This window comes from Streptomyces sp. DSM 42067, assembly GCF_055792885.1.
Genome location: NZ_CM147706.1, coordinates 4,443,099 through 4,497,458 on the forward strand (window position 1 = coordinate 4,443,099; position 54,360 = coordinate 4,497,458).

General features: G+C 70.1%; 58 protein-coding genes and 2 pseudogenes (2 of these 60 running past the window's edge). 22 read left to right on the forward strand and 38 right to left on the reverse strand.

Features of this window, described 5'->3' with window-relative positions:
- Positions 1-70 carry the 3' end of a phosphate signaling complex protein PhoU gene (gene phoU, locus ACSMXV_RS20380; RefSeq protein ID WP_473172804.1) on the forward strand. It extends 626 nt beyond the left edge of the window, so 70 of the gene's 696 nt are visible here — the last part of the coding sequence; its start codon lies off the left edge, out of view; its stop codon occupies positions 68-70.
- A 125-nt stretch (positions 71-195) separates the two neighbouring features.
- Here the strand turns inward: phoU and ACSMXV_RS20385 are convergent, their stop codons facing one another.
- Positions 196-354 (reverse strand): hypothetical protein, encoded by a 159-nt coding sequence (locus ACSMXV_RS20385; protein ID WP_181658215.1) that lies wholly within the window; start codon positions 352-354, stop codon positions 196-198.
- A 331-nt stretch (positions 355-685) separates the two neighbouring features.
- The gene (locus tag ACSMXV_RS20390) at positions 686-1,447 is read right to left on the reverse strand and encodes a phosphoglyceromutase (protein WP_473172805.1); all 762 of its coding nucleotides are present in this window, start codon (positions 1,445-1,447) and stop codon (positions 686-688) included.
- A 171-nt stretch (positions 1,448-1,618) separates the two neighbouring features.
- Between ACSMXV_RS20390 and ACSMXV_RS20395 the strand changes: the two genes are divergently transcribed.
- Entirely contained in the window at positions 1,619-2,902 is a 1,284-nt protein-coding gene (locus ACSMXV_RS20395; protein ID WP_473172806.1) for an MDR family MFS transporter, read from the forward strand.
- A 154-nt stretch (positions 2,903-3,056) separates the two neighbouring features.
- Here ACSMXV_RS20395 and ACSMXV_RS20400 read toward each other — a convergent pair.
- Positions 3,057-3,560: pseudogene (locus ACSMXV_RS20400) on the reverse strand (class I SAM-dependent methyltransferase); the annotation flags it as partial.
- A gap of 2 nt (positions 3,561-3,562) precedes the next feature.
- On the opposite strand from ACSMXV_RS20400, the pseudogene ACSMXV_RS20405 reads away from it, so the two are divergent.
- Positions 3,563-4,099: pseudogene (locus ACSMXV_RS20405) on the forward strand (MFS transporter); the annotation flags it as partial.
- Positions 4,100-4,253: 154 nt separating this feature from the next.
- On the opposite strand, the gene ACSMXV_RS20410 reads toward ACSMXV_RS20405, so the two are convergent.
- From ACSMXV_RS20410 to mshA, 3 genes are all read right to left on the reverse strand, one after another.
- Positions 4,254-4,934 carry a class I SAM-dependent methyltransferase gene (locus ACSMXV_RS20410; RefSeq protein ID WP_473172807.1) on the reverse strand — a complete coding sequence of 227 codons (681 nt, stop codon included), beginning with the start codon at positions 4,932-4,934 and terminating at the stop codon, positions 4,254-4,256.
- A gap of 153 nt (positions 4,935-5,087) precedes the next feature.
- Complete coding sequence (locus tag ACSMXV_RS20415; protein WP_473172808.1) at positions 5,088-5,588, reverse strand: type III secretion system chaperone family protein; 501 nt, start codon at positions 5,586-5,588, stop codon at positions 5,088-5,090.
- Positions 5,581-6,927, reverse strand: a complete 1,347-nt coding sequence (mshA, locus tag ACSMXV_RS20420) for a D-inositol-3-phosphate glycosyltransferase (protein WP_473172809.1) — start codon at positions 6,925-6,927, stop codon at positions 5,581-5,583. Before mshA ends, ACSMXV_RS20415 begins: the two co-directional genes overlap by 8 nt.
- Positions 6,928-7,213: 286 nt before the next feature.
- On the opposite strand from mshA, the gene ACSMXV_RS20425 reads away from it, so the two are divergent.
- The 3 genes from ACSMXV_RS20425 (at position 7,214) to ACSMXV_RS20435 (ending at position 11,319) form a co-directional block, all read left to right on the forward strand.
- Positions 7,214-8,104: a class I SAM-dependent methyltransferase gene (locus ACSMXV_RS20425; RefSeq protein ID WP_473172810.1), complete on the forward strand. Its 891-nt coding sequence runs from the start codon at positions 7,214-7,216 to the stop codon at positions 8,102-8,104.
- A gap of 379 nt (positions 8,105-8,483) precedes the next feature.
- On the forward strand, positions 8,484-9,557 hold the full coding sequence (locus ACSMXV_RS20430; RefSeq protein ID WP_473172811.1) for a C40 family peptidase: 1,074 nt from the start codon (positions 8,484-8,486) through the stop codon (positions 9,555-9,557).
- Between the two features lie 262 nt (positions 9,558-9,819).
- On the forward strand, positions 9,820-11,319 hold the full coding sequence (locus tag ACSMXV_RS20435) for a PP2C family protein-serine/threonine phosphatase (protein WP_473172812.1): 1,500 nt from the start codon (positions 9,820-9,822) through the stop codon (positions 11,317-11,319).
- A gap of 191 nt (positions 11,320-11,510) precedes the next feature.
- Here the strand turns inward: ACSMXV_RS20435 and ACSMXV_RS20440 are convergent, their stop codons facing one another.
- The 3 genes from ACSMXV_RS20440 to ACSMXV_RS20450 all read right to left on the reverse strand — a co-directional run bounded on the left by ACSMXV_RS20440 (position 11,511) and on the right by ACSMXV_RS20450 (position 13,122).
- Positions 11,511-11,840: a DUF2516 family protein gene (locus ACSMXV_RS20440; RefSeq protein WP_181658318.1), complete on the reverse strand. Its 330-nt coding sequence runs from the start codon at positions 11,838-11,840 to the stop codon at positions 11,511-11,513.
- A gap of 173 nt (positions 11,841-12,013) precedes the next feature.
- Entirely contained in the window at positions 12,014-12,604 is a 591-nt protein-coding gene (locus tag ACSMXV_RS20445) for a hypothetical protein (RefSeq protein ID WP_473172813.1), read from the reverse strand.
- A 23-nt stretch (positions 12,605-12,627) separates the two neighbouring features.
- Positions 12,628-13,122: a helix-turn-helix domain-containing protein gene (locus tag ACSMXV_RS20450; protein ID WP_473172814.1), complete on the reverse strand. Its 495-nt coding sequence runs from the start codon at positions 13,120-13,122 to the stop codon at positions 12,628-12,630.
- Between the two features lie 164 nt (positions 13,123-13,286).
- Between ACSMXV_RS20450 and ACSMXV_RS20455 the strand changes: the two genes are divergently transcribed.
- The 6 genes from ACSMXV_RS20455 to ACSMXV_RS20480 all read left to right on the forward strand — a co-directional run bounded on the left by ACSMXV_RS20455 (position 13,287) and on the right by ACSMXV_RS20480 (position 19,259).
- Positions 13,287-13,736: a helix-turn-helix transcriptional regulator gene (locus tag ACSMXV_RS20455; protein WP_473172815.1), complete on the forward strand. Its 450-nt coding sequence runs from the start codon at positions 13,287-13,289 to the stop codon at positions 13,734-13,736.
- 4 nt (positions 13,737-13,740) lie between these two features.
- Positions 13,741-14,151, forward strand: coding sequence for a VOC family protein (locus tag ACSMXV_RS20460; RefSeq protein WP_473172816.1), 411 nt, complete (start codon positions 13,741-13,743; stop codon positions 14,149-14,151).
- 113 nt (positions 14,152-14,264) lie between these two features.
- Positions 14,265-14,489 carry a hypothetical protein gene (locus ACSMXV_RS20465; protein WP_473172817.1) on the forward strand — a complete coding sequence of 75 codons (225 nt, stop codon included), beginning with the start codon at positions 14,265-14,267 and terminating at the stop codon, positions 14,487-14,489.
- 198 nt (positions 14,490-14,687) lie between these two features.
- Positions 14,688-17,072 carry an ATP-binding cassette domain-containing protein gene (locus ACSMXV_RS20470; RefSeq protein WP_473172818.1) on the forward strand — a complete coding sequence of 795 codons (2,385 nt, stop codon included), beginning with the start codon at positions 14,688-14,690 and terminating at the stop codon, positions 17,070-17,072.
- 85 nt (positions 17,073-17,157) lie between these two features.
- Entirely contained in the window at positions 17,158-17,646 is a 489-nt protein-coding gene (locus tag ACSMXV_RS20475) for a MarR family winged helix-turn-helix transcriptional regulator (RefSeq protein WP_473172819.1), read from the forward strand.
- Positions 17,647-17,783: 137 nt separating this feature from the next.
- The gene (locus ACSMXV_RS20480) at positions 17,784-19,259 is read left to right on the forward strand and encodes an MFS transporter (protein ID WP_473172820.1); all 1,476 of its coding nucleotides are present in this window, start codon (positions 17,784-17,786) and stop codon (positions 19,257-19,259) included.
- Here the strand turns inward: ACSMXV_RS20480 and ACSMXV_RS20485 are convergent.
- Positions 19,237-21,489 carry a phosphotransferase gene (locus ACSMXV_RS20485; protein ID WP_473172821.1) on the reverse strand — a complete coding sequence of 751 codons (2,253 nt, stop codon included), beginning with the start codon at positions 21,487-21,489 and terminating at the stop codon, positions 19,237-19,239. The two genes, ACSMXV_RS20480 and ACSMXV_RS20485, sit on opposite strands and share 23 nt — an antisense overlap.
- A 174-nt stretch (positions 21,490-21,663) precedes the next feature.
- A complete protein-coding gene (locus ACSMXV_RS20490) occupies positions 21,664-22,542 on the reverse strand; it encodes a winged helix-turn-helix domain-containing protein (protein WP_473172822.1) in 879 nt (292 codons plus the stop codon).
- 171 nt (positions 22,543-22,713) lie between these two features.
- Between ACSMXV_RS20490 and ACSMXV_RS20495 the strand changes: the two genes are divergently transcribed.
- Positions 22,714-22,896 (forward strand): hypothetical protein, encoded by a 183-nt coding sequence (locus ACSMXV_RS20495; protein ID WP_181867082.1) that lies wholly within the window; start codon positions 22,714-22,716, stop codon positions 22,894-22,896.
- Here ACSMXV_RS20495 and ACSMXV_RS20500 read toward each other — a convergent pair.
- Together ACSMXV_RS20500 and ACSMXV_RS20505 are read right to left on the reverse strand one after the other, a co-directional pair.
- Complete coding sequence (locus tag ACSMXV_RS20500) at positions 22,887-23,594, reverse strand: HAD family hydrolase (RefSeq protein ID WP_309484334.1); 708 nt, start codon at positions 23,592-23,594, stop codon at positions 22,887-22,889. The two genes, ACSMXV_RS20495 and ACSMXV_RS20500, sit on opposite strands and share 10 nt — an antisense overlap.
- Before the next feature lie 134 nt (positions 23,595-23,728).
- Positions 23,729-24,607, reverse strand: a complete 879-nt coding sequence (locus ACSMXV_RS20505; protein ID WP_181658232.1) for a GntR family transcriptional regulator — start codon at positions 24,605-24,607, stop codon at positions 23,729-23,731.
- 159 nt (positions 24,608-24,766) lie between these two features.
- Here ACSMXV_RS20505 and ACSMXV_RS20510 point away from each other — a divergent pair, with 159 nt between their 5' ends.
- A complete protein-coding gene (locus tag ACSMXV_RS20510; RefSeq protein ID WP_473172823.1) occupies positions 24,767-24,955 on the forward strand; it encodes a hypothetical protein in 189 nt (62 codons plus the stop codon).
- 20 nt (positions 24,956-24,975) lie between these two features.
- Here the strand turns inward: ACSMXV_RS20510 and ACSMXV_RS20515 are convergent, their stop codons facing one another.
- On the reverse strand, positions 24,976-25,887 hold the full coding sequence (locus ACSMXV_RS20515; RefSeq protein WP_473172824.1) for a winged helix-turn-helix domain-containing protein: 912 nt from the start codon (positions 25,885-25,887) through the stop codon (positions 24,976-24,978).
- Between the two features lie 177 nt (positions 25,888-26,064).
- Here ACSMXV_RS20515 and ACSMXV_RS20520 point away from each other — a divergent pair, with 177 nt between their 5' ends.
- Positions 26,065-26,250, forward strand: a complete 186-nt coding sequence (locus tag ACSMXV_RS20520; RefSeq protein WP_181658235.1) for a hypothetical protein — start codon at positions 26,065-26,067, stop codon at positions 26,248-26,250.
- A 120-nt stretch (positions 26,251-26,370) separates the two neighbouring features.
- Here the strand turns inward: ACSMXV_RS20520 and ACSMXV_RS20525 are convergent, their stop codons facing one another.
- The 3 genes from ACSMXV_RS20525 to ACSMXV_RS20535 all read right to left on the reverse strand — a co-directional run bounded on the left by ACSMXV_RS20525 (position 26,371) and on the right by ACSMXV_RS20535 (position 29,589).
- Complete coding sequence (locus ACSMXV_RS20525; protein WP_473172825.1) at positions 26,371-27,621, reverse strand: GNAT family N-acetyltransferase; 1,251 nt, start codon at positions 27,619-27,621, stop codon at positions 26,371-26,373.
- 126 nt (positions 27,622-27,747) lie between these two features.
- Positions 27,748-28,731: an asparaginase gene (locus ACSMXV_RS20530; protein ID WP_473172826.1), complete on the reverse strand. Its 984-nt coding sequence runs from the start codon at positions 28,729-28,731 to the stop codon at positions 27,748-27,750.
- Positions 28,732-28,800: 69 nt separating this feature from the next.
- Positions 28,801-29,589, reverse strand: coding sequence for an RsiG family protein (locus ACSMXV_RS20535; protein WP_473179008.1), 789 nt, complete (start codon positions 29,587-29,589; stop codon positions 28,801-28,803).
- A 453-nt stretch (positions 29,590-30,042) separates the two neighbouring features.
- On the opposite strand from ACSMXV_RS20535, the gene dtd reads away from it, so the two are divergent.
- On the forward strand, positions 30,043-30,468 hold the full coding sequence (gene dtd / locus ACSMXV_RS20540) for a D-aminoacyl-tRNA deacylase (RefSeq protein ID WP_181658238.1): 426 nt from the start codon (positions 30,043-30,045) through the stop codon (positions 30,466-30,468).
- A gap of 16 nt (positions 30,469-30,484) precedes the next feature.
- Here dtd and ygfZ read toward each other — a convergent pair whose 3' ends face one another.
- The 6 genes from ygfZ to ACSMXV_RS20570 all read right to left on the reverse strand — a co-directional run bounded on the left by ygfZ (position 30,485) and on the right by ACSMXV_RS20570 (position 35,794).
- A complete protein-coding gene (gene ygfZ, locus ACSMXV_RS20545) occupies positions 30,485-31,465 on the reverse strand; it encodes a CAF17-like 4Fe-4S cluster assembly/insertion protein YgfZ (RefSeq protein ID WP_473172827.1) in 981 nt (326 codons plus the stop codon).
- 34 nt (positions 31,466-31,499) lie between these two features.
- Positions 31,500-31,988, reverse strand: coding sequence for a Fur family transcriptional regulator (locus ACSMXV_RS20550; protein ID WP_473172828.1), 489 nt, complete (start codon positions 31,986-31,988; stop codon positions 31,500-31,502).
- 15 nt (positions 31,989-32,003) lie between these two features.
- Complete coding sequence (locus tag ACSMXV_RS20555) at positions 32,004-32,579, reverse strand: heme-binding beta-barrel domain-containing protein (protein ID WP_473172829.1); 576 nt, start codon at positions 32,577-32,579, stop codon at positions 32,004-32,006.
- 295 nt (positions 32,580-32,874) lie between these two features.
- Positions 32,875-33,927 (reverse strand): hypothetical protein, encoded by a 1,053-nt coding sequence (locus ACSMXV_RS20560; RefSeq protein ID WP_473172830.1) that lies wholly within the window; start codon positions 33,925-33,927, stop codon positions 32,875-32,877.
- On the reverse strand, positions 33,924-34,640 hold the full coding sequence (locus ACSMXV_RS20565) for a hypothetical protein (RefSeq protein ID WP_473172831.1): 717 nt from the start codon (positions 34,638-34,640) through the stop codon (positions 33,924-33,926). The genes ACSMXV_RS20560 and ACSMXV_RS20565 overlap by 4 nt, the downstream gene beginning before the upstream one ends.
- Before the next feature lie 242 nt (positions 34,641-34,882).
- Positions 34,883-35,794: a hypothetical protein gene (locus ACSMXV_RS20570; protein ID WP_473172832.1), complete on the reverse strand. Its 912-nt coding sequence runs from the start codon at positions 35,792-35,794 to the stop codon at positions 34,883-34,885.
- 190 nt (positions 35,795-35,984) lie between these two features.
- Here ACSMXV_RS20570 and ACSMXV_RS20575 point away from each other — a divergent pair, with 190 nt between their 5' ends.
- A complete protein-coding gene (locus ACSMXV_RS20575; protein ID WP_473172833.1) occupies positions 35,985-36,347 on the forward strand; it encodes a DsrE family protein in 363 nt (120 codons plus the stop codon).
- Between the two features lie 96 nt (positions 36,348-36,443).
- Here ACSMXV_RS20575 and ACSMXV_RS20580 read toward each other — a convergent pair whose 3' ends face one another.
- The 8 genes from ACSMXV_RS20580 to ACSMXV_RS20615 all read right to left on the reverse strand — a co-directional run bounded on the left by ACSMXV_RS20580 (position 36,444) and on the right by ACSMXV_RS20615 (position 41,890).
- Complete coding sequence (locus ACSMXV_RS20580; RefSeq protein WP_473172834.1) at positions 36,444-36,704, reverse strand: DUF3099 domain-containing protein; 261 nt, start codon at positions 36,702-36,704, stop codon at positions 36,444-36,446.
- A gap of 170 nt (positions 36,705-36,874) precedes the next feature.
- Entirely contained in the window at positions 36,875-37,162 is a 288-nt protein-coding gene (locus tag ACSMXV_RS20585; RefSeq protein WP_351304746.1) for a DUF1416 domain-containing protein, read from the reverse strand.
- A 55-nt stretch (positions 37,163-37,217) separates the two neighbouring features.
- Entirely contained in the window at positions 37,218-38,057 is an 840-nt protein-coding gene (locus ACSMXV_RS20590) for a sulfurtransferase (RefSeq protein ID WP_473172835.1), read from the reverse strand.
- 151 nt (positions 38,058-38,208) lie between these two features.
- Positions 38,209-38,289, reverse strand: a complete 81-nt coding sequence (locus ACSMXV_RS20595; protein WP_374064246.1) for an Ms5788A family Cys-rich leader peptide — start codon at positions 38,287-38,289, stop codon at positions 38,209-38,211.
- Between the two features lie 276 nt (positions 38,290-38,565).
- Complete coding sequence (locus tag ACSMXV_RS20600) at positions 38,566-39,327, reverse strand: LmeA family phospholipid-binding protein (protein ID WP_473172836.1); 762 nt, start codon at positions 39,325-39,327, stop codon at positions 38,566-38,568.
- Positions 39,328-39,515: 188 nt separating this feature from the next.
- A complete protein-coding gene (locus ACSMXV_RS20605; protein WP_473172837.1) occupies positions 39,516-40,571 on the reverse strand; it encodes a hypothetical protein in 1,056 nt (351 codons plus the stop codon).
- The gene (locus tag ACSMXV_RS20610) at positions 40,507-40,761 is read right to left on the reverse strand and encodes a MoaD/ThiS family protein (RefSeq protein WP_181658253.1); all 255 of its coding nucleotides are present in this window, start codon (positions 40,759-40,761) and stop codon (positions 40,507-40,509) included. Before ACSMXV_RS20610 ends, ACSMXV_RS20605 begins: the two co-directional genes overlap by 65 nt.
- A gap of 232 nt (positions 40,762-40,993) precedes the next feature.
- A complete protein-coding gene (locus ACSMXV_RS20615; protein WP_473172838.1) occupies positions 40,994-41,890 on the reverse strand; it encodes an alpha/beta hydrolase in 897 nt (298 codons plus the stop codon).
- Between the two features lie 268 nt (positions 41,891-42,158).
- On the opposite strand from ACSMXV_RS20615, the gene ACSMXV_RS20620 reads away from it, so the two are divergent.
- Positions 42,159-42,959, forward strand: coding sequence for a winged helix-turn-helix transcriptional regulator (locus ACSMXV_RS20620; RefSeq protein WP_473172839.1), 801 nt, complete (start codon positions 42,159-42,161; stop codon positions 42,957-42,959).
- A gap of 23 nt (positions 42,960-42,982) precedes the next feature.
- Positions 42,983-44,005: a LacI family DNA-binding transcriptional regulator gene (locus ACSMXV_RS20625; protein ID WP_473172840.1), complete on the forward strand. Its 1,023-nt coding sequence runs from the start codon at positions 42,983-42,985 to the stop codon at positions 44,003-44,005.
- A 166-nt stretch (positions 44,006-44,171) separates the two neighbouring features.
- Here ACSMXV_RS20625 and ACSMXV_RS20630 read toward each other — a convergent pair whose 3' ends face one another.
- The 7 genes from ACSMXV_RS20630 to ACSMXV_RS20660 form a co-directional block, all read right to left on the reverse strand.
- Complete coding sequence (locus ACSMXV_RS20630; RefSeq protein WP_473172841.1) at positions 44,172-45,653, reverse strand: sensor histidine kinase; 1,482 nt, start codon at positions 45,651-45,653, stop codon at positions 44,172-44,174.
- On the reverse strand, positions 45,650-46,375 hold the full coding sequence (locus tag ACSMXV_RS20635) for a response regulator transcription factor (protein WP_473172842.1): 726 nt from the start codon (positions 46,373-46,375) through the stop codon (positions 45,650-45,652). The genes ACSMXV_RS20630 and ACSMXV_RS20635 overlap by 4 nt, the downstream gene beginning before the upstream one ends.
- A gap of 187 nt (positions 46,376-46,562) precedes the next feature.
- On the reverse strand, positions 46,563-46,772 hold the full coding sequence (locus tag ACSMXV_RS20640; protein ID WP_473172843.1) for a hypothetical protein: 210 nt from the start codon (positions 46,770-46,772) through the stop codon (positions 46,563-46,565).
- A gap of 30 nt (positions 46,773-46,802) precedes the next feature.
- Positions 46,803-47,927: a S1C family serine protease gene (locus ACSMXV_RS20645; RefSeq protein WP_473172844.1), complete on the reverse strand. Its 1,125-nt coding sequence runs from the start codon at positions 47,925-47,927 to the stop codon at positions 46,803-46,805.
- A 149-nt stretch (positions 47,928-48,076) separates the two neighbouring features.
- On the reverse strand, positions 48,077-49,870 hold the full coding sequence (locus ACSMXV_RS20650) for an ABC transporter ATP-binding protein (RefSeq protein ID WP_473179009.1): 1,794 nt from the start codon (positions 49,868-49,870) through the stop codon (positions 48,077-48,079).
- A gap of 37 nt (positions 49,871-49,907) precedes the next feature.
- Complete coding sequence (locus ACSMXV_RS20655; protein WP_473172845.1) at positions 49,908-50,048, reverse strand: hypothetical protein; 141 nt, start codon at positions 50,046-50,048, stop codon at positions 49,908-49,910.
- A 333-nt stretch (positions 50,049-50,381) separates the two neighbouring features.
- Complete coding sequence (locus ACSMXV_RS20660; protein WP_473172846.1) at positions 50,382-52,175, reverse strand: bifunctional metallophosphatase/5'-nucleotidase; 1,794 nt, start codon at positions 52,173-52,175, stop codon at positions 50,382-50,384.
- Between the two features lie 238 nt (positions 52,176-52,413).
- Here ACSMXV_RS20660 and mshD point away from each other — a divergent pair, with 238 nt between their 5' ends.
- From mshD to ACSMXV_RS20675, 3 genes are all read left to right on the forward strand, one after another.
- Positions 52,414-53,343: a mycothiol synthase gene (mshD, locus tag ACSMXV_RS20665; protein ID WP_473172847.1), complete on the forward strand. Its 930-nt coding sequence runs from the start codon at positions 52,414-52,416 to the stop codon at positions 53,341-53,343.
- Positions 53,344-53,491: 148 nt separating this feature from the next.
- Positions 53,492-53,935, forward strand: a complete 444-nt coding sequence (locus ACSMXV_RS20670; protein ID WP_473172848.1) for a GntR family transcriptional regulator — start codon at positions 53,492-53,494, stop codon at positions 53,933-53,935.
- Positions 53,932-54,360, forward strand: the beginning of a protein-coding gene (locus ACSMXV_RS20675; protein ID WP_473172849.1) for an ABC transporter ATP-binding protein. 507 nt of this gene lie beyond the right edge of the window; the window shows 429 of its 936 coding nt (coding positions 1-429); it begins with the start codon at positions 53,932-53,934; the stop codon falls past the right edge of the window. Before ACSMXV_RS20670 ends, ACSMXV_RS20675 begins: the two co-directional genes overlap by 4 nt.

Here is a 54,360-nt window from a genome sequence, read left to right on the forward strand (position 1 = left end):
GGGCGAACACGCGGACGAACTCCAGCCCCCGACCGGCCCTGTGGAGACGGGCGCGGCGGAAGGGGTCTGACGGTCCGCCCCCGCGTCAGGCCGCCTCGGAGGCCGCCTCGGACGAGCACATCGGCGCCCCACGGGACACGGTTCACAGGTCCTGTGGGGCGCCGACGTATGCACGCTGTCCCTGAGACCGCCGTGTCAGCCGCCGCAGCGGCACGGCGCGCCGGACTGGCAGCCGCAACCGCACCCGGCACCGCAGCCGCAGGCGCCGATCAGCACCAGCTTGGGCAGGTCCGGGACCGGCGACAGCTCGGCGGGCGGCTCGGGTGTGTAGTCGGGCTTGGGGGACTCGGCCATGGGGCTCCCTCCTCGAAGGCGCACGTGCGTACGGGCGTACGGCCTCGGGACGTCGCCTCCTGACCCATTGCACGCCCACCGGGGCAGGCGCATCAACGGCGCACACGCGCGCCCGCCCACCACCTTCCACACAACGGCGCGCCCCACGGGCTCGCGCCCAGCACACAAGTACGAGGCCCTGGCCTCCTGACACGCACAAGCCCCTTGCCTCGCGCACATCACGCGGGACAAGGGGCTCGGTGGTGCCGGCGCTCGTGTGCGTCGGCCCCAGGGCAGCAACAAGCCCCCTACCCACAGCAAAGCCGCAGGTAGGGGGCTTACTCAGCTGGGGTTACTTCTTCTTGCCCTGGTTCTTGACCGCCTCGATGGCCGCCGCCGCGGCCTCCGGGTCGAGGTACGTGCCGCCGGGGTTGACCGGCTTGAAGTCGGCGTCGAGCTCGTAGGAGAGCGGGATGCCGGTGGGGATGTTCAGGCCCGCGATGTCCGCGTCCGAGATGCCGTCGAGGTGCTTGACCAGGGCCCGGAGGCTGTTGCCGTGGGCGGCGATCAGGACCGTGCGGCCGGCCAGGAGGTCGGGGACGATGCCGTCGTACCAGTACGGCAGCATGCGGATGACGACGTCCTTGAGGCACTCGGTGCGCGGACGCAGCTCCGGCGGGATGGTGGCGTAGCGCGGGTCGTCGCTCTGCGAGAACTCGCTGCCGTCCTCGAGGGGCGGCGGCGGGGTGTCGTACGAGCGGCGCCACAGCATGAACTGCTCCTCGCCGAACTCGGCGAGGGTCTGCGCCTTGTCCTTGCCCTGGAGGGCGCCGTAGTGGCGCTCGTTCAGGCGCCAGGTGCGGTGGACGGGGATCCAGTGGCGGTCGGCGGCCTCGAGCGCCAGCTGCGCGGTGCGGATCGCGCGCTTCTGGAGCGAGGTGTGGACCACGTCGGGCAGCAGGCCGGCGTCCTTGAGCAGCTCACCGCCGCGGACTGCCTCCTTCTCGCCCTTCTCGTTGAGGTTGACGTCCACCCATCCGGTGAACAGGTTCTTCGCGTTCCATTCGCTCTCGCCGTGGCGGAGGAGGATCAGCTTGTACGGTGCGTCGGCCATGCCCCTGAGCGTAATCGACATGGCTGTCCGGTTCGATCGGTGTCTCGATTGACGGCTGCCGTCAATTCAGTGGCCTGCGGGCGACCTCTCTGCGTAAGTTGCGTTGCGCTACTACACCGCTTACAGCCAGGCCGCCACCGCTGCGTGCACGCGCCATCAGGGGGATCACCGATGTCTGTCGCCGGACTCGCCGGACTCGACGCACTGAGACGGGCCGCGAGGGACAGTGTCTCCGGACTTCCCCGTGCCTTCTGGTGGCTGTGGACCAGCACCCTGGTCAACCGTCTCGGCGCGTTCGTCGCGACCTTCATGGCGCTGTACCTCACGCTCGACCGCGGGTACTCCGCCTCGTACGCCGGTCTCGTCGCCTCGCTGCACGGGCTCGGCGGCGTCATCTCCTCGCTGGGTGCGGGCGTGATGACGGACCGGCTGGGGCGGCGGCCCACCCTGCTCATCGCCCAGACGTCGACGGCCCTCAGCGTCGCGCTGCTCGGCTTCATGCACCATCCGGTGGCGATCGCGGCCGTCGCCTTCCTCGTCGGCATGGCGTCGAACGCGTCACGGCCCGCCGTGCAGGCGATGATGGCGGACATCGTCCGTCCCGAGGACCGCGTCCGCGCCTTCTCCCTCAACTACTGGGCGATCAACCTGGGCTTCGCCGTCTCCTCGATGGGCGCCGGCTTCATCGCGGAGTTCAGCTATCTCGCCGGCTTCCTGGTCGAGGCCGCGATGACGCTGGTGTGCGCCGTCGTCGTCTTCGTCAAGCTGCCGGAGTCGAAGCCGGAGCGGACGGCCGCGCAGAAGGCGGAAGAGCCGGACGCCGGGCTCGGCACAGTGCTGCGCGACGGCCGGTTCATGGGCGTCGTGGGGCTGTCGTTCCTCATCGCGCTGATCTTCCAACAGGGTTCGGTGGGACTTCCGGTCGCGATGGGCGAGGCGGGGTTCACCCCAGCCGACTACGGCATGGCGATCGCCGTCAACGGCGTGCTGATCGTCGCCCTGCAGATCCCGGTCACCCGCTTCATCGAACACCGCGACCCTCAGCAGCTGTTGATCGTCTCGTCCCTCGTCGCGGGGTACGGCTTCGGGCTCACCGCGTTCGCCGGGTCGGTCGGCGTCTTCGCCCTGACGGTGTGCGTGTGGACGCTCGCCGAGATCGTCAACGCGCCCACGCAGACGGGACTTGTGGTCCGGCTGTCCCCGGTGCACGGCCGCGGCCGCTACCAGGGCATGTACACGATGTCCTGGTCGGTGGCGGCCCTCGTGGCCCCGCTGATGTCCGGTTTCGTGATCGACCGGTTCGGCGCGGAGTGGCTGTGGGGCAGCTGCGCGGTGATCGGCACGATGGCGGCGGTCGGGTACTGGGCGCTGATGAGGGCGCTGCCGGAGGCGGAGAATCCCGAGCGGCCGCCGAAGGCGGAGGCCCCTTCGGGCACGGTGGAGCAGGCGGCCTGACCTCCCGGGCCGTCGGCGTCCCCCACCCCGGGTCCGTAGGAGCGAACGAGATACGCCGTCCGTACCTGCTCCATGGACGCCGACCGGTGGCATCACGGCACCACGCTGTGCGCGACGGGACGAAGCCGGTACGCGTCGGGCTCCGCAGAAGGAGTCAGGCAGCCGGCAGAGGTGCCGGTCCGGCCGGGCCTTTCCCCCAGACGAAGAACTCGGTGCTCGGCTGGCGTTCGGAGAACCGGCCCGACGGGGAGGCCTCCTGCAGCAGCCGACGCAGGTCTGCCTCGAAGTCGTCGCGGCGCGTGCCGAACAGGTGCGGAGTCGAGTACGACATCGAGAACACCCCCGCGACGACATCGTCACACGTGCGTTCCAGCGCCTGCCCGCCAGGAACGACATGGCGCCGGGGACCGGAGAATCCCGCCCGCGCGAGCACCGCCGCCTCGTCGCCGGGTGTTCCGTGCAGCAGCACCCCCCAGTGGAAGGACTGGCCGAAGGCCGCGACGGTGAACGTTCCGAGGCCTGCGGGCAGATCCTCCGCCCGAGCCTGCACCCACTGCGCCTTCCCGGCCACTCCGCACTCGGCGGCCTCGCGCCGGGCTTCGGCGATCATCCCGTTGTCCGGGTCCACGCCGACGATGCCGCTGAACAAGTGCGCCAGACCCGGTCGCGATGGGCGAGGCGGGGTTCACCCCAGCCGACTACGGCATGGCGATCGCCGTCAACGGCGTGCTGATCGTCGCCCTGCAGATCCCGGTCACCCGCTTCATCGAACACCGCGACCCTCAGCAGCTGTTGATCGTCTCGTCCCTCGTCGCGGGGTACGGCTTCGGGCTCACCGCGTTCGCCGGGTCGGTCGGCGTCTTCGCCCTGACGGTGTGCGTGTGGACGCTCGCCGAGATCGTCAACGCGCCCACGCAGACGGGACTTGTGGTCCGGCTGTCCCCGGTGCACGGCCGCGGCCGCTACCAGGGCATGTACACGATGTCCTGGTCGGTGGCGGCCCTCGTGGCCCCGCTGATGTCCGGTTTCGTGATCGACCGGTTCGGCGCGGAGTGGCTGTGGGGCAGCTGCGCGGTGATCGGCACGATGGCGGCGGTCGGGTACTGGGCGCTGATGAGGGCGCTGCCGGAGGCGGAGAATCCCGAGCGGCCGCCGAAGGCGGAGGCCCCTTCGGGCACGGTGGAGCAGGCGGCCTGACCTCCCGGGCCGTCGGCGTCCCCCACCCCGGGTCCGTAGGAGCGAACGAGATACGCCGTCCGTACCTGCTCCATGGACGCCGACCGGTGGCATCACGGCACCACGCTGTGCGCGACGGGACGAAGCCGGTACGCGTCGGGCTCCGCAGAAGGAGTCAGGCAGCCGGCAGAGGTGCCGGTCCGGCCGGGCCTTTCCCCCAGACGAAGAACTCGGTGCTCGGCTGGCGTTCGGAGAACCGGCCCGACGGGGAGGCCTCCTGCAGCAGCCGACGCAGGTCTGCCTCGAAGTCGTCGCGGCGCGTGCCGAACAGGTGCGGAGTCGAGTACGACATCGAGAACACCCCCGCGACGACATCGTCACACGTGCGTTCCAGCGCCTGCCCGCCAGGAACGACATGGCGCCGGGGACCGGAGAATCCCGCCCGCGCGAGCACCGCCGCCTCGTCGCCGGGTGTTCCGTGCAGCAGCACCCCCCAGTGGAAGGACTGGCCGAAGGCCGCGACGGTGAACGTTCCGAGGCCTGCGGGCAGATCCTCCGCCCGAGCCTGCACCCACTGCGCCTTCCCGGCCACTCCGCACTCGGCGGCCTCGCGCCGGGCTTCGGCGATCATCCCGTTGTCCGGGTCCACGCCGACGATGCCGCTGAACAAGTGCGCCAGACCCAGGGCGAGGATGCCCGGTCCACATCCCACGTCGAGGAGGCGTCCTCGCCCGTCGAGCTTCAGAACCTCGGCGAGCACATCCGCCAGCCCGGGCGCATACGGCAGCCTCCCCCGCCGGTAGTAGGCGGCCGTACCCGAGAACAACGTCTCGTCCCAGTCCCATCCGGCAACCACAACCGCCCACCGCCCTTCACAGAGGTACGTGCCTGCTCACGGAGTTACGTGCCTACCCGACGCCCTCAGCCGAGCGGCACCGCCGGAAACGCCACAGGCAACAGCAGCGCCGGCGCCGCCGCGCCCTCCGGCTCGCCGTAGAGGGCGCAGAGCTCAGTCCACCGGACGCTGAGTCAGGTGCGCGAACGCATCCAGGTTCCGCGTGGACTCTCCGCGCGACACCCGCCACGCGTACTCCTTGCGGATCGCCGACGCGAATCCGAGCTCGAGCAGCGTGTTGAAGCTGCCGTCGGCGGCCTCCAGGACCGAGCCGAGGAGGCGGTCCACCTCCTCTGGCGTGACCGCGGCCAGCGGCAGCTTGCCGACGAGGTAGATGTCGCCGAGGGGGTCGACGGCGTAACTCACGCCGTAGAGCTTGAGGTTGCGCTCGAGGAGCCAGCGGTGCACCCCGGCCTCGTTCTCGTCGGGATGCCGGATCACGAACGCGTTCAGCGAGAGCGAGTGCCGGCCGGCGAGCAGCGAGACGGTCGTCGACAGCTTGCGCGTGCCGGGCAGTTTGACCACGTACGAGCCCGGTTCGGGGCTCTCCCACTCCAGCTCCGCGTCCTTGAGTGCGGACTCGATGACCTGCGTCGCCTGCCGTACGTCAGCCATGGAGCGAGCGTACGCGACGGCGGTGGTCGTACATCGCAGCGGTGTAGACGTCCGCCGTGGCCGACGCCGCTGTGGCCCAGCCGAAGGACTCGGCGTGCCGGGCCGCGGCAGCGCCCATGCGGGCCGAGAGCTCCGGGTCGTCGGCGAAATCGCGCAGCACGCGCGCGTAGTCGGCCGGTTCGTGCCCGTCCACAAGGAATCCGGTCACGCCGTCGCGTACGGCCACGGGCAGCCCGCCGACCGCGGCCGCGAGGACGGGCGTACCTGTCGCCTCGGCCTCGATCGCCACGAGGCCAAACGATTCGCTGTAGGACGGCATGACGAGCAGCGACGCGGCCCGGAACCAGTCCGCGAGCTGGTCCTGGGCTACCGGCGGCCGGAAACGCACGACGTCCGCGATGCCCAGCCGCGCGGCGAGCTTCTGCAAACGCTCGGGCTTGGCCAGCCCGCTGCCGCTGGGACCACCCACCACCGGCACGACCATCCGGGAGCGCAGCTCGGGCCGCTCCTCGAGCAGCACGGCGACGGCACGGAGCAGCACGTCGGGCGCCTTGAGGGGCTGTATGCGGCCTGCGAAGAGCGGGATCAGGGCGTCCTGCGGGAGGCCGAGACGCGCACGGGCCGCGGCTCGCCCGTCGGCCGGGCGGAAGAGGTCGAGGTTCACGCCCGGGTGGACGACGGCGACCTTGGCGGGATCGGCTTCGTAGTGGCGTACGAGCTCCTCGGCCTCCCCCGCCGTGTTGGCGATCAGGCGGTCCGCCGCGCGGACGACCTGGGTCTCGCCGATCACGCGGGCGGCCGGCTCCGGGGTGTCGCCCTCGGCGAGCGAGGCGTTCTTGACCTTCGCCATGGTGTGCATGGCGTGCACCAGCGGGACGCCCCAGCGCTCGGCGGCGAGCCAGCCGACGTGCCCGCTCAGCCAGTAGTGCGAGTGCACGAGGTCGTAGTAGCCGGGGCGGTGCCCGGCCCAGGCCTGCATCACGCCGTGCGTGAAGGCGCACAGCTGGGCCGGCAGCTCCTCCTTGGCGAGGCCCTCGTAGGGGCCGGCGTCCACGTGCCGCACGAGGACCCCGGGCGCCAGTTCGACGGTGGGCGGGAGCCCGCCGGTCGTGGCCCGGGTGAAGATCTCCACCTCGATGTTGATCGCGGCCAGCCGCTTGGCGAGCTCGACGATGTATACGTTCATGCCGCCCGCGTCGCCCGTGCCAGGCTGGTGCAGCGGCGACGTGTGCACGCTGAGCATGGCGACCCGCCGCGGGCGCCGATGTGTGCCGGGCAGCCGGAGCCGGGAGGGAGCCGCCGGGGAACGGCGCCCGAACCTGGTCACGTACTGGCTCACGTGGCGGTCCTCCTTGCTGCGGGCGTGGCAGCTCGATGTGCGTGCGGCTCGTGAAGGACGTGGTGCGGCCTCCAAGAGCCGCAACACCGGAGGGGCCTCCTCCCATTCCTCTTTGCCAAAAGATTGCCGCGGCGGACTCAACCGTGGGCCGAGCGCCCGGTGAGACGGGTCACACGCGCGGCGTGGGCCCTGGCGGCATCGGGACGCCGTCGTCGCAGGTCACGCGGGCGGTCGGTCTTCGGAAGCGGGGCCGGTGGGAGGGCGGTCGGCACATACCCTCGTACGCATGGCCTCCCGCACCCAGTCCCGGCCCGTGGGAACGGTGACACGCGGGACCACCAATCCGAACCGGCTGCGCCGCATGGACCGCTGGATCGCCGCGACCCACGGCCGCCGGCTGCGAGCTGCGGCCGACGCCGACGCCATCGCCGTCGACCTCGGCTACGGCGCCGCACCCTGGACCGCCGTCGAGCTGCTGCAGCGTCTGCGCACTGTCGCGCCCCACGCGCGCGTGGTCGGTATCGAGATCGAACCGGCACGGGTCGCGGCCGCGAAGCCGTACGAACGCGAGGGGCTGCACTTCCGCCACGGCGGCTTCGAGATCCCGCTGCCTGTGCGTCCCGTCCTCATCCGCGCGGCGAACGTGCTGCGCCAGTACGACGAGGAGCAGGTCGCCGCCGTCTGGGAGCGGCTGTGCGCGCGGCTCGCGCCCGCGGATCCCGCGAGCGGGTTCTCGGGCGGACTGCTGGTCGAGGGCACATGCGACGAGATCGGGCGGCGGCACGTGTGGGTCGCCCTCGACACGTCGGGGCCGCGCACGGTGACGTTCGCGACCCGCCTGGCCTCCCTGGACCGCCCGTCCGACCTCGCCGAGCGGCTGCCGAAAGCGCTGATCCACCGGAACGTGCCGGGCGAGCCGGTGCATGCGTTCCTGCGCGACTTCGACCGGGCGTGGGCGGCCGCGGCGCCCTATGCGTCGTACGGGGCGCGCCAGCGGTGGATCAGGGCGGTCCGCGACATCGCGGCGGACTGGCCGGTGCTGGACGGGGTCTCGCGGTGGCGGCAGGGCGAAGTGACGGTCCGCTGGGAGGCGTTGGCGCCGCGCGCGCCGCAATGCCCTGCACGGAACACACTCCCGCCGCAATGGCCTGCCCGGAACACACTCCCGCCGCAGTGACCGGCGCGGATCGCACGCACGCCGCGGCACACGCACCGCAGGACCGGAGCGGAAGGCACACCGTCGCAGTGACCGGGCCGGATCGCACGCGCGCCGCGGCGCGCGCGTGGCAGTGGCCGGAGCGGAAGGCACGCCGTCGCAGCGAGCGGCGCGCATGGGACGCCATGGACGCCCCCGGAGGGAAGGCGGTCTTCGCGAGCAGCCGGGAACGATCTCCGGGGCTCGTACGTCACACGAGGCGGTGGGGGGATCGGAATTCCCGTCCGGCTCTGTCGTATTGAGCGCGGGCGTGGCACCATCCCGAAGGCGTCCATAAGTTACTGACGGTAAATCAGCTTTGGGGGGCTGAGACGTGATCGGGAAGACCGGGAAGGCGGGCTTGACCACGGCTGCCGTGGCGCTGGTCTGCGCGGTGACCGTACTGACGGCCCCAGGGGTGGCGTACGCGAATTCGTACGCAAACCCGGCGAAACCGACGCCGGGGCCGACGCCGGCACCAACGCCGACGACCGCTGGCGACAAGGACCTTGAAAAGGTCCGCAAGGAACTCGACCGGCTCTACCACGACGCGGCAGTCGCCACGGACGAGTACAACGCGGCCGAGGAGAGGGCCGGCGAGCAGTCCGACGAGCTCGTCAAGCTGGCCCGCAAGATCGTCAAAGGCCAGGAGAAACTGGACGAGTTGAAGGAGCGCGTGGGCGCCGCGGCCAGGGCGCAGTACCGCAGCGGAGGCCTGCCGCCCGAGGCGCAGCTGATGCTCAGCGACGACCCGCGGCTGTTCCTGGACGGCGCCGGGCGGGTGCGCGAGGGGCAGCAGGCGACCAAGGGGCTGCTCTCCGAGCTGACCAGAACGCAGCAGGACCTGCAGGCCTACGCGAAGGACGCCTCGGCCCAGTGGCAGAGGCTCGAGGCCAACCGCAAGGCCAAGGCGGCGGCGAAGAAGAAGATCAAGTCGCGGATCGCGGACGCCGAGAAGCTCGAGGCGAAGCTCGAGAAGGAGGAGCGCGAGCGGCTGCTGGAGCTGGAGCAGGAGACCGCGTACCAGAACCAGGCGGCCTGGCTGAGCTCCGGAATCCTCGAGGAGATCAACGGCAAGGCGTCGGCCCAGGGCAAGAAGGCCGTCACATACGCGACCGCGCAGATAGGCAAGCCGTACGAGTGGGGCGCCGAGGGCCCGAAGACATATGACTGCTCGGGACTGACGTCACAGGCCTGGGCGGCCGCCGGGCGCGGCATTCCGCGCACCTCGCAGGAGCAGTGGAAGCAGCTTCCGCGCATCGACATCAAGGACATGCGGCCGGGCGACCTGATCATTTATCACGACGACGCGAGCCACGTCGGGATGTACATAGGCGACGGGGCGATTGTTCACGCGCCGCGTCCGGGGCGTACGGTGACCATCGCGGGTGCCGGCTCGATGGCGATCCTCGGGGTGGTACGACCGGACAGGTGAGCCCGGCGTGAGGCGCGGCACGTGACCTACTGCACGTGACCCGCGGCACGTTCGGGCGGTGACTCAACCCTCTGCGGCGTGATGTTCGTCATTCTTAACGAGAGTTGGCGTGCCCAAATGCGCTACTGAATGCGGCATATGACAGTGGCCATTTGATGCTCGCCATTCCGTTACCGCGGGGGCTACCGCTATGGTCCCGGTCTCGTGGGGCGAAGGTCTTCGTCCCACCGTGCCCTCGGGGGGAGGGAAGGAATCCAGAACCATGCCCGTACCCATACCGCGGCAGAGAGGCATCCCGGCCGTGGAGAGTGGTCAGGCTCAGGCCGAGCCCGCGCACGGCCTGCCGCGCCCCCGAACCGAACCGGCGACGCCCCGGTCCGGCGACGGCGCGCGCACCGGCGGCGGCCACGGCCGTGACGGCGATCACGACAGTGACGGCGGCACGGGCCATGACGGCGGCACCGGCCACAGCGGTGGCTCCGGCAACGGCACGGGGATCACGCTCCTGGTCATCGAGGACGATCCGGCCGGTTCACTGAGCCTTCCCGAGCTGCTCGACGCCGCGGGCAAGCCCGTCCGCGTCCGCACCGCCCGCAACCTCACCGAGGCCGAGCGGCTGCTCACGGACGACGTCCACTGCATCCTTCTCGACCTCGCCCTGCCCGCACCCGGCAGCGGCGCGGCGTCCCAGGGGCCGGCCAGTGGCGCCAGGTCCGGATCCGGCAGCGGTTCCGGGCATGGCTCCGGCAACGGCCCGCGTCCGGTTGCCGACGAACTCGTCACCCTCAAGCACGTACTGCGTCTCGCCCCCCGGCACGCCGTGCTCGCGCTCACCGCGTCCGGTGACGCCGAGCGCGGCACGGAGGCCGTGCGCGTGGGCGCCCAGGACTATCTGTTCCGGGACGAACTGGACGGACAGCTGCTCACCCGCGCCATTCGGTACGCGGTGGAGCGCAAGCGCGCCGACGTGGCGCAGCGCAAGCTCACCGAGTCCCGGCTGCGGGCGCAGGAGAACGCCCGACTGGAACGGGGTCTGCTGCCGACGCCGCTGCTGAACGGCTCATCGCTGCGGTTCGCCGCCCGCTACCGCCCCGGCCGTTCGCGCGCCCTGCTCGGCGGCGACTTCTACGACACCGTCCGCACCCCGGACGGCACGGTGCACGCCATGATCGGCGACGTCTGCGGGCACGGCCCCGACGCGGCGGCGCTCGGCGTCGAAATGCGCATCGCATGGCGGGCGCTGACCCTCGCGGGGATGTGCGGCGACGAACTGCTGTCGACGCTCCAGCAGGTGCTGGAGCACGAGCGGGCGGACGACGAGATCTTCGCGACGCTGTGCACGGTGGACATCGCCCCCGACGAGCGGCGCGCCGGCCTCTGTCTGGCGGGACACCCGTCTCCGCTGATAGCCCGGCACGGGCACTCGGCCGAACTCCTGGCACCCGAGAACAACGGCCCTGCTCTCGGTCTGCTCGAACGCGCCCGGTGGCCGCGCCAGCAGGTGGAACTGGGCGCCGCCTGGAGCCTGATGCTCTACACGGACGGCCTGATAGAGGGCCGTATCGGCCAGGGCAACCAACGGCTGGGCCAGGACGGCATGGTGGAGATGGTCCGCCGCCAGCTCGCCACGGGCCTGCACGGCGAGGAGTTGCTGGAGGCAGCGGTGAACGAGGTCCGCGACCTCAACGGTGGGGATCTGACGGACGACGTGGCGGTCCTGCTGCTGGACCGGGATCGCGACAGGAACCGCGACCGGGACTAAGCGCTCCGCTGGAAGTCCGGTGCGTCAACCGCGGGTCCGTTGTGGCTGGTCGCGCAGTTCCCCGCGCCCCTTTGGGGCGCTGCCGAACCGCACCGGACTCCGCCGGACCCGCTTACTCCTGGTCGGAGTGATCAGGTCGCAGCAGGGCGAGGCGGGGGCCGCGCAGGTTCCCCGCCGCCCGCGTCGTAGTGCTACCGCCCGCCGTTGTAGGGCCCGTAAGGACCGTCGCTGCTGGAGCCGCGGCGGCCGCCGCCACCCGTGATGGAGCGGACCGCGGGCCGTACATCGACCATGTACACGATGGTCGCGATGAGGCCGATGATCGGCAGGAACGACAGGATGGGGAAGAGCAGGTTCACCACGAAGGCGATCCCCAGGATGATCAGCCAGAACGGCTTGGTCTTCTTGTCCGCCGCGCGATAGGCGTCCTCGCGCCGAATGGCGGCGTCGATCAGAGCGAAGCCGCTGAAGAAGATCAGGGCCACGCTCAGCAGCCACATGAACCCCGCGAACCCCTGCATCAGCACTACGTCCACCACCCGAATCGGCTCGTGTCTACGCCGCCACCGTACCGGCTACCCCAGGAACGAGCCGGGCACTCCGCAAGTGCCCGGCTCGTTCCGGGAACGACTCCCCTCTGCCCGGACGACTCCCGGGTTGCCGGCTTCCGGCACCGGTCTCTCCGGGCGCCCGGTCACTTGGCGGGCGGGGTGGTCTTCTTCGCCGTGGTCTTCTTGGCCGCCGGGGCCTTCTTCGCCGTCGTGGTCTTCTTGGCCGCCGGGGCCTCGCTCCGCGTTTCGGTGGCCTTGGGCGCCGAGGCGGGCGCGGCCGGCTCCGGCTCGACGGTCACGGCAAGTTCCGTGATCTCCTCGGCCGCCTCACCGCGCCAGGTCCTGACGGCCTGCTCGCCGTGCTCGGCGACCTTCTCGTACGTCTCACGCGCCTTGACCGCGTATTCCGCGGCCACGCCGACACCGCGCAGGGCCAGGTCCTGAGCGGACTCACCCAGCTTCTTCAGGTCGGTGTCGATGGTGCCGAGCACCTCGTTGAACTTGGCCTGGAGGGTCTCCTGCACCTCCTTGGCGCGGGCGGAGGCCTTGTCCTGGACGGCCTTCGGGTCGGTGCCGCGCACGGCCTCGATACGGGCCGGGGCCTCGGCGCGCAGCTGCTCGACGAGCTCCGGCACCTTCTTGGCCTGCTGGTACGCCAGGTCGGCGGTGCCCGCGGCGAAGTAGAGCGGCGTCGGGTCCTTCAGGGTCTTGCGCAGGTCGTCGGTGATGGCCATGACTGTGGTCCTCCCGGATCACTTCAGCTCGAGGGTTTGTGGTCGTGCTGGTCGGCATCGCTGCCGTCGGCCGCGCTGGGCTCGCCGGCCGCGCCGCGCTTGTCCGCGACGGTGTCCTGGATGGCATCCGTGACGACATCCCTAACCGCATCCGTAACGACGTCGACCCCGGTCCCGTTCTCTTTGCGGAAGGACTCGTAGATCTGCAGGAGCACCTGCTTCTGCCGGTCGTTGAGGGACGGATCGGCGAGGATGACCGCACGCGTCTCCACCTCGTCCCGATCCCGCTCGGCGTCGAGAATCCCGGCCCGCACGTACAGCGTCTCGGCAGAGATCCGCAGCGCCTTCGCGACCTGCTGCAGCACCTCGGCACTCGGCTTGCGCAGCCCGCGCTCGATCTGGCTCAGATACGGATTCGACACCCCTGCCGCCTCGGCGAGCTGCCGCAAGGACAGCTGCGCACTGCGCCGCTGCTCGCGCAGGTACTCGCCGAGATTGCCGACGTTGAGTGATGCCATGCCTCGATGGTGCACCACCAGCGCTAACTTTTGCAAGCAGATGCTTGCAAAAGTGTGCCGCGGTCCGAGACGCAGTTGGGGAGACTGCAGTCGATGAGGCCACGGCCGCGCGACGGCACGAGGAGTGGTAGTGGCGTTCGACGAAGTGCTGTATAGGTAGCGCAGTGAGCAGCAGACCCGCCACAGCGCAGCACCTGAGCGACCTCGCGCGGCTCCGCCGCGTCCGCGACCGGATCGACCGGGAGTACGCACAGCCGCTGGACGTCGAGGCGCTCGCTCGCGGCGTGCACATGTCCGCCGGGCACCTCAGCCGCCAGTTCCGGCTCGCCTACGGCGAGTCTCCGTACGGCTACCTCATGACGCGGCGCATCGAGCGTGCGATGGCGCTGCTGCGTCGCGGCGACCTCAGTGTCACCGAGGTCTGCTTCGCGGTCGGCTGCTCGTCGCTCGGCACCTTCAGCACCCGCTTCACCGAGCTGGTCGGTGTGCCGCCCAGCGTCTATCGGCGCCAGGCGGCACGCACGACGGCGGGGATGCCGTCGTGCGTGGCGAAACAGGTGACCAGACCGATCAGGAATCGAGAAGCGCCGGGCCCCGAGCCGCACCTAGCGTGAAGCCATGGACATCACCATTCACACGAGCTTCCTCCCGCACGACAACCCGGACGCCTCCCTGGCCTTCTACCGCGACGCCCTCGGCTTCGAGGTCCGCAACGACGTCGGACAGGGAAAGATGCGCTGGATCACGGTCGGCCCCGCCGGCCAGCCCGACACCTCCATCCTCCTGGCGCCGCCGGCCGCCGACCCCGGTGTCACCGACGACGAGCGCCGCACCATCGTCGAGATGATGGCCAAGGGCACCTACGGCTGGATCCTGCTGGCCACCCGGGACCTCGACGGCACCTTCGAGAAGGTGCAGGCCCGCGGCGCCGAGGTCGTCCAGGAGCCGACCGAGCAGCCGTACGGCATCCGCGACTGCGCCTTCCGCGATCCCGCGGGCAATCTGATCCGCATCCAGGAGCTGCGCTGAGCCGGGCGGCGATCGCAGCCGCGGCACCGTGAACGATCGCAGCCGCGGCACCGTGAACGAGCCCGCGCACGACGATGGGGTACCTCCCTGCTCTGGGCGTACCTCCCGGGCCCTTGAGGCGCTGGGGGAGGAGCCGAGAGCCTGGGGGAGGCGGCCGCCTGGCGGCGCTGCCGCAGCAGCGGGGTGACCGGTTCGTCGCGCACACCGGCTTCGCCCCGCGTACGCTGGCCACCCCCTACCGCTGGTTCCACACCTCCCCGCGCCGTATCCAAGACCGGCGCGAGGTGAACGAGCTGCCCTACCGCGAACTGACGCGCGAGGGCCGCTGGTTGGTCTGACGCCTCGGCCGGGCACGCCGCGTGGCGGGGCCCGCAGGCCAGGCTCCACGGGAGCGTGGCCGGGGCCCGCAAGGCCAGGCTCCACGGGCCAGGCCGCAGGAGAACCAGAGGTACCACTCGAAGCTGGTCAGATCGAGCCAGGCGACGCCGACCGAGACCGCGAAGGCGGCCCGCCCGACAGATGGAGAGACAAAGAGCATGGCCACGAGGACGGACACGCAGTCGCCTGCGCCGCACGCTGCCGACAGCCACGATCTGATCCGTGTGCACGGCGCGCGCGAGAACAACCTCAAGGACGTCAGCGTCGAGATCCCGAAGCGCCGGCTGACGGTGTTCACGGGCGTCTCCGGCTCCGGCAAGAGCTCGCTGGTCTTCGACACGATCGCCGCGGAGTCGCAGCGGCTGATCAACGAGACCTACAGCGCCTTCGTGCAGGGCTTCATGCCGACGCTGGCGCGGCCCGAGGTCGATCTGCTCGACGGGCTGACGACCGCGATCATCGTGGACCAGGAGCGGATGGGCGCCAACGCCCGCTCCACCGTCGGCACCGTCACGGACGCCAACGCGATGCTGCGCATCCTGTTCAGCAGGCTCGGGGAGCCGCACATCGGCTCGCCCAACGCGTACTCGTTCAACGTTCCCTCGGTGAAGGCCAGCGGTGCGATCACCGTCGAGCGCGGCGGCAAGACGAAGGCCGAGAAGGCGACTTTCAACCGTCTCGGCGGCATGTGCCCCCGCTGTGAGGGCATGGGCTCGGTCACCGATTTCGATCTGTCGGCGCTGTACGACGACAGCTTGTCGCTCAACGAGGGCGCGCTCACGATCCCCGGTTACAGCATGGACGGCTGGTACGGCCGTATCTTCCGCGGCTGCGGCTTCTTCGACCCGGACAAGCCGATCAGCAAGTTCACCAAGAAAGAGCTGCACGACCTGCTCCACAAGGAACCGACCAAGATCAAGGTCGAGGGGATCAACCTGACGTACGAGGGGCTGATCCCGAAGATCCAGAAGTCGTTCCTGTCCAAGGACGTCGACGCGCTGCAGCCGCACATCCGCGCCTTCGTGGAACGGGCGGTGACGTTCTCGACCTGTCCCGAGTGCGACGGCACCCGGCTCAGCGCGGAGGCCCGGTCGTCGAAGATCAACGGGAAGAACATCGCCGACGTCTGCTCGATGCAGATCAGCGATCTGACCGACTGGGTCCGGGGCCTCGACGAGCCGTCGGTGGCGCCCCTGCTGGCCGCGCTGGGGCACACGCTCGACTCGTTCGTCGAGATCGGGCTCGGCTACCTCAGCCTCGACCGCCCCTCGGGCACGCTCTCGGGCGGCGAGGCACAGCGCACCAAGATGATCCGCCACCTCGGGTCCTCACTCACCGACGTCACCTACGTCTTCGATGAGCCGACGATCGGGCTGCACCCCCACGACATCCAGCGGATGAACAACCTGCTGCTGCAGTTGCGCGACAAGGGCAACACCGTGCTGGTCGTGGAGCACAAGCCGGAGGCGATCGCGATCGCCGATCACGTCGTCGACCTCGGCCCGCGCGCGGGCACCGAGGGCGGCGAAGTCGTGTTCGAGGGCAGCGTCGACGGGCTGCGGGCCAGCGGCACGCTGACTGGGCGGCACCTGGACGACCGGGCCTCCTTGAAGCCCTCGGTCCGGACACCGTCGGGAGTACTGGAGGTGCGCGGCGCGAGCACCAACAATCTGCAGAGCGTCGACGTCGACATCCCGCTCGGCGTGCTCTGCGTCGTCACCGGCGTCGCCGGGTCTGGCAAGAGCTCGCTGATCCACGGCTCGATCCCGGCCGGCACCGGCGTGGTGTCCGTCGACCAGACCGCGATCCGCGGCTCGCGACGCAGCAACCCGGCGACGTACACCGGACTGCTCGACCCGATCCGCAAGGCGTTCGCGAAGGCCAACGGCGTGAAGCCGGCGCTGTTCAGCGCCAACTCCGAGGGTGCCTGCCCCACTTGCAACGGCGCCGGCGTCATCTACACCGACCTGGCGATGATGGCCGGCGTCGCCAGCACCTGCGAGGACTGCGAGGGGAAGCGGTTCCAGGCTTCCGTGCTGGAGTACCACCTCGGCGGCCGCGACATCAGCGAGGTGCTCGCAATGTCGGTGGCCGAGGCCGAGGAGTTCTTCGGCGCGGGTGAGGCGCGCACGCCGGCCGCGCACAAGATCCTCGACCGGCTCGCCGACGTCGGGCTCGGCTACCTCACCCTCGGCCAGCCGCTCACCACGCTGTCCGGCGGCGAGCGGCAGCGGCTCAAGCTTGCCACCCACATGGCCGAGAAGGGCGGCGTCTACGTCCTCGACGAGCCGACGACCGGCCTCCACCTCGCCGACGTCGAGCATCTCCTCGGCCTGCTCGACCGGATCGTCGACTCCGGCAAGTCGGTCATCGTCATCGAGCACCACCAGGCGGTCATGGCGCACGCCGACTGGATCATCGACCTCGGCCCCGGCGCCGGTCACGACGGCGGCCGGATCGTCTTCGAGGGCACACCCGCCGACCTCGTCGCCAGCCGCTCCACCCTCACCGGCGAGCACCTCGCGGCCTACGTCGGCACGTGACCGAGGCGAGGCTCCGCGCCAGGCGCGCTGCAAACTTCCACTTCCGAATAATCCGCTACGGATCGGAATTGCTACCCTGGTGGACATGACCGCCATGGCCCCCAAGCGCACCGAGCCGGACCTGTCGTTCCTGCTGGACCACACGAGTCACGTTCTGCGCACCCAGATGTCGGCGGCACTCGCCGAGATCGGGCTGACGCCACGCATGCACTGCGTACTGGTCCACGCGCTGGAGGAAGAACGCACCCAGGCCCAGATCGCCGAGATCGGGGACATGGACAAGACCACGATGGTGGTCACGGTGGACGCGCTGGAGGAGGCGGGCCTCGCAGAGCGGCGCCCGTCCAGCCGGGACCGGAGGGCTCGGATCATCGCGGTCACCGAGGAGGGCGCGCGAGTCGCCGAGCAGAGCCAGAGGATCGTGGACCGCGTCCACGAAAAGGCACTGGAAGCCCTCCCCGCGGGCGACCGGTCAGCCCTTCTACGAGCCCTGGAGCAGCTGGTCGGCGGGCATCTGGCAACGCCGACCGAGAGTCCGCGACCGGCCCGGCGGGCGCGTCAGCGCGAGAAGTAGACCAAGAGGACCAAGTAGACGAAGAGCGCACCGGCCCAACGGAGTTGGGGCCCGAAAACTGAACCCGTAGAAGATAGTCTGCAACAAAACTATCTGCTACGGTCTCTCCTGTCGGCTCAACAGACAGGAGAGACCGCATGTCCACAGCGTCTGCCGCTTCCGTTCAGTCCACAGCGCCCGAGTCCAAGCCGTTAGCCCGTTCAGCTCGATCACGCCCCCTGGCCCTGGGCGTCATCGCCACGGGAATGCTGATGATCATCCTGGACGGCAGCATCGTGACCGTGGCGATGCCGGCCATCCAGAACGACCTGGGCTTCTCCGCCGCCGGCCTCAGCTGGGTCGTCAACGCCTACCTGATCGCCTTCGGCAGCCTGCTCCTGCTCGCCGGACGGCTCGGCGACCTCATCGGCCGCAAGCGCATGTTCCTGGCCGGAATCGCCGTGTTCACCGCGGCCTCGCTCTTTGCGGGCGTGGCCACCTCCCCCGCCGTACTGATCGCAGCCCGGTTCCTGCAGGGGATCGGGAGCGCTATGGCCTCCGCCGTCAGCCTCGGCATCCTCGTCACACTGTTCACCGAGCCCAGGGAGCGTGCCAGGGCGATCGCCGTGTTCAGCTTCACCGGGGCGGCCGGCGCATCGGTCGGCCAGGTCCTCGGCGGTGTCCTCACGGACGTCCTCGACTGGCACTGGATCTTCTTCATCAACCTGCCGATCGGGCTGGCGGCCCTCGCCGTCGCCGTTCCCGTCCTGCCCGCCGACCGCGGGTTCGGTCTGAGGGCCGGCGCCGATGTCGTCGGCGCACTCCTGGTCACCGCCGGGCTGATGCTCGGGATCTACACGGTCGTCAAGGTCGAGGAGTACGGCTGGACTTCGGCACCCACCCTCGGCTTCGGCGCCCTCGCCCTCGTACTGCTCGCCGGCTTCGTCGCCCGACAGGCCACCGCCAGGACGCCGCTCATGCCGTTGCGAATCTTCCGGTCCCGCAGTGTCGCGGGAGCCAATCTGGTCCAGGTCCTCATGGTGGCGGCTCTCTTCTCGTTCCAGATCCTCGTAGCCCTCTATCTCCAGAAGGTGCTCGCGTACGGGGCCGCCGAGACCGGCCTGGCCATGCTCCCCGCGGCGGCGGCCATCGGCGCGGTGTCACTCGGCCTCTCGGCCCGCCTCAACGCCCGTTTCGGCGAACGCAATGTGCTGCTCGCAGGACTCGTGCTTCTGATCGGGGTTCTCGGACTGCTCACGCGTCTGCCCGTGCACGCGCACTACCTCACCGACCTGCTCCCCGTGATGCTGCTCGCCGCCGGCTTCGGACTCGCCCTCCCCGCACTGACCACGCTGGGCATGTCGGGCGCCAAGGACGACGACGCGGGGCTGGCGTCGGGACTGTTCAACACGACCCAGCAGATCGGCATGGCCACAGGCGTCGCCGTCCTCTCCACCCTGGCCGCCTCCCGCAGCGACAGCCTCCTCGCACAGGGCCGCAACCAGGCCGAGGCACTGACAGGTGGCTACCACCTGGCTTTCGCCGTCGGCACGGGGCTTCTGGTGGCGGCTCTCGCCGTGGCGTTCGCCGTACTGCGCCGGCCGCGCCGCGTCATACGCCCGCAGGGAACCTGACAGCCCTCTGCCTGCCGTCGTCTCCGGGCGGGAATGCACGGGCGAGGTAAGGGTTTGCCGTCCATTTGGCCGGCAGGCCCAGAGACGCGGTGGCGGCCGCCAGGGTCATCCCGTACGAGTCCACTGCCCGGCGCACATTGGGGGCGTCGAGGCTGGCGCCCGTGACCAGCCGGTCCAGGTCGACATAGGCGGAGCGAATGATCTCGATCCGCCGGTAGACGGGCCAGTCCTCTCGCCAGCCCTTGGTGTACTCGTCGGGGAGCCGACGCTGCCACCGTTCGAACAAACGCTGGCGGATCTCGGGACGGGTCGGCGTGAGGTGCATGTGCCGGACCAGGTCGTACAGAGGGTCGCCGATCACCGCCATCTCCCAGTCGATGATGGTGAGGCCCGCCCGGCCCTCTCTGCGCACCAGATTCCACGGGTTCAGATCACCGTGCAGGAGTGCCGATGCCCGTGGGGTGACGTGGTACCTGCCCAGGATCTCGCTCAGCCGGTATCCGTCGGGCAGCCCCAGGTTCCTGGCCAGTTGCTGGGACTCCTTGGGGAGTTCCAGCACGAGCCGGACGAGTTCTTGGCGGAGCCAGCCGAAGAAATCCAGTGATTCCGCCGCGGGGTCGAGTGACGAGCACTCGACCTTGGTCAGCTCGCAGAGCTGGGCCACGAGTTCGTCGGCCTCGTGGGGCAGGAGACCGTGCACCGGATGGTCGGGCGGCCGGTCACTGCCGGGCGGCCCCACATAGGTGTGGATGGCGAAGGGATCCTTCGCCCGGGCGGCCCGGGGTTCGCTCAGCCCGAGCGCCAGTACCCGGGGGGCTCTCACCGCGGCCCCCGAGACCTCGATGGCTCGCAGTACTGCGTGCTCGCTGAGGAAGCTGCGGCTGCGCTCCCGACGGCAGAGCGCCGCCACTTTTCGCCGTACCACGACAGGGAATTCGATGCCTGGCACCTTGACCACCGAGTTCAGGTGCGCGGTGCCCTTGAACACGCGATCCGCGGGAGCCGCGCCCTCGGCGATGAGCGCGTCGATGACAGCAGTGCGAGGAAAGTCCGGGTGCTCGGGGACGCGCTCGTCCGGCTCCCAGCCGATTCCGGTGACCGTCCGTGCGCCGACGCGTCGTTCCCGCTGGGCCGCCTGCCAGCGGAAGAGGATGCGCTCGATCTCCGGTTCCCTCGGCAGCTGTCTGAGTCCCAGTGGTTCGGCCGCGGCCTCAAGGGCCCTGAGCACGGCCGCGGAGGCGGCGTCCAGGCTCTTCTGGTCGCACGAGTCCTCCAGCGACTTCGCGGCGCGCATGATGTCCGGATACACCGACTGGGCACGTTCGAAGGCGATGTAGTGGCGCAGGTCCTTGGTGAGTCCGTGGACCGCAGCCGGTCTTGTGCCTTCCATGGCCGCTGCCCATGCGTCGGTCACCTCGCTCCACTGGAACGCCGGGTAGTGCATCCGGACCAGGTGCGTCGCGAGGTCGTGCAGCGGATCGCCGTAGGTCGCGAGCTCCCAGTCGACACAGATCAGCGGCGGATCCCCGCCGTAGGACACGATCACGTTGTCCCGGTGCAGGTCGGTGTGGAGCAGGCTGTACGGGCGACGAGACATGGCCGGGACCCGTTCCGCCAACCGGGTCATGGCGTCGTCGGGAATCCCCAGGGCCGCGAACAGTCCCCCGAACACAGTCCAATTGGGCTGTCGTACTTGGCGGTCCACCAGGCCGGCAAGGGTACGCAGAAAACCCTGGCTGTCCTTGTCGTTGCGGGGCCAGCAGTCGGGCAACCGCGGTAATGCCTCCCGTCGCACCTGCGACATCTGGGCCAGGAGCCCTGCCAGCGCCCTGATCAGCAGGTGGTCGACCGGCTTGCCGTTCTGGCAGATGCTGGAGAGCGGAACTCCCTGCACATAGCTGTGGACAGCGGAGCCCGGCCGTTCGGCGAGGCATTCCGGCACGTGGGGAAGGACACCCTTGATGGCGGCGAGGATCTCCGACTCCTGTTGCCAGGTCCTGACCACCACCGGCACGGCCTCGGCTCTCCGGATCCGCACCGTCACGGAAGTGCCGGGTTCGCGTCCCACCAGACGCGCCATACGTTCCGTGAGGGGCAGGACGAAGTTCCGGTTGTGATGCCCACGGCTCATCGTCCCGACCTGCTTGGCCTGCCGCACGAACTCGTCGTAGGGGTCGTCGGTGGCGCATCCCCAGACAGCCGAGGGACTGGGAACAGGAGTTGCGCCCACTGGCCGCTCCTGAATAATCGCGCGACAGGGTGCAAGACAATGCACCCCAGGGTGTTTGCACACCCTAGCGGTGACGCGCCCTCCGCACGACTTGAGCCGTGCGCTCCCTGGTCTCAATGAGGTATACGTCGCCCTCAGGTGTCGCCGTGTTCGACGGTTTGGCCGGATTCCGCCTCATTGAGCCAAACGGGTCCAGACGGAGTCGAACCAGGACTGCATGCTGTCCACGAAGACCGAACCCTGGGAGTCCTCGTTCCCGTCGCGGACATGATGCATGAGCGTGGCTCCGAGCCCCAGGACATCGAGGGCTTCGACCTCCCGGCCGTCATCCAGGATGATCCGGCGCTCGATCACCTCGTACGGCCCGTGCAACGCCTCGACGCCGTTGAACAGGTAGAGCTTGAACGTGGGAGTCAGCGGCGCGCGGCGGATCTCGATCTCGACGGACGGCACATAGCGCTCGGCCTGGAGGGCTCGGAGGACCGACTGCAATGACGTCGTGTGACGTCGAGTGATGTCCTGCATGCGCTTCAGCAGGAGCAGCGGGTCATCTGTGTCGCCCACCGCCCGCGGATAGGGAAGCGTCAGCGAATCGTCCGGCAGCAGCATCCGGAGTTTGATCCTCTGCGGGGCGATGGAGCCGGTGCGGATGCGCTCTGCCTGCAGACGGATGTGCGTGTCGAGCGACTCGGAAGTCAGGGTGTAGACGTCCAGGCTGACTTCGGGGTGCTCGAACGCCTCACCTATGAGCGGGCCCAGCGTGACACGGCCCTTCCGGGTGTCCTTCGCCGTGGACGAGTGGATGCGCTGGGTCTTCAGCACCCGCGATCCGCTGCCCTGCCGGGACTCGATCCAACCCTCGCTGACCAGCTCCCGGAGCACGCGCTGCACGGTGTCCCGGGAGACACCGAACTCGGCGGCCAGCTCGCGCTGCGTCGGCAGCATGCCCCCCACGTGGTAGAAGCCGTCGCTCAAGCGGGCGCGCAGCTGCTCGGAGACGCGCAGGAACTCCCTGCCGCCGCCGTCACTTGGTGCCCGTCCCGTGCCACCCACATCGCGACCGTACCTCTTCCAGCCGACAAGCAAACCGATTTCAGTCAAATGAGCAGGCGTTCGAGCCCTTGGTTAAGGGATCAATCAGGCAGGGCACATCCAACTCAAGACAACCAGTCCAATTGGACGGTTAGTTGATCGCTTCTTGGAAGCGGAGAGGGGGTGGAGCCCATGGTTCTCTTCCAGCTGCTGTCGACCGTCCTGGTCCTCGGCTTCGAACAGCTCGTCCAGTGGGAGTACGGCCCGGTGGGCATGATCTGCTTCTGCCTACTGGCTGTGGGCATGCGGATGCGCAACACGACCTGCGTGTCCCTCGGGGCCGTGGTCTTCGTGCTGCTGATGGTTCAGGCCTGAGCCCTGAGCAGGTTCAGGATCAGCTCCAGCGAGTTGACGACGTGCTCGGCGCCGGACGCGCGTAGGAGCTTCTCCTTGCGGGCGTTGCGCGCATAGCCCAGGAAAGGCACCCCGGCCTGCTCGGCGGCCTGGAAGTCGGACGGGGTGTCGCCGATCATCAGGGAGGCCTCGGCCTCGGCGCCCATGGCGCTCAGGGCGCGGTTGAGGCAGTGCGGGTGGGGCTTGAGGAGGTGCAGGTCCTGGGTGCGGCCGTAGATGTGGGGGGTGAAGCATGCCTCGAGTCCACGAGTCGCGAGATAACTCCGCACCGCACGCGGTGAGTTGTTGGTCGTGATGGCGAGCCGCGAGCCTACCGCCAGCCAGGTGCGTATGAGTGGGTCCGCATACGCCGTCGGCCAGGCCGAGTCGACTGCTCGCAGCTCCTGCTGGGTCAGCCGCTCCTCGAGTTCCGCGACCAGGTCGCTGCCGGTGTGTCTGCGGTCGACCGCGCGCAGCACCTCGTGCGGGTCCGGGTGCTCGCGCTCCCCCTCGGTGAGGAGCCCGTGCAGCCCTCGTTCCTCCAACCAGCGCACCTGGCCCTCTGCGATCACCTCCGCCTTGTGTCCCGCGAACAGCCTGCAGATGGGGCCGTCGAAGTCGAAGAGGACGAAACGAGCGCGGGTGATCAGTTCTCGCAAGTTCTCAGTCTCAGCTGCCACAGGTTCAGTCTGCTCTGCGGCCTGTTGGTCGTGCGCTGTTACCAGGATGGTTTGTTCTGTCGCCTGTTCGGTCAGTTCCGCTGCCCGTCCAGTCGGCTCCGTTGACAGTTCGGTCTGCTGCGTATCAGGAGTCACTAAGAAAGTGTCAGGTCCGTGGTGATGGTTTCCCAGAGGGCGTCGAACCACTTCTGCGACTCCTCCACGAACGCCGTGTCCCGGCTTCCCGCGCGCCTCTCGAAGGAGAACAGCAGCGATTCGGTGCCGAGAGCGTCGTACATCTCGAGCGTTCCGCTCTCGATCTCCTCCTCGCGCTTGGTGACCATGTAGTACGCCAGCAGGGCCTCACAGCCGTTGAGCAGGTACAGCTTGACCGGCGGCGTGAACGGCAGTGCGCGGAAGGTGACGTGGACGTCGATCCCGTGCGAGGAGCGCAGCGCCAGGAGGTTGTGCCGCAGCACATGGCCCTGAGCATTGCGCTGGGCCAGCCAGCGCTCATGTACGGGGTCGTCGTCGCCCGGGTCCCCGACCGAGACCGGAAAGGCAAGATCGATGTCCCGGCTCGGCAGCAGGATGCGGACATCGATGGATTCGGGGTGGATACGGCCCTCGTGGATGAGGCGGACCGGCTCGCCCAGCGCCAGCATCAGGGTCTCCGCCGTGAGGGAGACGACGTCGATACGCACCGTGGGTGCGGCGAAGGCCGCCGTCAGGCGTGGGGCCAGCGCCACCATCGTGGGCTGCGGGCCCTCGCGCGTCGGCGCCGGCGCCGCGATGCGCGGCGGGCTGCCCTTGCTGATGTTGGCCAGAAGACCGTCGTCCTGCAGGGTCTTCAGGGCCTGGCGCACGGTGCCGCGCTCCACGCCGAACTCCAGCGCGAGCTCGGCCTGGGTGGGCAGGCGGTCTCCGGCCTTGAGGGTGCCGGTGCGGATGCGTTCCCGCAGCGCGTCGGCGATGTCCTTGGGAGTGAGCTTTCTGCTGCCGTTCACTGCGACGTTCTCCTGGGTCACAACCAAACGCTACAACTCCATGCCATCTGATGGGAGTTGTTTGGGAGTTGTTTATTCCTAGCAACCAACTGGGGATAACTTCCTTGTAGTTGGTTGCCAACTCAGCCAAGCTGGTGGAGGTTCAAACAGCCCTCCCGCTCCTCCCACCCCGAAGGAGGAACCACCGTGCCCATCATCGCCCTCCTCTCCGCCGTCTTCGTCATCGGCTTCGAGCAGCTCGTCCAGTGGCAGTACGGCCCGATGGGCATCGTCGGACTGCTGCTGCTGACCATCGGCGTCAAGGCGAAGAACCCGGCCTGCAGCTCCATCGGGGCGGTCGTCCTCGCCCTGATGGTCGCGGCTCCCGCCCTCTGAGAACTCACACGCCGGGCCGCTCAGGCGGTCAGCGTCAGATCAGAACTGATCGTGTTCCATAGCGAGTTGAACCACACATGGGACTGCTCCACGAACGTCGTGTCCCGCAGGCCGGCGCCCTGCTCAAAGGCGAAGAGCATGGACTGGGTGCCCTGCGCGTCGTACATCTCCAGGTACTCGTGGTCGATCTCCACATCCCGTTTGGTGAGGGTGTAGTACGCGAACAGCGCCTCGTTGTTGTTCAGCAGGTACAGCTTCACCGGCGGGGTGAACGGCAGGGCCCGGAACGAGACCCTGACGTCGATGCCGTGTGTCGAGCGCAGCGCCAGAAGGTTGTGCCGCAGCACCTGGCCCTGGGCGTTGCGCTGGGACAGCCACTGGCGGTGCAGCCGGCTGTCGGCGGCCGCGTGCACCGGCGTGGGGAAGGCCAGCGCGATGTCACGGCTCGGCAGCAGCACCCGCACATCCACCGTGGCCGGTTTCATTCGGCCCTCGTGGATCCGCCGGAGCGGTTCGCCGATGGCGAGCGTGAGCGACACCGCCGTCAGACAGAGGGCGTCGATCTCCACGTGGGGAGCAGTGAAGGCGGCGGCTATCCGCGGCGCGAGCCCCACCATGGTCGGCTGCGGCGGCGCCTCAGGGCCGGTGAAGGCGTGTTCTATGTGCTCCGCGACGGTAGCCGGGCTGCCCTTGGTCACATTGGTGAGCAGATGTTCGGACTGCAGAATGCGCAGGGCCTGGCGTACGGTGCCGCGCTCCACGCCGAACTCGACGGCCAGTTCGGCCTGCGTGGGCATGCGCTGCCCCGCCCTCAGCCGCCCGGTCCGGATACGGGCGCGCAGTTCGTCGGCCACCTCGCGGTACGACCGAGGTGACGGCCCTTCTGCCCTTTTCCGCCCATCGACGGCGGCATGCTCCGGGTTCACAACCAAACACTACAACTTCTCGCCATCTTTGGGGAGTTACGGGGAAGGTGGTTATGAGTCGAGCCATCGCGGAGATAAGTACGAGTGAGTTGGTCGCCAACTTGAGCAACATGGTCAAGCGTTCGCAGGGTTGGCAACCGACCTCAGCGGGGTCCGCCTCCCCATCCCCAAGGAGGGACCGTCATGCCACTCATCGCCATCGTCGTCGCCGCCCTCGCCATTGGGTTCGAGCAACTCATCCAGTGGAAGTACGGACCGATGGGCATCATCGCCTTCGTCGTCCTGACCATCGGCCTGAAGGCCAAGAACACCATGGTCAGCAGCATCGGGGCCGTGATCCTCGTGATGCTGCTCGCCCAGTCCGGCTGACCGGGCTCCCCCACAGTCGGCTGACCGGGCTTCCTTCCGGAGGGGAGCCGGGAGCCCGGTCAAGCCTCAATCCCCCGCACACCACCTACACCCACGCCACGGTGTGCGGGTCAGACGTGATCAGAAGATGTCCGGGCACCACGGTCGCCTGGACGTACGGAACAGGGCGTCGGCGACGGCGGCGGCGCCTGTCCCCGCCTCCGTCACCCTCCCCAGGGCCGCCAGCCGCACAGCCGACTCGTCTCCCAGCCAGAGCGCAGCCAGCTCGCCGACTCCCATGGTGAGCTCGGCGCTCTGCGTGGTCGGCGCGCACACGGCCCCGTCAGGCGTCGCATCCAGCCGGTAGCGTCCGCCCACGAAGCCGCCCTCGTCGGCGATCTGCAGTACGAGGGTCGCCGACGACGCGTACGTACGCGCTTCCAGGGCCCGTACGACGTCCAGGATCCGCACCCAGAGCCAGTCCGCCTGTGTGGTGATCGCGGCGGCCCGCGGGTCGGGGAGGAAGCGGGGCAGCAGATCGTCCGGGGCGCGATAGCCGGTCCTGACCGTCGTGATCCAGTCGATCGAGCAGACGTACTGCCACAGGGCGCGCTCGGCCGCCGGGGAGACCGCGATCATGTCGCGCACCGTGGCCGTGTTCAGCGGCTGCTTGGCGTCGCCCCAGTGGTCGTCGGCCCGGTATGTGAGCAGGCCCTCCACCTCGCCGGCCGCCGAGCGGTACACGGCGTGGAAGGGCTCCGTCCACGGGTCGCGGTCCAGGGTCACGGCGCCTGTGTTGACCTTCCACCAGCGCTCGTCGCGGTCGATCGCGCCCGGCTGCGCGCGGCGGAAGCGCTCGTGGAGATCCGGTCCCAGCTTGCGTACGTCCTCGCCGTCCACGAGGTCGATACGGCCGCCGTCGTCCGGGCCCGACCAGCGCCGGTCGAGTCCCGTGCGCGGTACGTCGACGGTCCACTGGGCTGTGGAGGTGGCAGGGCCGAAGCCGTACCGGCCGTAGATGGGGTACTCGGCGGCGATCAGCGTGGCGACGACGTCCCCGCGCTCCTTCGCGGCCGCCAGGTCCGCGGCCATCATGCGGCTGAGCAGGCCGCGGCGGCGGTGGGTGGGGGTGACGGTGACGTTCGATATGGCGTCGGCCCGGACCGTGGCGCCGCCGACGGCGGTGAGCTGCTGCGGGAAGGAGCGGAACGTCGCCACACAGCGGCCGGCGTCGAAGGCGCCGAGGGTGCGGGACGGGATGATGTACGAGCTGCGGTCCTCGATCTCCCTGTCCGATACGGACGGGGGGCGCAGGAAGCCGGTGTTGAGGGCGCGGATCCAGTCGGGGATGTCTTGTTCGGTGACGGGGCGGACGTCTGTGGGGCGGCTCATACGGCCACGCTAGGGCTGGGCGCCTTGGCTGTCGCCCCAATTCCGGGAGGCGCCGTGCGCCGTGGGTTGCGCACTGGGGGAGGAACGCCTGCCCACAACGCAAACGGCACGCCCGCCGGCGAACCCTCAGAACGCCGCGCGCACCGACCCCACCTCGCGGCCCCCGCCCCACAGCGGCGCGTGCCCTATGCGGGTGAGTACCGGCGCTTCGACGCCCGCCAGGGCCAGCGCACGCGCCAGTACCGGACCCAGTGCACGCGTCGCGCCGTCCTCGATCTTGAAGGCCAGGGCACGGCCGTCCGGCAGCGCGACGGCCTGGACCGCCTCGGCGCCCATCTTCGACAGGGCCCCGGGCACCTCGCGCATCAGCCAGGTGTCGGGGCGGCGGGTGCCGGCCACGTACTCCGGGTGGGCCCGCATCGCGTCCGCCACCCTCCGCTCGGCGGACCCTTCGGGCGCCAGCACGAAGTGGCGGAAGGCGCGCGCCAGACCGGTGAGGCTGATCGCCATCAGCGGCGCCCCGCACCCGTCCGTACCGACCGCGGCGACGGACTCCCCTGCCGCCTCCTCCACCACCGACAGCACGAGCCGCTGCAGCGGATGATCCGGGTCCAGATACGTCTCCTGCGACCACTCGTTCAGCCCGCACGCCGCAAGCATCGCCGCATGCTTGCCGGAGCAGTTCATCGTGACCGGCTCCCGGACCCGGCCCGCGGCCAGATACGTCTCGGCCTCAGCCGGGTCCAGCGGCAGATCGGCGGGGCACTGCAGTTGCCCGGCCGTCAGCCCGTGCTCGGCCAGCATCTTCTGTACGAGATCGCGGTGGAACTCCTCGCCGGAGTGGCTCGCCGCGGCCAGTGCCAGGCGCTCCCCCGACAGGTCGAGCCCGGCCCGCAGTACGGCAGCGGCCTGCATCGGCTTGTTCGACGAGCGCGGGAAGACGGGCGCCGTCACATCGCCCAGCGCCAGCTCCACGCCCCCGTCCGCCGCCAGCAGTACGAGGCTGCCCCGATGGTGGCCCTCGACGAAGCCGGACCGTACGACTTCGGCGAGGACCGGGGGTATGGCGGGCGCGGAGGACGTGCCGGCGGCGGGCGAGGAGGAGGACATGGGTACGGCCTTCCGGGGCGGGTCGAACCCGCCCCGCCCGAGGCCGCCGGGGTCTCCGGCTCCCCCGCGTCACGCGAGCAGGTCGTCTACTTGTGCTTCGCCATCACGGTACCTGCGGGCGATCTCGGCACTGCAATCGTCGGCCGTGCGCTGGAACCGCCGACGGCGCCGGGACACGTCCTGCTCGTACTGCACGAGGCGGCTCATGGCGCTGCGCAGTTCCAGGTCGGTGCGGGCTTCCAGGTCCGACAGCGCGACCTCGGCGAGCATGTCGGCGGCCAGCTGCCGGTACTCCTCGCTGTGAGGGGTGCCGAGTGTCACATGACGGGCGGAGGAACGGTTGCGGGCCGGCTGGTCGGTGAGGATCTCCGCGAGCCGGTCGACGACGGAGGACGAGGCCACTGGGACCGGCCCATGAGCGCCGACCGGGCCCGCGAAGCCTCCGCCACCGCCGACACGGTCCGATGAACCACCGCCGGCACCGTCCGATGAACCACTGCCCGCACCACCGACACGCGGCGGCCGGCCACCCGAGTCCGCACCGGATCCCCCACGGCGCGCCAACTCCGCCCGCAGGATGTCGATCCGTCCCTGCAGCAGCCTCCGCACATAGCTGAGGTCGGCCTCGTGCTGCTGTGCCTCGCGGCGCAGGGCGCGCAGTTCGGGCAGGCGCAGCAAGGCCAGGTCGGGCGAGCTGGGGTGCTCGGGCGACGGCTGGGCGTACATGAAACCGCTGGTTGTGGAAGGGCTGCCGCTCCGTTGCGTCGGTGGCCGGAGCGCCCCTTCGCCGGCCATGGCCGCGAGGGCATGGGCGAGGCCCGCGTCCCCGCCGGTCTCCCCGTCGCCCTCATGGCGGATGTGCCCCGCGTACCCCCCGTGGTCAGCGGGCGGGCTCATACGGGTCAGTGGAACGGGCACTGCGGGCTGCCCGGTGCTAGGTGTGCTCATGCGTCTCTACCGTCCCCTCGACCGGCGAGGTGAGCCCGTGCGGCGCCGCCGCACGTCTCACTGCGTGTGAGCATCGTGCCACCCCGGGTGGCCGCCATGGGGACGAGTGCGCCCGATCCGCCCCGGATGGCCGCTTCGGGGGCATGCCAAGCAGGGCGGGAAGAGGCGCCGGCATCCCGGTCCGATGGCCCGAAGATCGGCGTGCAGCCGGTTGAAGCGGGTGAGAGCCGCAGAGAACCGATGTGTGTGAACCGATGTGAACCGATGGGAGCCGACGAGACTCGACGGGAAGCAGATCGGACCGTGGCCTGGCACGACAACCCGAAAGAGGGGCCCTCCCCACCGCGCGGCATGATGGTCCGTATGCGTGCAGTGGTGCAGAGGGTGGACGGCGCGAGCGTCGTCGTGGACGGTGAGACGGTCGGCGAGATCAGCGGTGAGGGCCTGTGCGTCCTCGTGGGGGTCACCCACGAGGACACCAAGGAGAAGGCGGCCCAGCTCGCCCGGAAGCTCTGGTCGATCCGCATGCTGTCCGACGAGAGGTCGTGCAGCGACATCGACGCCCCGCTGCTGGTCATCAGCCAGTTCACGCTCTACGGAGACGCCCGCAAGGGCCGCCGCCCCACCTGGAACGCCGCCGCCCCCGGTGATGTCGCCGAGCCGCTCGTGGACGAGGTCGTGGCCCAGCTGCGCTCGCTGGGCGCGACGGTGGCGACGGGCCGGTTCGGCGCGAAGATGCGCGTGTCGCTGACGAACGACGGCCCGTTCACGGTGCTCCTGGAAATCTGACCGCTCGCACACGCCGTCAGGGCTCGACGACGACCTCCTGGGCCGCGGCCGTCGTATCGGCGACGAGTCGCGCGTCCACCGGCACATTGCGCTTCACGAGCGCCAGCGCGATCGGGCCGAGTTCGTGGTGGCGTACGGAGGTCGTGACGAAACCGATCTTCCGGCCGTCGGGGCCCTCGTCGGCGAGGCGGATGTCGGCGCCGTGCGGCGGCAGATGGACCTCGCTGCCGTCCAGGTGCAGAAAGACCAGGCGGCGCGGCGGCTTCCCGAGGTTCTGCACCCGGGCGACGGTCTCCTGCCCCCGGTAGCAGCCCTTCTGGAGATGGACGGCGGTGCCGATCCAGCCCAGCTCGTGCGGGATGGTGCGGTGGTCGGTCTCGAAGCCGAGCCGCGGCCGGTGGGCTTCGACGCGCAGGGCCTCGTACGCGAGGATGCCGATCGCCGGGCCGCTGCGCTCTGCGTACGACTCCAGCGCCGTTCGCGGCAGGAAGAGGTCGCGGCCGTGGGCGGTCTCGCGTACGACGACGCCCTCGGCTACCTCGGCGATCGAGCCGGCGGGCAGATGGACCACCGCGAACTCGTCCGTTCGGTCGGCGACTTCGACGCGGTAGAAGAACTTCATGGACTCCAGGTACGAGATGAGCGCGTCCTGCGTGCCGGGTTCGACGTGCGCCCACACCGTCTCGCCGTCGTCGACGAGGTACAGCGCGTGCTCGATGTGGCCGTGCGCGGAGAGGATCAGGGCCTCGGTCGCCTGGCCCGCCGGGAGCTCGCTGACGTGCTGGGTCAGCAGCAGGTGCAGCCAGCTGAGCCGGTCATCACCGGTGACCGTGACGACGCCGCGGTGCGAGAGGTCGACGAAGCCGGCGCCGTCGGCGAGGGCGCGCTGCTCACGGAACAGGTCGCCGTAGTGGGCGGCTACGCCTTCGTCCACGCCCTCGGCGGGGACGGCGCCGGGCAGGGAGAGCAGAGGGCTGCGCTTCGATAGTTGCTGCATATCCACTCACACTACGACCCGGTAGTCGCCATTTTTATTTCTCGGCCCGGTTCCTTGCCGGGTTCTCCGCTGCGGTCTCCGCCGGGGTCGGGGCCGCGGTCTGGGCCGCCGCGCTGCAGTCCCGGCACCGCCCGAAGATCGCGAAGTGCTTCATATCGGTGTCGAACCCGAAGGTGTCCCGCAGCTTCGTGGTGAACTCGGCCGCGATGCCGAGATCGGCCTCGATGACGTTCGTGCAGTCGCGGCACACCAGGTGGATGTGGTGGTGGCGGTCGGCGAGGTGGTACGTCGGCGCTCCGTGCCCGAGATGGGCGTGGCTGACCAGGCCGAGCTCCTCCAGGAGCTCCAGGGTCCGGTACACCGTGGAAATGTTGACCCCCGACGCCGTCTTCCGCACTTCGGAGAGGATGTCGTCGGGGGTCGCGTGCTCGAGGGTGTCGACGGCTTCGAGGACAAGCTGCCGCTGCGGCGTCAGCCGGTAGCCGCGCTGCCGCAGATCGCTCTTCCAGTCGGTGCTCACCACACCTGAAGTCTAGGACTACTTGAAGAAGGCGATGCCGTCGTCGGGCATGTCGTCGGGGAGGGCCTTGGCCCAGCGCTCGACGTCCTCGGGCGTGACGACCTTCTTCAGCTGCGCCGACATGTACGGCCGCAGCGGCACCTCGGGGGTCTGCTTCTCGCCGACCCACATCAGGTCGCCCTTCACGTACCCGTACAGCCGCTTGCCGCCGCTGTAGGGGCCGGAGGCGGCGGTGCGCGCGACGGCGTCCGTGGCGAGGTCGATCTGCGGCTTCTTGTCCGCCAGCTCGCCGTACCAGACCTCGACGACACCGTCGTCGCGGACCATCACGACCTCGACCTTGCGGTCCTTGTCGATACGCCAGAAGCCGTGCTCGGACTCCAGCGGCTTGACCTTGTTGCCGTCGGCGTCCAGGACCCAGGTGTGCGAGTGGTACGCGATGAAGTCCCGCCCGTCGTGGGTGAACGTGACTTCCTGGCCGAAGTTGGCCTTCTCGCCACCGGGGAAGTCGGTGACGCCCGCTCCTGCCCAGTTGCCGAGGAGGAAGGCGAGGGGGACGAGGTCCTTGTGGAGGTCGGACGGGATCTCGATCATGAGGTGCTCAGACGTTTCCGGAGTCGATTACGGGGCTCAGCGCTGACCCTGGTACAGCTTCTTCACGGTCAGCCCGGCGAACGCGAGAACGCCGACGCAGACCAGAACCAGCAGGGCTTCGAAGAAAACCTCAAGCACGGGGGTGCTCCTCGGGTGAGCGGTGACGGGGTCCCCCCGCTCGGGGCTCGGGCAGAGCCGGGAGTGGGCGGAACAGGGGCCGGGCCCAGCTTAGTCGGCCGGGGCCCGGGCCACTCCATGAGGTCCGCGACGCGGCTCGCGACGCGGTTGGCGACGCTCAGGCGAGCAGCTGGCTCTGAAGGATCACCGACTGGTGGAACGGGATCGCGGGCGCCCCGCCCTTCTTCTCGTGGAGGACGAGGGCGATGGTGTCGCCCGCGGCGATGTACGCCTGCCGGACCTGCTTCGCGCCGTACGGCTTGGGCTCGGCGTAGACGTAGTACTGGGTGCTCGGAGGCGAGTCCGAGATGTCGATGTCCCACTCCTGGTCGAGCTTGCTCTCCGGGGACCCGACGAGGGACTGCCCGGGGGTTGCCCCGACATCCAGTTCGTAGTCGAGGAAGGCGTCCGCGTACGCGACCGATGTGAAGCGCAGCAGATAGACCCGGGAGACGGTGCCGTCGGGCATGGTCCAGCCGCGCGCGACGATGTGCCGCAGCGCGGAGTCCGTCAGCGCCTGCTCGAGGTCCTTCCGCCGGTCCTTCTCATACTCCGAGACGTACTGCTCGACGGTCGTCCAGCCGCCGTCCAGACGCTTGTCCGGCGTGGCCCCGGCGGGCGCGGGAAGCAGCAGCTCGCGCACGTCCGCGTGGTGGACCTCGGCTTCGTTGCCGTCGCTGAAGGGACGCGGCGAGCCGGAGGGGAGTGCCGGGAGTGACAGCTCCGGATAGTCCCAGCGGCCGTCGTGCCGGGTCTCGAGTCCGGGCACATCGGTGCGTTCGAGGGAGGTGATGCCGAACGCCGTTCCGGTGCCGACCGCACCGAACACCAGCACGGCGGCGGTCCAGCGGGCCACGGCGCGCAGGACGCGGCGGTCCTTCGGCGGCGAGGACTGCACCGAGGCGGACTGCGCAGGCGCGGACGCCCCCGGCAGCAGCGGGGGCATGGGGGGCGGGGCGACGGTGGCGGCTGCCTCTGTCGCGGCCGCGTAGGCCCCTGCGGGGTGCGCCGGCGCGCCTGGGTACGCCGGAGCCGCAGGGGGCGCCGGGGCCGCGGGGTAGGCGGGGGCCGCCGGATACCCCTGGTACGCCGAGTACCCCCGGTACTCCTGGACCCCATCGGCCCCTGGGACCTCCGGGGCGCGCTGCGGGTCTGTGGTCGGCTCGCTCATACGTACTCCCCCGGGGACTCGATGTGGTCCAGTTGCCTGCGCAGCAGGTCGACGGCTCCGGACTTGGAGAACGGCTCGGAACCGTAGACCTCCATGGTCACGAGCAGCTCGCCTTCGTAGGCGATGCAGTGCATGGCGTCGAGGTCCGTCTTCGAGTCGGCGGGCATCAGGTAGCACGCGGCGTTCTTGAAGCCCTTGACCGACGGGCCCTTGCGGAAGACACCGACCGCGTCGAACAGCCGGGTCTGAAAGGTGTACATGTCACGCACAGCCTTCTTGTTCTCCATCTGCGCGATCGACATCTCGGCGACACGGACGTGCGTGCCGTAGGTGTACGAGCGCATCGCGATGCCCTTCAGCCGCAGCTTCTCGACGTACTTGTCGCGCTCGCGGCGCTGCTTGCCCGTCAGGCCCCGGCCAGCCGCCTTCATGACGGCGACGGCCTCTTTGCCGCTCAGCTCGGCGTCATTGCCGTACTCGCCGATGTCCGGCCCGAGGCGGTAGTGCTCCGGCACGGGCAGCAGCAGCCGGTTGAGCTCGGTGTCGGCCCGGCCACGGGCCACGTCGCCCGCCGGGTCCTTGCCGGGCTTGGGGGCGTCGTTGTCGTCCGCCCAGAGGACGGTGGGCACGGTGCGGTCGGCGTCGTCCACGGTGACCTTGGTGTAGCCGAGACCGCCGACCAGGGCGCCCAGGACGAGGACGGCGGGCAGCACCGTGCCGACGAGACGGCGTGTACGCGACGTCCCGGGTGCGGGGGCAGGTACAGATCCGGGTGCGGCGGCAGGTCCACCCGCGGGCGCAGGTCCGAAGGCAGGGGCAGGTCCGAATGCAGCGGAAGGTCCGGCCGCGGGCACAGGTCCGGCCGCGGGCGCGGGCCCAGGCATGGCCGTGGGCACGGGCCCGGGCCCGGGTGGGGCCTCGCCGGTGGGCCACGGAGTCGTGGGTGCCTCGTCGTTCACAAGCGCTCCAGCTGTCGCTCGGCCAGCGTCCGGATGTCCCTCTTGCTGATCGGCCTGGTGTCGAAAATGTGGATGTCGAACATGACGTCCCCCCGGTAGCCGAGGGCACGGGCTTCATAGAGCGGCAGATAGCCGGGCTTGTTCTGTACGGGGTAGACGAAGTAGCGGCCGTTGCCGCTGCCCTTGACGGGATCGCCCGCGTAGCCCGCGCCCTCGTCCGAGTCGGGCATGTAGTCGAGCTGCGATTCCGCGAAGTCGACGGCGCCCATGCCGGCCCCGGAGCGGAACTGGACCAGCCGCACGGCGATCTGGCCGTACTGTCCACGTTCCCAGTCGGCCCCCGCGACCCGGCGGATGTCCTCCTCCGCGAAGTACTCGAACATGGAGCCCTCGTCGACGTACTCCGTCGCGTAGTCGGCGGCAGTCATCCAGCCGTCGACCGGAAGGCTGCCGCCGTCGAACGTGGGCACATCCACCTCCCGGGCGCCCTTGGGCTTGGGGATCAGCAGCTTGCGCAGGTCACCCGCGGTCCTGCGGCTGCGGTCCTCCTTGTCGGAGAGCGGGTCCGGTTCCTTGCCCTCGGGCAAGGCCTTGCCCGGGTACGCGAGTCCCGGCTGCGCCAGCGCGGGCAGCGGCGTGGGCGGTCGCTCGGCCTGTACGCCGTAGCCGACAGCGATACCGGCGACGAGGCCGAGAACGGCGGCGGTGGCGATAAGCAGAGTGGTTCGGCCACGCCGGCGCGGCGGGCGGGCGTCCGCCGCGCTCACCGCGTCCCGCACATCTGCCGGGGGCGCTGTCTCCGCCCCCGTCTGCCAGTGCCCCTGTCCCTGCGCCGCCCACTGCGCCGGGTCGGCCGCCGCATGGTCGGTCGCCGCCGGGCCGGCCGCCGAAGACTCCGGCGATGTCACCGGCGGTACCGGTATCCCGGGTGGCCGCGGCACACCAGCCCCAGGCGCCACAGCGTTGCGTGAATCTTCTTCCAAGAGGTCCCCCCGGGGACTGATGAAGCAAGAATTCCGTATCTGACGGCACAGCAGACTCATAAGGAACGCCGAGGGTTGCGCGCCATTGGATTACAGATCGGCCTACAGTTCGACCATGGCGAAGAAGCTCGTGATCAAGGTGACCGCCGGGGCCGATGCCCCCGAGCGGTGCTCGCAGGCCTTCACGGTGGCGGCGGTGGCTGTCGCCAGCGGGGTGGAGGTCTCACTGTGGCTGACCGGCGAGTCGGCGTGGTTCGCGCTGCCCGGGCGGGCCGCGGAGTTCGAGCTGCCGCACGCCGCGCCGCTGCCCGATCTGCTCGAGTCGGTCCTGGCCGCCGGCCGGGTCACGCTCTGCACCCAGTGCGCGGCACGCCGCGACATCACGGAGAAGGACGTGATCGAGGGCGTGCGGATCGCGGGCGCGCAGGTCTTCGTCGGCGAGGCGATGGCGGACGGCGCCCAGGCACTCGTGTACTAGCCCAGGCACTCGTGTACTAGGAGTCGGCTATCAGGCAGGAGACCCGACGAGGAGGCGGGCCAAAGGCTCCCGGAAGTGGGTCGGCGGCGGGTCGGCCTACTGACGCCGCTTCTTGCCGTCGAGTTCGTCCCACCACTCGTCCGACGTGGGGTCCCCGGACGGATCGTCCCACCAGCGGTCGTCCGGGCCGCGCCGGTTGGCGACCATCGCGGCGACCGGCGGGATGACCATCGCCACGATGCACATCCCCACCGCCACGGGAGTCGACCAGAGGCGTACGACTCCCCAGGCCAGGACGAACAGGGTCAGGCACGTGCCCATCATGGCGAAGTAGAGATGGCGCCTCCGGGCGTACATATGTCCAGCGTAGTGCGGGGGCGGTCCCCTGACCCCGCCCCCGCCGCGAACATGCCGAAGGACCGCGAACAGCCGAAGGACCGCGGACATGCCGAAGGACCGCACCCCGTCCATGGCGTCCAACCCCTGGGGTGCGGCCCTTCAGCCGTTCAGCGATGTACGCCGAGTGCTCAGACGGCGATCGCGACCTCGGCGAGGCCGCCCGTCTGGGCGACGACCGTACGGTCCGCGGTCGCACCCGGCACCAGGGCGCGCACGGTCCACGTGCCCTCGGCCGCGTAGAACCGGAACTGGCCGGTCGCCGAGGTCGGAACCTCGGCGGTGAACTCGCCGGTCGAGTCCAGCAGGCGCACGTAACCGGTGACGGGCTCGCCGTTACGGGTCACCTGGCCCTGGATGGTGGTCTCACCGGGCTTGATCGTCGAGGCGTCGGGGCCGCCGACCTGCGCTCCACACATATGTTTCTCCAATTACCTGTCGTGCCGGGCGGATGAGTCAGCGGCCCGGGGCGGTTTACTTGGCGGCGCCGAGCTCGATCGGGACGCCGACGAGGGAGCCGTACTCGGTCCAGGAGCCGTCGTAGTTCTTGACGTTCTGGACGCCGAGCAGCTCGTGCAGCACGAACCAGGTCAGCGCGGAGCGCTCACCGATACGGCAGTAGGCGATGGTGTCCTTGGCCAGGTCGACGTTCTCCTCGGCGTAGAGCTCCTTGAGCTCGTCGTCCGACTTGAAGGTGCCGTCGTCGTTGGCGTTCTTGGACCACGGGATGTTGCGGGCGCTGGGCACGTGGCCGGGGCGCTGCGACTGCTCCTGCGGCAGGTGGGCCGGGGCGAGCAGCTTGCCGCTGAACTCGTCGGGCGAACGCACGTCGACCAGGTTCTGGTTGCCGATCGCGGCGACGACGTCGTCGCGGAAGGCACGGATCGAGGTGTCCTGCGCCTTGGCCTTGTACTCGGTCTTGGCGCGGGTCGGGACCTCGGCCACCAGGTCGCGGGAGTCGAGCTCCCACTTCTTGCGGCCGCCGTCGAGGAGCTTCACGTTGTCGTGGCCGTACAGCTTGAAGTACCAGTAGGCGTAGGACGCGAACCAGTTGTTGTTGCCGCCGTAGAGGATCACGGTGTCGTCGTTGGCGATACCGCGCTCGGAGAGCAGCTTCTCGAAGCCCTCCTGGTCGACGAAGTCACGACGGACCGGGTCCTGCAGGTCCTTCTTCCAGTCGATCCGGATGGCGTTCTTGATGTGGTTCTTCTCGTACGCGGACGTGTCCTCGTCGACCTCGACGATGGCGACCTTCGGGTCGTCCAGGTGCTCCTGGACCCAGTCGGCGTCGACCAGGACGTCGCTGCGGCTCATGCTTCTTCTCCTCCGGGGCAGTTGCGGCGGGATGTGCGTCGGGTGGGCGTAAGGCGCGGCCGGCGGGCCCACGGACGGGCAGCGCACAGCGGCGGCGCGGATACGCGAAGGCTTCGAGGGGCCTCGGGATACGGGAGTCGAAAGCTCCCGCTCAGAAGCTGCGACAGAGCATGGCGGCGACGCGGCACAGGTCTACTGCCCGCCGCTTCGTAAGATCCGCCTGTTGCTTCATGGGTCCGATCGTAGGGAGGGTCGGGCGGACATGTCACCGGCGTGTCGGATGTTGAGACGCGATCGTCCGCATGCTGGAAACATGGACCCCCGGCATGCACTGTGGTGCGGCCGCGACACCTGCGCCCGGGCACCGCATCTGCTGTACGGACGGCTCCGTCTCGCTCTTCGGACAAGCGACAGTGTCGTACGGGACGCCCGTCCGCCGACGACCGGCTCGCCGTCCGCCACCGACGGCTCACACGCCGCCGGGCCTACTCGCTACCCGGCCTACTCGCTACCCGGCGAGCTTCACGTCCGAACCCGTGACGGAGATCTCCACGCCGCCCTCGGCCGCCTGCACCTTGTCCAGCCTGATCCCGGCGGGCAGCCCGTCGATCGTCTGCGTGAAGTCGGCGATCTGCCGGACGCTCTCCTCGGCGACGGAGAAGGGCAGGTCCGGCAGCACGTCGGCGTCCACGCTTACGGTGTCGCCGTCGACCTTCACCGAGCTGAGCACCGACAGGGGTTCCGCGACGTCGTTGCCAAGCAGACTGCCCGTGAGCTCGATGCCGACCTTGATTTTGCCGTTGCCGCCGTCGGAGAGGCTGGTCACCTTGGCGGTGAGGCCCTGGATCACCTGGACGGGCTCGATCTGAGCGGCCTTGAGCAGCTCGTCGTAGGAGATGAGGGCGGTGCCGGAGGCCGAGTCGGCGGTCGCGGAACTGTAGTCGCCGGAGAAGGCGACACCGCGCAGACGGGCGTTCAGCTCGGCGATACGGACGCTGTCCGCGCCGCTGTCGCCGCCGTTCCCGCCGCTGCCGGTGGAGGCCTCGACGTCCTTGATCCCGATCTCCACGTCGTCGAGTTCGCCGCTCGCGAGCTGGGTGAGGAAGGGGAAGCCGTTGATCGACACGTCGGGGGTGCTGTCCAGGCCCTCGCTGGTGCGCAGCCGGTTCGCCGCCTCGTCCTCGGCGAAGCCGACCGCGACCCGGTCGGCGATCACGAACAGGCCGCCGAGGATGACGGCGAGGATGACAAGTACTCGCAGTGCGCGCATGGCTCGGTGTTCCCTCTGCCTCGGCGACAGCAGACCACAGACCGGTTTATCGGCCGTGTCCCACCGCCGGGGAGTCCCCGGTTCCGCCGAGCCTAACGCGGGTGGGCCCCCGGTCCGGGGGCTCACAGGGAGTTGTCGATCAGCTGTGACGACGCAGCGCAGAGTCCCAGGGAGGAGCCCGGCAGGGATCAGAGAAGTCCCCGGCCCAGCAGATACACGGCTGGAGCGGCCGCCGCCAGCGGAAGGGCGACCCCGGCGGTCATGTGCACGAACCGCGACGGGTAGTCGTAGCTCGCCACCCGGTGCCCGACCAGCGCACACGCCCCCGCACCGAGCCCCAGCAGCGCCCACTGCAGCCCGCTGGTCCCGCCGGACAGCGGCGCGATCTCGGCCACGGCGAATCCGGCACCGGCGGCGGCCGGCAATGCCAGTACGACGGAGACCACGGCGGGCAGCGAGAGCGCCCGCACGAGGGCGCTGACGAGTACGGCGACGGCCACCGCGACGCCGCCCACCGTGACGGCGTCCGGGTCGGCAGCGAGATGTCCGGCCGCGATGACCGCGAGCGCCGCCGAGGCGACGGTCGCCATCAGCCCGTACATCCGCTCGTCCGGCGAGGCATTGCTGCGCAGCTGCAGGACGAGGGCGAGCAGCACCCACACGCCGAGCGTGCCCAGGATCGCGGCCGGCGCGTTGCCGCGCCCGGCGACCAGCAGGGCCGTGTCGGCGACGAGGGCGCCCGCGAAGGCGAGCGCGATGCCCTGCCGGGCGGGCCACATGCCGTTCAGCCGGAACCACCCGGCGGCGGTCACGGCCTGCAGCACGACGAGCGGTACGAGCAGCGCGTACTGCCCGACGGCCGCCGCCCCGGAGAGCAGCAGCCCGAGCACCGCGGTGAGCGCGGCGGGCTGCAACCCGGGCTCGATGACGGGCGAACGCCCTTCGGCACGGGCGCGCTGGGCGGCGGTGAGTGTGGGGGCGTCTTGCACGCGGGGAGGGTAGGCAAAGCCCCCGTCGTGGGGCACCCCGGCGTGGGACGGCGCCCCCGGCGAGGGGGCGCCATACGGTGCCCCGGACGCGGGCGCCTCCGGCGGCAACGGCTGCGAAGCCGCCCCGTACGCCTGCGGCGGCAGATACGGCTCGTACGTCTCGTACGGCTGGTTGCTCATACTGCGGGTGTCACCCTCCTGCGAACGGCGGGAGCACCTCAACCGTGCCGCCCTCGGCCAGCCGTACCGTCTCATGCCCGCGGGTCCCCACGGGGTCACCGTCGACGAGGAACGAGCACCGCTGCAGCACACGGACGAGTTCGCCCGGGTGCCGCAGCCGTGCGGCGTCGAGCGCCTCGGCGAGGGTCTCGGCCTCGTACGGCTCTTCGGCGGTACCGGCCGCGGACTTGGCGGCGGCCCAGTAACGGATGGTCCCCGCTGCCATGTGCGGCTCCTCTCGTCGGTCTCGTCGGCTCGTGGCGCTCGTCGGTCCCGGCGGTCTCGGCGGTCTCGGCGGTCTCGGCGGTCTCGGCGATCGTCTGTGTCCATGATGGCGCGTCCCGGAACGGCATCGTACGCAAGGGCGGGCCGCCGGGAAGGGGAGCAACCCGGCGGCCCGCCCGTCAGGGGTGCTGAGCTCAGCTGACGTCGTTACCTGGCGTGGGGGGACAGAGGCGTCACGCCTCGGCAGTCGCGGGGACGGAGGCGTCACCCTCTTCGGGCCCCAGCGCGGCCGTCGCCCACTCCCCGATCCGCGCCAGCAGCGCATCGTCCGCGGCGTGCTCCGCATGGCCCATGCCCGGCTCCACCCACAGCTCCGCCGCACCGCCGGACGCCTCCGCGAGGGAACGCGGATGGTCCAGCGGGAAGTACCCGTCGCGGTCGCCGTGGACGATCAGCAGCGGCGCGGGAGCGATCAGCGGGACCGCCTCGACCGGAGAGAGCGGGACCGGATTCCAGTCCCGGTGGTGGATGCGCGTACGCAGACCCAACCGGCTGACGGCACGCCCCATGGGCCGGGTGACCAGCCAGTGCAGCCGCCGCATGGGGGCGGTGCCCCGGTAGTACCAGCGGGCCGGAGCGCTCACGGCGACCACGGCGTCCGTACGAGCGTCGGCATCCGTACGACCGTCGCCACCAGCACCGGCACCCGCCCCGTCGCCGTACAGCGCCGCATGCCGCAGCACCACCGAGCCGCCCATGGAGAAGCCCACCGTCGCGACACGCGTGTGCCCCAGCTCGCGGGCCCACCGCACCGCGGCCGCCAGGTCGAGCACCTCGCGGTCGCCGACCGTGGAGCGTCCGCCGGACGCCCCGTGGCCGCGGAAGGAGAACGTGACGACGGGCGCGTGCCGGCCGAGGACACCCGCCACCCGGCGCACATGGGGCCGCTCCAGATCACCGGTGAAACCGTGCGCGATCACGATCGCGGGTTCCTGGAACGAGCCGGACCCCGGCTCGTAAAGAGCGTCGATGACCACCCCGTCCTCCGTATGGAGGAGTCTTCGCTGCGTCCCTCCCGTGAGCGGGTGCACAGAAGATCGTGTGACTTGACCTGCCGTAACGGAACGCATGTGGGCTATTCTGCTGGACAGAGGATCCGGGCAGCGACGCCCCCGGGTCCTTTTGCGCTTTCAGACGTGTCGTATACGAAGCCGTATACGACCTGGCCACGACTCCGTGGCGACATGAGGGAGCAGCGGTTTCCCAGGGACGCGGGGACCCGCACAGTACGAAGCAGTGCCGCGCGTAATACGTCCTCGCAGGGACCGAGGAGGGAACCGACGTAATGGGCGAGCTGACCGTGCACGACGTAATGACGACCCAGGCAGGTGGGGCGCGATGAGTTCTCTTCTGCTCCTGACGAACGCCCTCCAGCCGTCGACGGAGGTGCTCCCCGCCCTCGGCCTGCTTCTGCACAACGTGCGGGTGGCCCCGGCGGAAGGACCCGCTCTCGTCGACACCCCCGGTGCCGACGTGATCCTCATCGACGGCCGCCGCGACCTGCCGCAGGTCCGGAGCCTGTGCCAGCTGCTGCGCTCCACCGGGCCCGGCTGTCCGCTGATCCTCGTCGTGACGGAAGGCGGCCTCGCGGCGGTCACCGCCGACTGGGGCATCGACGACGTGCTGCTGGACACCGCGGGTCCGGCCGAGGTCGAGGCGCGGCTGCGGCTCGCCATGGGCCGCCAGCAGATCACCGCGGACGACAGCCCGATGGAGATCCGCAACGGCGACCTCTCGGTGGACGAGGCGACGTACAGCGCGAAGCTGAAGGGCCGGGTCCTGGACCTGACCTTCAAGGAGTTCGAGCTGCTGAAGTACCTGGCCCAGCACCCGGGCCGCGTCTTCACACGCGCGCAGCTCCTGCAGGAGGTCTGGGGCTACGACTACTTCGGCGGTACGCGCACGGTCGACGTGCACGTGCGGCGGCTGCGGGCCAAGCTCGGCCCGGAGCACGAGTCGCTGATCGGAACCGTCCGGAACGTCGGTTACCGATTCGTCACTCCGGAGAAGGTCGAGCGCGGCGCCGACGGTGCCGCGGCACGGGCTGCGACGCCCCCGGTGGAGGACGAGGCGGCCGAGGCGGCGCCCGTTCTGGAGGCCGATCCGGAGGAAGCAGCCGTACGCCCTGCCCAGAGGTAGGTCCATCCGCGTAGACTCCGCGCGTGGCCAAGGTAACCAGGGATGACGTGGCACGGCTGGCGGGTACGTCCACCGCCGTCGTGAGCTATGTCATCAACAACGGACCCCGGCCGGTTGCCCCGGCCACGCGCGAGCGCGTTCTCGCCGCGATCAAGGAGCTGGGCTACCGGCCCGACCGGGTAGCCCAGGCCATGGCCTCGCGGCGCACCGACCTCATAGGCATGATCGTGCCGGACGCGCGCCAGCCCTTCTTCGGGGAGATGGCGCACGCGGTCGAACAGGCTGCGGCAGAGCGCGGAAAGATGGTTCTCGTCGGCAACTCCGACTACGTGCCGGAGCGCGAGGTCCACTATCTGCGTGCCTTCCTCGGCATGCGGGTCTCCGGGCTGATCCTGGTCAGCCACGCGCTGAACGACCTCGCGGCCGCCGAGATCGAGGCATGGGACGCCCGGGTCGTACTGCTGCACGAGCGGCCCGAGGCGATCGACGACGTCGCGGTCGTCACGGACGACGTGGGCGGCGCGCAGCTGGCCACGCGCCACCTGCTGGAGCACGGCTACGGATACGTCGCATGTCTGGGCGGTACGGCGGAGACGCCCGCGGTCGGCGACCCGGTCTCCGACCACGTCGAGGGGTGGCGGCGTGCGATGCAGGAGGCGGGGCGGTCGACGGAGGGGCGCCTGTTCGAAGCGCCGTACAACCGCTATGACGCCTATCGGATAGCGCTGAACCTGCTGGCCGGCCCCGACCGGCCACCCGCCATCTTCTGCTCCACGGACGACCAGGCGATCGGCGTGCTGCGCGCGGCGCGGGAGCTGCGGATCGATGTCCCACAGGAGCTGGCCGTGGCCGGCTTCGACGACGTCAAGGAAGCGGGACTGACGGATCCGCCGCTCACCACGATCGCGTCGGACCGGCCGGCGATGGCCCGGGCCGCGGTCGACCTCGTCCTGGACGACAGCCTCCGCGTGGCCGGCTCCCGCCGGGAGCGGCTGAAGCTGTTCCCGTCGCGGTTGGTGGTACGGCGCTCTTGTGGGTGCGCCTGATCGGTGGGTTGCCCAGCCAGTGCTAGCCGGTGCTAGCCGTCGGCGGCTGCGGCCCGGTGGCCGGTTCGTGCCCAACCTCCCCCACTGCTGCGTTAAGGGCCGTGGCAGGTGCCCCAGCCCTGCGGAACGCCTGCCCACAGAAACCAGCCAGCGGCGCGCCCCCGGGTCACTGGCCCGTCGGCAGGGCCTCGGCCGGGGCCGACGGGGGCGGGGTCGGGGCCCCCGGTAGGCGTAGCCTCGCCACCGTTCCGCCGCCCTCGGCGGGGCTGAGTGTCACCTCGCCGCCGGACTGCTGCACCGTACGGGCCACGATCGACAGGCCGAGGCCGGAGCCGGGCAGGGCGCGGGCGGACGGGGAGCGCCAGAAGCGGTCGAAGACGTGGGGGAGCTCGTCGGCGGGGATGCCGGGGCCGTGGTCGCGCACCGTCAGTGCGCCGGCGTCGAGCACGACGTCGATGGTGGCGCCGTTCGGGCTGAATTTCACCGCGTTGTCGAGGATGTTCACGATGGCCCGCTCCAGGGCCGCCGGCTCGGAGCGTACGTACCACGGCTTGAGTTCCGCAGTGATCGTCAGCTCCGGGCCGCGCAGGCGAGCGCGGCGCAGGGCCTCCTCGGCGATGTCGTGCAGGGCGACGACGTCGGCCTTGTCCCCCTGCTGGCCCGCGTCCGAACGTGACAGCTCCTGCAGGTCGCCGATCAGCGCGGCCAGCTCCGCCATCTGCGCCTTCACGGACGCGAGCAGCGCCTTGCGGTGCTCCGGCGGGATGGCCCGTCCGGTCTCCTCGCTACGGACGAGCAGCTCGATGTTGGTGCGGAGGGAGGTCAGGGGGGTACGGAGCTCGTGGCCCGCGTCCGCGATCAGCTGCTGCTGCAGGTCCCGTGAGGACGCCAGCGCGGACGTCATCGAGTTGAAGGAGCGGGACAGGCGCGCGATCTCGTCCCCGTCATCGCCCTCGACCGGGATGCGGATCGAGAGATCCTCGGTACGGGCCACGTGTTCGACGGCGCTGGTGAGTTCGTCGACGGGTCGGAGGCCGGCCCGTGCCACCGCCAGTCCCGCGGCGCCGGCGCCGAGGACGCCGATGCCGGAGACCAGGAGCAGGATGAGGGCGAGGTCGTTGAGGGTCTTCTCGGTGTCCTTGAGGGGGAAGGCGACCAGGAGGGCGTGGTCCTCGACGAGCGCCTGGCCAGTGCGGGTTTCGGCGATCAAGGGCATGGTCAGCACTCGCACGGGGTCGCCGTCGCTGTCGACACCGTTGCGGAACAGTCTCACGCCAGGAGTCGTGCCCCGCGCCAGCTCCTTGTCGGCGTCGACGACCTTCACCGTGCCCGCGGAGTACGAGAAGACGCACGGGGCGCCGTCCGACTTGACCACCTGCACGTAGTAGGGGTTCGGCTGCGGACCCAGATCGCTCTCCCCTGAGGTCGATTGAGTGCAGTTGGCCAGGACGCCGTTGATGGCGACGTCACGAACCGGCGAGTTCACTGCATCGAGGTCTCTGTCGATCGAGTCGTACAGCTTTCCTTGCACGATGAACCAGCAGGTCACCGACACGGCGGCCACCGCGAAGGCGACCGCCGCGGCGACCAGCAGCGCGAGCCGGGAGCGCAGTGGCAGGGATCGGTATCGCTTGATCACTCGGTTCACTCGGCGCCGCCCGACCGCAGGACGTACCCGACACCCCGCACCGTGTGGACGAGGCGCGGTTCGCCGCCTGCCTCGGTCTTGCGGCGCAGGTACATGACGTAGACGTCGAGCGAGTTCGAGGAGGGCTCGAAGTCGAAGCCCCAGACCGCCTTGAGGATCTGCTCGCGGGTGAGGACCTGGCGCGGGTGCGCGAGGAACATCTCGAGGAGCGTGAACTCGGTGCGGGTCAGCTCGACGGGCCGCCCGCCGCGGGTCACCTCGCGCGTGGCGAGGTCCATCCGCAGGTCGGCGAAGGTGAGCGCGTCGTCCTCCTGGGCGCCGACCTCCGTGGCCGCGTACGAGCTGCGGCGCAGCAGGGCCCGGATACGGGCGAACAGCTCGTCCAGTTCGAACGGCTTGACCAGGTAGTCGTCGGCGCCCGCGTCAAGCCCGGTGACGCGGTCGCCGACCGTGTCGCGGGCGGTCAGCATCAGGATGGGCGTCGTCGAGCCCGCGCCGCGGATCCGGCGGGCCGCGGTGAGCCCGTCCATGCGCGGCATCTGGATGTCGAGGACGACGAGGTCGGGCCCGTACGCGGTGGCCTTCTCCAGGGCGTCCGCGCCGTCGACGGCGACCTCGGTGTCGTATCCCTCGAAGACGAGGCTCCGCTGAAGGGCCTCCCGCACGGCGGGCTCGTCGTCGACGATCAGAATGCGCTGCGGTTCGCCTTCGGCGGGGCTCATGCGGGTTTCTTCCTCGGGGTCCGGTTCGTCTTGGGGACAGATAACAGCGTCGCACGGCGTGCGGCGCGTGTACGCCTACGCCGGGGCGCGGGCCGCCATCTTGGCTGCGCCCGCGCCGTACGAGGAGCTAGGTCATGTTCAGGGGCACCCGCCGTCGTGGGTTGTGCGGCAGTCGCCGGCCTGTGGTTCAGCACATCGCCGCGGTGAGGCGCTTCAGCGGCACCTTGCGGCGGTGGGGGCGCGCGGAGCTGATGCGGAGGCCCATCAGGTGGGGCTGCGGGACCGCCACCGACACCGCCGGCGCCGGCGTCTGCGGAGCGTCGAATTCGGACGCCACGGCCAGGGCCAGGGCGACCCCGGGGGCGGGGACGGTCATCTCGTGAGCCTGCTTGATCATGTCGTGCTCCTTACCGGTGGTGTTGCACGCTCAGCTCTCGGAGCCGGAGCGCAGCTTCTCCAGGTCGGACTTGACGGTGTTGATCGGGATGGCGAAGCCCAGGCCCACGCTGCCCGCGCTGGACGAGCTGCTCGACGAGGTCGGCGAGTACATGGCGGAGTTGATGCCGATGATGTTGCCGTTCATGTCGATCAGCGCGCCGCCCGAGTTGCCGGGGTTGAGCGAGGCGTCGGTCTGCAGGGCCTTGTAGGTGGTCGTGGAAGAGCCGGTGTCGCCGTTGAACTCCTGGCCGCCGAACTCGAAGGGCCAGCCGCCGCCACCGCCGCCGGGCAGTTGCTGCTGCCCCTGGCTCTCGTCCGTGGAGACGGTGACGTCCCGGTCGAGCGCCGAGATGATGCCGCTGGTCACGGTGCCCGTCAGGCCCTCGGGGGAGCCGATCGCGACGACCTCGTCGCCGACCTTGACGTTGGTGGAGTCGCCGAGCGACGCGGTCTTCAGGCCGGAGGCGTCCTCGAGCTTGATGAGGGCGAGGTCCTTCGAACTGTCGGTGCCGACGACGTTCGCGGTGTACGTCTTGCCATTGCTGGTCGTGACCTTGATCGACGAGGCGCCGGAGACGACGTGGTTGTTGGTGATGATCTCGCCGTCGCTCGTGATGACCACGCCGGAGCCCGTGGACTGCCCGGCGTTCGAGGTGGCGCTGATCTCGACGATGCTCGGGCTGACCGCCTCGGCGACACCGGCGACGGTGCCCTTCTTGCTGGCGGGCACCACGCTCGTACCGGAACTGGCGGTCGTGACGTCCTTGCCGGTCAGCTCCTGGAAGGCGTACGCGGTGGCGCCGCCCACGGCCGCGGCCGCTATCGCGACGGCGGCGAGCATGGCCATCGGGCCCTTGGCGCGGCGCCGGGGTGCGGGGGCGGGCTCCGCAGGGGCGGCGTAGGCGTGACCGCCGCCGGTACCGTTGCCGTCATGACCGCCGTGGCCGTCCTGTCCGGAGCCCGGCCACACCGTGGTGCCCGGCGCGACGGCGACCGGCTGCGCCGGGTCGTACGCCGGCGGGGGCGGCCACTCGGCCCCCGCGGGGGCGGCCTGGTATGCGGACTGCTGACTGTCACCCTGGGACTCGCCGTCACGGCGGATGCTCTCGGTCATGCTCAGAGTGTTTCCGCGCTCCATGAGAGCTCCCTGAGTGCTCCCTGAGAAGCCCGACAGAAGTGCGTATGCCCGATATAAGGCCGGGTGGCGCCGAGAACTCCGCTGCTTCCACGCGCTTGCTTTCGCGCTTGCTTTCGCGCTTGCTTCTACGCGCTGCGCAGCCGGGCATACGCCCCGCCCCGCGCAAGCAGCTCCCCGTGCGTGCCGCACTCCACGAGCCTCCCGCCGTCGACGACGAGGATGCGGTCCGCGTCCGGCGCCAGCGCCAGATCGTGGGTGATCATGATGGTCGTACGGCCCGCCATCAGCCGGCGCAGCGGCTGCACCACGCGGCGGGCGGCGAGCGCGTCGAGACCGGCCGTGGGCTCGTCGAGTACGAGGACGGGGGCGCCGCGCAGCATGGCGCGGGCGATCGCGATGCGCTGCAGCTGGCCGCCGGAGAGGGCGCTGGTGCCCGGCGCGATCCGGGTGTCGTAGCCGTCGGGCAGGGCGGTGATGAAGTCGTGGGCGGCCGCGTCGACGGCGGCCTGCCTGATCTCGCGCTCGCTCGCGCCGGGCCGGCCGCAGGCGATGTTCTCGCGGACGGTGCCGTGCAGGATCAGCGTCTCCTGGGGCAGCAGAGCGACGTTCTCGCGCAGGAACTCCAGGGGCATGTCGGTGAGCGGCACGCCGTCGAGGCGTACGGTCCCGGCCGAGGGGTCGTAGAAGCGCAGCAGCAGCTTGGAGAGCGTGGACTTGCCCGCCCCGCTCGGACCCGTGATCAGGACCAGTTCGCCGGGCTCGGCGGTCAGCGACACATCGGTCAGCGATTCCTCGGGCGCGTCCGGGTAGCGGAAGGAGACGCCGTCGAAGCTGATACGGCCGTGCACGGGCCAGGGCTGGAGGGCCGAGGCGGAGTCGGTCACGGCGGGCTCGGCGTCCAGGATCTCCTGGATCCGTTCCGCTCCGGCCGTGGCGGCGGTGAGGGTGAGGCCGAGCTGGCCGAGGTTGCGGATCGGCGGATAGAGGTAGCCGATGAAGGCCGCGAAGGCCAGCAGCTCGCCCAGCGTCATGCGGCCCGCGGAGATCTCCCAGGCGCCGAAGCCGATGACGGCCAGCACGCACAGCGTCTCGACGACCTCGACGAACTGCTCGTACAGCTCGCTCGCGCGGGCACCGCGCACGGAGGCGCGCATCCAGGCGCGGGCCTCCCGGTCGAGCCGGCGCTCCTCGTCGCGGCGCCGGTTGTAGGCCTGCGTCAGGACGACGTTGCCGAGGGCCTCCTCGACGACCGAGGTGATCGCTCCGTCGGCGGTGCGCTCGTCGCGGGCCGCGGACTTGATCCGTCCGGCGAAGCGGCGGGCGGCGACGAGGAAGAGGGGAGCCAGCAGGAACGTGACGAGAGCGAGGTCCCAGCGCAGCCAGAGGGCCGCGGCCGCGTAGAAGACCGCGGAGACCAGCGCCGAGACGGTGCCGACCACGCCGGAGACCACCATCTGCTCGATGGCCTCGACATCGCCCGTGAGCCGCTCGACGAGATCGCCCCGGCGGTGCTTCTGGAAGAAGTGCGGCGGGAGCCCTTGCACATGGCGGAACACACCGGCCCGCAGCCGCATGACGAATCTCTCGGCGGTCCATACGGCGAGCGAGTTCCCGGCATATCCGACGGCGGCACCGAGCACGGCGACACCGAGCCACTGCCCGGCGGGTCCCCAGAAGGCGGAGAGCGAACCGGCGTTCAGCGCATGGTCGGTGAGATTCGCGAATATCAGGATCGAGGCGGTCTCGGCGAGCGCGGCAACCACGACGCACAGAACAATGACGACCAGCCATCTGCGGTCGCCTCGCGTCAACGGCCAGAAACGCCGGAATACCTGAAGGGCATCCGCACCCTTACGCTCTCCCAATTCCCCAACTCCCTTTCGCAGACCGGTGAACCGCCCGAGGCGGGCCCCCGGCATGCTTTGGGGACCCGCCTCGCTGGTAGAGATCAAGAGATCAGCAGTCCTTGGCGGCCTTGTTGCCGACCGGGCGGCGGCGGGCCTTCGGCTTCGCCTTGGCCGCGGCCTTGTGCGCGGCAGCCGGCTTCGCGGCGGGCTTGCGGGTCTTCTTGACGGGGGCGACCTTGTGGAAGCTCATGAGGGTGTCCCTTTCTCCGTGATGCTTTTCCGTTTGCCGTAAGCCCTGTTCGGCTTCGACACGGAAAACAGTACGTGAGCTCCGGACCCCGGAAAGACCAAATCCGATGAGACCTCGATTAGTTGCCGCTGAGTCCGGTTCTCATTGATTTTCAGGAACCAAACGCCTGCTCACACAGAATTTATCCGCGCATTGCGGGTGCGGCGTTCTTTCCGTTTTCACACAGAACTTACGCCTCTCCGCACAGGAAAGCGGGGCGGCCGACGGGACCCACCGGGTCCGCGCCGACCGCCCCGCCGCGGTCATCACTACGTCAAATCAGGCCTCAGCGCCTCACGTGACGACCGTGATCCGGTCCGCCGCCGGCACCGGATACGGCGTCGTGGCCGAGGAGTTCGCCGTCAGATACGACTCGAAGGCCGCCAGGTCGTCGCCGCCGACGAGCACGTTCGTGCCCTTGCCGAGCTCGGCGAAGCCGTCGCCGCCGCCCGCGAGGAAGGAGTTCATCGCGACGCGGTAGGTGGCGGACGGGTCGATCGCCGCCCCGTTCAACTTCACCGAGTCGGTCACGACCCGGGCGGCACCCGTCTTGGTCAGATCGAGGGTGTAGGTGAGGCCCGCGGAGACCTGGAGGATCTTCGGCGCGGCCTCGTTGCTGCCGCTGACCTGCTGCTGAAGTGCGGTGATCAGCTGGGCGCCGGTGAGGTCCACCAGGTTGACGGTGTTGGAGAACGGCTGGACCGTGTACGCCTCGCCGTACGTCACCACGCCGTCGCCCTCGCCGCCGCTCGCCGCGTACGTGAGCGGGGCGCGGATGCCGCCGGGGTTCATCAGCGCCAAGTCCGCCTCGGCATCGAGGGACTTGGCGTGGGCGAGCTGGGCGTCGGCGATCAGGTCGCCGAGCGGGGACTCGGTGCCGGCGTTGGCGATCTCGCCCGCGATATAGCCGATGGGCCGGCTCGCGATGGGCGCGGAGAGCGTCTTCCAGCGGTTGATCAGGTCCGTCATGTCCGCGGCCTTGGCGACGTCACGGGTCACGACGTGGTTCGCGGACTTCACGGCCGTACGCGCGATGTCGCCGGTCCAGCGGTCGTACGTCAGCGTGGTGTCGGTGTAGAGCCGGCCGAAGGAGGCGGCCGAGGTGACCGTGCGGGGGTTGCCCGCGGGATCGTCGATGGTGCACGCGTACGCCTGGTGGGTGTGGCCGGTGACCAGCGCGTCCACCTGCGGCGTGATGTTCTTCGCGATGTCGACGATCGGGCCGGAGATGCCGTCGCCCGGGCCGGGGCTGTCGCAGTCGTAGTTGTACGCCGCCGAGGCGGGCGCGCCGCCCTCGTGGATCAGCGCGACGATCGACTTCACGCCCTGCTTCTGCAGCACCTTGGCGTACTTGTTGATCGTCTCGACCTCGTCACCGAACTTCAGGCCCTTGACGCCCTCGGCGGAGACGATGTTCGGGGTGCCCTCCAGGGTCACGCCGATGAAACCGACCTTGACGCCGTTCTTCTTCCACACCCAGTACGGCTTGAGGATCGGCTTACCGGTCTTCTCGTCCGTCACGTTCGCGGCGAGGAAGGGGAAGTTGGCGCCACCGAACTCCTCGCTGTCGTTGTAGCAGCCGTCCTCCGGGTGGCATCCGCCGTTCTGCAGGCGGGCCAGCTCCTTGGCGCCCTCGTCGAACTCGTGGTTGCCGACGGAGGTGACGTCGAGGTCGAGGCCGTTGAGCGCCTCGATGGTCGGCTCGTCGTGGAACAGTCCGGAGATCAGCGGAGAGGCGCCGACCATGTCACCGGCGGCGGCCGTGATCGAGTACTTGCTGCCCTGGCGGGCCTCGCGCAGGTGGGTGGCCAGATACTCGACGCCGCCCGCGTTGATGGTCTCGGTGGTGCCGTCCTCGTGCACGTGCGTGACGCGGCCGGAGGAGCCGGCCGGGGGCTCGAGGTTGCCGTGCAGGTCGTTGAAGGACAGCAGTTGCACGTCCTGGTAGCGGCCGGGAACCGGGGCGGCGCTCTGGGTCTCCCCCGCCGTCGCGGGAATCGCGGCGATCAGCGCCCCGGTGGTCGACAGCACCGCCGCGCCGATCAGTATCCGGCGGGTGGCCCTCTTCTTATGGGGTCTAGCGGACATGTGTCCCCTTGTTGGCTCAGTTGGCTCAGCGTGAAGGGTGTGACGAGTGTGAGCGGCAGCTTAGAGTCAACGCGCGTAGCACAACAGGGGGTTGCCGGTTACGGACTGGTTGCCGAAAGGGACCAAGCGGTGCCGGGGAAGTTCAGGCACGCCTCCACACCGCCCGGCACCCGCCACGAGCGGGACATCCCGCCGGGAACCGTTTGCCGGCCGTCAGGACCGCCGTACTCTCGTATCCATGACCAGCGACGACGCCCTTCCGCCCGCCTTCCTCCGCCGCATCGAGACGCACAGCGCTCTCATGCCCGACCAGGCAGAAGCCGTGCTCGAGCTGATCGCGGAGGCCGCCCGCATCGACGGGCAGCCGGCGGTGTCCGAGCAGGGCCGGCTCCAGCTCCGCGGCGGTCCCCGCGAGGGCGTACGGCATCTCCTGCTGTTCCTCGAGGACGACCTCGTCGGATATGCCCAGCTCGAGGACACCGACCCCGTCGAGGCACCGGCCGCCGAGCTGGTGGTCCATCCGGCGCACCGCGGCCACGGGCACGGCCGCGCCCTCGGCACCGCGCTGCTCGCCGAGTCCGGTAAGCGGCTGCGTATCTGGGCGCACGGCGGGCACTCCGCCGCCCGTCACCTCTCGCAGGTCCTCGGCCTCACCCTGTTCCGCGAACTGCGCCAGATGCGGCGGCCGTTGGTGGACCTCCGTCTTCCGGAGCCGGTGCTGCCGGAGGGCGTCCGGGTGCGTACGTTCGTGCCCGGCGAGGACGACGCCGCCTGGCTCGCCGTGAACGCCGCCGCCTTCGCCCACCACCCCGAGCAGGGCTCTTTGACCCAGCGCGACCTGGACGACCGCAAGGCGGAACCGTGGTTCGACCCCGAGGGCTTCTTCCTCGCGGAGCGGGAGGACGGCGAACTGGTCGGCTTCCACTGGACGAAGGTCCACGCGGAGGAGCAGCTCGGTGAGGTGTACGTGCTCGGCGTCGCACCCGAAGCCCAGGGCACCGGCCTGGGCGGGGCCCTGACCACCATCGGGCTGAACCACCTCGCGGCGTCCGGGCTGCCGACCGCGATGCTCTACGTCGACGCGGACAACAAGGCCGCGCTGCGGGTGTACGAGCGGCTGGGGTTCGTGACGCACGAGACGGATCTGATGTACCGCACGGAGCTGTAACGGGCGGGCAGCGGAGCGCTCTGACGGGCCATCACCCGCTGCCCCTCACGTCACGCCCCTCCCTGAGGCCACACCACCTGGATCTTGACGCCACGGCCTCCGTACGCCACCCTTTCACTACTCAATTAGTGAAAGGGTGGTTGTACGAGTGGTCGAGTACCGCATCGACCGGCGCAGTGGCGTCGCCACCTATCTGCAGATCGTCCAGCAGACCAAACAGGCCCTGCGCCTAGGCCTGTTGGAGCCCGGCGACCAGCTCCCCACGGCCCGCGAGGTCGTGGAGGCCACGGCCATCAACCCGAACACCGTGCTGAAGGCCTACCGAGAGCTGGAGCGCGAAGGCCTGGTCGAGGCCCGCCGCGGCCTCGGCACCTTCGTACGCCGCTCGCTGGGCGCCGCCGCGGCCGGCTCGCCGCTGCGGTCGGAGCTCGCCGCATGGGCGTCCCGGGCCCGCACATCAGGGCTGGACCGGGACGACGTGGCGGCACTCTTCGCCTCCGTACTGGAGGAGCAGTTCGCCGAACGGCCGGGCGCGGGCGCCGACGAGTCATACGCCGGACAGATCAACGACACCGAGGGGGACAAGGCATGACGGACACCGCCATCGAGGCGGCCGCGCTGGGCAAGCGGTTCGGGGGGCCGTCGCGGGGCGGCGGCTGGGCGCTGCGGGACTGCAGCTTCCGGCTGCCGGCCGCGAGCATCTGCGCGGTCGTCGGTCCCAACGGAGCCGGCAAGTCGACGCTGCTCGCCCATGCGGCGGGGCTGCTCGAGCCCACCGAGGGAGCGCTCACGGTCTTCGGCGCCCATCCGTCCGCGGCCCGCGAGCGCATCGCGTACGTCGCCCAGGACAAGCCGCTGTACCTGCAGCTCACGGTCGCCGAGACTCTGCGGCTGGGGCTCGAGCTCAACCCGGAGCGCTGGGACTCCGCCCTGGCCGAGCGGATCGTGACGGACGGGGACCTCGATCCTGCCGCCCGGATCCGTGCCCTGTCCGGCGGACAGCGCACCCGGGTCGCC

What these genes read in the sequence shown, in the direction of transcription:
- ACSMXV_RS20385 (WP_181658215.1), bottom strand. Translation starts at nt 354, where the DNA reads ATGGCCGAGTCCCCCAAGCCCGACTACACACCCGAGCCGCCCGCCGAG.
- ACSMXV_RS20390 (WP_473172805.1), bottom strand. Translation starts at nt 1,447, where the DNA reads ATGGCCGACGCACCGTACAAGCTGATCCTCCTCCGCCACGGCGAGAGC.
- ACSMXV_RS20395 (WP_473172806.1), top strand. Translation starts at nt 1,619, where the DNA reads ATGTCTGTCGCCGGACTCGCCGGACTCGACGCACTGAGACGGGCCGCG.
- ACSMXV_RS20415 (WP_473172808.1), bottom strand. Translation starts at nt 5,588, where the DNA reads ATGGCTGACGTACGGCAGGCGACGCAGGTCATCGAGTCCGCACTCAAG.
- ACSMXV_RS20425 (WP_473172810.1), top strand. Translation starts at nt 7,214, where the DNA reads ATGGCCTCCCGCACCCAGTCCCGGCCCGTGGGAACGGTGACACGCGGG.
- ACSMXV_RS20435 (WP_473172812.1), top strand. Translation starts at nt 9,820, where the DNA reads ATGCCCGTACCCATACCGCGGCAGAGAGGCATCCCGGCCGTGGAGAGT.
- ACSMXV_RS20440 (WP_181658318.1), bottom strand. Translation starts at nt 11,840, where the DNA reads ATGCAGGGGTTCGCGGGGTTCATGTGGCTGCTGAGCGTGGCCCTGATC.
- ACSMXV_RS20445 (WP_473172813.1), bottom strand. Translation starts at nt 12,604, where the DNA reads ATGGCCATCACCGACGACCTGCGCAAGACCCTGAAGGACCCGACGCCG.
- ACSMXV_RS20450 (WP_473172814.1), bottom strand. Translation starts at nt 13,122, where the DNA reads ATGGCATCACTCAACGTCGGCAATCTCGGCGAGTACCTGCGCGAGCAG.
- ACSMXV_RS20460 (WP_473172816.1), top strand. Translation starts at nt 13,741, where the DNA reads ATGGACATCACCATTCACACGAGCTTCCTCCCGCACGACAACCCGGAC.
- ACSMXV_RS20470 (WP_473172818.1), top strand. Translation starts at nt 14,688, where the DNA reads ATGGCCACGAGGACGGACACGCAGTCGCCTGCGCCGCACGCTGCCGAC.
- ACSMXV_RS20475 (WP_473172819.1), top strand. Translation starts at nt 17,158, where the DNA reads ATGACCGCCATGGCCCCCAAGCGCACCGAGCCGGACCTGTCGTTCCTG.
- ACSMXV_RS20480 (WP_473172820.1), top strand. Translation starts at nt 17,784, where the DNA reads ATGTCCACAGCGTCTGCCGCTTCCGTTCAGTCCACAGCGCCCGAGTCC.
- ACSMXV_RS20495 (WP_181867082.1), top strand. Translation starts at nt 22,714, where the DNA reads ATGGTTCTCTTCCAGCTGCTGTCGACCGTCCTGGTCCTCGGCTTCGAA.
- ACSMXV_RS20520 (WP_181658235.1), top strand. Translation starts at nt 26,065, where the DNA reads ATGCCACTCATCGCCATCGTCGTCGCCGCCCTCGCCATTGGGTTCGAG.
- ACSMXV_RS20525 (WP_473172825.1), bottom strand. Translation starts at nt 27,621, where the DNA reads ATGAGCCGCCCCACAGACGTCCGCCCCGTCACCGAACAAGACATCCCC.
- ACSMXV_RS20530 (WP_473172826.1), bottom strand. Translation starts at nt 28,731, where the DNA reads ATGTCCTCCTCCTCGCCCGCCGCCGGCACGTCCTCCGCGCCCGCCATA.
- dtd (WP_181658238.1), top strand. Translation starts at nt 30,043, where the DNA reads ATGCGTGCAGTGGTGCAGAGGGTGGACGGCGCGAGCGTCGTCGTGGAC.
- ygfZ (WP_473172827.1), bottom strand. Translation starts at nt 31,465, where the DNA reads ATGCAGCAACTATCGAAGCGCAGCCCTCTGCTCTCCCTGCCCGGCGCC.
- ACSMXV_RS20555 (WP_473172829.1), bottom strand. Translation starts at nt 32,579, where the DNA reads ATGATCGAGATCCCGTCCGACCTCCACAAGGACCTCGTCCCCCTCGCC.
- ACSMXV_RS20560 (WP_473172830.1), bottom strand. Translation starts at nt 33,927, where the DNA reads ATGAGCGAGCCGACCACAGACCCGCAGCGCGCCCCGGAGGTCCCAGGG.
- ACSMXV_RS20575 (WP_473172833.1), top strand. Translation starts at nt 35,985, where the DNA reads ATGGCGAAGAAGCTCGTGATCAAGGTGACCGCCGGGGCCGATGCCCCC.
- ACSMXV_RS20580 (WP_473172834.1), bottom strand. Translation starts at nt 36,704, where the DNA reads ATGTACGCCCGGAGGCGCCATCTCTACTTCGCCATGATGGGCACGTGC.
- ACSMXV_RS20585 (WP_351304746.1), bottom strand. Translation starts at nt 37,162, where the DNA reads ATGTGTGGAGCGCAGGTCGGCGGCCCCGACGCCTCGACGATCAAGCCC.
- ACSMXV_RS20590 (WP_473172835.1), bottom strand. Translation starts at nt 38,057, where the DNA reads ATGAGCCGCAGCGACGTCCTGGTCGACGCCGACTGGGTCCAGGAGCAC.
- ACSMXV_RS20595 (WP_374064246.1), bottom strand. Translation starts at nt 38,289, where the DNA reads ATGAAGCAACAGGCGGATCTTACGAAGCGGCGGGCAGTAGACCTGTGC.
- ACSMXV_RS20600 (WP_473172836.1), bottom strand. Translation starts at nt 39,327, where the DNA reads ATGCGCGCACTGCGAGTACTTGTCATCCTCGCCGTCATCCTCGGCGGC.
- ACSMXV_RS20605 (WP_473172837.1), bottom strand. Translation starts at nt 40,571, where the DNA reads ATGAGACGGTACGGCTGGCCGAGGGCGGCACGGTTGAGGTGCTCCCGC.
- ACSMXV_RS20610 (WP_181658253.1), bottom strand. Translation starts at nt 40,761, where the DNA reads ATGGCAGCGGGGACCATCCGTTACTGGGCCGCCGCCAAGTCCGCGGCC.
- ACSMXV_RS20615 (WP_473172838.1), bottom strand. Translation starts at nt 41,890, where the DNA reads ATGCGTTCCGTTACGGCAGGTCAAGTCACACGATCTTCTGTGCACCCG.
- ACSMXV_RS20620 (WP_473172839.1), top strand. Translation starts at nt 42,159, where the DNA reads ATGAGTTCTCTTCTGCTCCTGACGAACGCCCTCCAGCCGTCGACGGAG.
- ACSMXV_RS20635 (WP_473172842.1), bottom strand. Translation starts at nt 46,375, where the DNA reads ATGAGCCCCGCCGAAGGCGAACCGCAGCGCATTCTGATCGTCGACGAC.
- ACSMXV_RS20640 (WP_473172843.1), bottom strand. Translation starts at nt 46,772, where the DNA reads ATGATCAAGCAGGCTCACGAGATGACCGTCCCCGCCCCCGGGGTCGCC.
- ACSMXV_RS20645 (WP_473172844.1), bottom strand. Translation starts at nt 47,927, where the DNA reads ATGACCGAGAGCATCCGCCGTGACGGCGAGTCCCAGGGTGACAGTCAG.
- ACSMXV_RS20650 (WP_473179009.1), bottom strand. Translation starts at nt 49,870, where the DNA reads ATGCCGGGGGCCCGCCTCGGGCGGTTCACCGGTCTGCGAAAGGGAGTT.
- ACSMXV_RS20655 (WP_473172845.1), bottom strand. Translation starts at nt 50,048, where the DNA reads ATGAGCTTCCACAAGGTCGCCCCCGTCAAGAAGACCCGCAAGCCCGCC.
- ACSMXV_RS20660 (WP_473172846.1), bottom strand. Translation starts at nt 52,175, where the DNA reads ATGTCCGCTAGACCCCATAAGAAGAGGGCCACCCGCCGGATACTGATC.
- mshD (WP_473172847.1), top strand. Translation starts at nt 52,414, where the DNA reads ATGACCAGCGACGACGCCCTTCCGCCCGCCTTCCTCCGCCGCATCGAG.